This is a genomic window from Streptomyces mirabilis (genome assembly GCF_039503195.1).
Lineage (GTDB): Bacteria > Actinomycetota > Actinomycetes > Streptomycetales > Streptomycetaceae > Streptomyces > Streptomyces mirabilis_D.
Window position 1 is genome coordinate 109217 of record NZ_JBCJKP010000002.1, and the last position, 56286, is coordinate 165502.

Annotated in this window: 47 protein-coding genes and 6 pseudogenes; 8 read left to right on the forward strand and 45 right to left on the reverse strand. The window is 73.6% G+C overall.

Translation table 11 applies throughout. The features are described 5' to 3' along the window. Positions 1-23 precede the first annotated feature (23 nt). Positions 24-503, reverse strand: coding sequence for a superantigen-like protein SSL4 (locus AAFF41_RS50985; RefSeq protein WP_343326548.1), 480 nt, complete (start codon positions 501-503; stop codon positions 24-26). A 395-nt stretch (positions 504-898) separates the two neighbouring features. On the opposite strand from AAFF41_RS50985, the pseudogene AAFF41_RS52155 reads away from it, so the two are divergent. Further along, positions 899-1328, forward strand: a pseudogene (locus tag AAFF41_RS52155) (winged helix-turn-helix domain-containing protein); the annotation flags it as partial. Between the two features lie 48 nt (positions 1329-1376). On the opposite strand, the gene AAFF41_RS51000 reads toward AAFF41_RS52155, so the two are convergent. Beyond that, positions 1377-2009 (reverse strand): NAD(P)-dependent oxidoreductase, encoded by a 633-nt coding sequence (locus AAFF41_RS51000; RefSeq protein ID WP_319754646.1) that lies wholly within the window; start codon positions 2007-2009, stop codon positions 1377-1379. A 321-nt stretch (positions 2010-2330) separates the two neighbouring features. Next, a complete protein-coding gene (locus tag AAFF41_RS51005) occupies positions 2331-2774 on the reverse strand; it encodes a MarR family winged helix-turn-helix transcriptional regulator (RefSeq protein ID WP_319754647.1) in 444 nt (147 codons plus the stop codon). 349 nt (positions 2775-3123) lie between these two features. Here AAFF41_RS51005 and AAFF41_RS51010 point away from each other — a divergent pair, with 349 nt between their 5' ends. Next, complete coding sequence (locus AAFF41_RS51010; RefSeq protein WP_319754648.1) at positions 3124-4011, forward strand: NmrA family NAD(P)-binding protein; 888 nt, start codon at positions 3124-3126, stop codon at positions 4009-4011. Beyond that, positions 4008-4658 (forward strand): hemerythrin domain-containing protein, encoded by a 651-nt coding sequence (locus AAFF41_RS51015; RefSeq protein WP_319754649.1) that lies wholly within the window; start codon positions 4008-4010, stop codon positions 4656-4658. Before AAFF41_RS51010 ends, AAFF41_RS51015 begins: the two co-directional genes overlap by 4 nt. Here AAFF41_RS51015 and AAFF41_RS51020 read toward each other — a convergent pair. Both AAFF41_RS51020 and AAFF41_RS51025 read right to left on the reverse strand, forming a co-directional pair. Beyond that, positions 4601-4888 (reverse strand): NUDIX hydrolase, encoded by a 288-nt coding sequence (locus AAFF41_RS51020; RefSeq protein ID WP_319754650.1) that lies wholly within the window; start codon positions 4886-4888, stop codon positions 4601-4603. The genes AAFF41_RS51015 and AAFF41_RS51020 overlap by 58 nt on opposite strands. Before the next feature lie 50 nt (positions 4889-4938). Continuing rightward, complete coding sequence (locus tag AAFF41_RS51025) at positions 4939-5553, reverse strand: dTDP-4-dehydrorhamnose 3,5-epimerase family protein (protein ID WP_343326549.1); 615 nt, start codon at positions 5551-5553, stop codon at positions 4939-4941. A 153-nt stretch (positions 5554-5706) separates the two neighbouring features. Between AAFF41_RS51025 and AAFF41_RS51030 the strand changes: the two are divergent. Next, positions 5707-6899: pseudogene (locus tag AAFF41_RS51030) on the forward strand (RNA-guided endonuclease InsQ/TnpB family protein). 128 nt (positions 6900-7027) lie between these two features. Here the strand turns inward: AAFF41_RS51030 and AAFF41_RS51035 are convergent. From AAFF41_RS51035 to fabD, 19 genes and pseudogenes are all read right to left on the reverse strand, one after another. Then, positions 7028-8403: pseudogene (locus tag AAFF41_RS51035) on the reverse strand (DHA2 family efflux MFS transporter permease subunit). A 320-nt stretch (positions 8404-8723) separates the two neighbouring features. Then, positions 8724-9194, reverse strand: a complete 471-nt coding sequence (locus tag AAFF41_RS51040) for an ester cyclase (RefSeq protein WP_054231420.1) — start codon at positions 9192-9194, stop codon at positions 8724-8726. Positions 9195-9301: 107 nt separating this feature from the next. Beyond that, entirely contained in the window at positions 9302-9871 is a 570-nt protein-coding gene (locus AAFF41_RS51045) for a cupin domain-containing protein (protein WP_319754264.1), read from the reverse strand. Positions 9872-9906: 35 nt separating this feature from the next. After that, complete coding sequence (locus tag AAFF41_RS51050; protein WP_266997844.1) at positions 9907-11394, reverse strand: MFS transporter; 1488 nt, start codon at positions 11392-11394, stop codon at positions 9907-9909. Between the two features lie 108 nt (positions 11395-11502). Further along, a complete protein-coding gene (locus tag AAFF41_RS51055; RefSeq protein ID WP_319754262.1) occupies positions 11503-12411 on the reverse strand; it encodes a TauD/TfdA family dioxygenase in 909 nt (302 codons plus the stop codon). Then, complete coding sequence (locus AAFF41_RS51060; RefSeq protein WP_343326550.1) at positions 12408-14036, reverse strand: AMP-binding protein; 1629 nt, start codon at positions 14034-14036, stop codon at positions 12408-12410. Before AAFF41_RS51060 ends, AAFF41_RS51055 begins: the two co-directional genes overlap by 4 nt. Beyond that, entirely contained in the window at positions 14026-14679 is a 654-nt protein-coding gene (locus AAFF41_RS51065; protein ID WP_319754260.1) for a thermostable hemolysin, read from the reverse strand. The genes AAFF41_RS51060 and AAFF41_RS51065 overlap by 11 nt, the downstream gene beginning before the upstream one ends. A gap of 44 nt (positions 14680-14723) precedes the next feature. Beyond that, complete coding sequence (locus tag AAFF41_RS51070; RefSeq protein ID WP_319754258.1) at positions 14724-15905, reverse strand: FAD-dependent oxidoreductase; 1182 nt, start codon at positions 15903-15905, stop codon at positions 14724-14726. A 50-nt stretch (positions 15906-15955) separates the two neighbouring features. After that, a complete protein-coding gene (locus AAFF41_RS51075; RefSeq protein ID WP_054229522.1) occupies positions 15956-16948 on the reverse strand; it encodes an aldo/keto reductase in 993 nt (330 codons plus the stop codon). Positions 16949-17074: 126 nt separating this feature from the next. After that, positions 17075-17941: an ester cyclase gene (locus tag AAFF41_RS51080; RefSeq protein ID WP_319754257.1), complete on the reverse strand. Its 867-nt coding sequence runs from the start codon at positions 17939-17941 to the stop codon at positions 17075-17077. A 72-nt stretch (positions 17942-18013) separates the two neighbouring features. Beyond that, positions 18014-19147 carry a 3-oxoacyl-ACP synthase III family protein gene (locus AAFF41_RS51085; protein ID WP_143651781.1) on the reverse strand — a complete coding sequence of 378 codons (1134 nt, stop codon included), beginning with the start codon at positions 19145-19147 and terminating at the stop codon, positions 18014-18016. A gap of 2 nt (positions 19148-19149) precedes the next feature. Next, positions 19150-21519: a beta-ketoacyl-[acyl-carrier-protein] synthase family protein gene (locus tag AAFF41_RS51090; protein ID WP_319754255.1), complete on the reverse strand. Its 2370-nt coding sequence runs from the start codon at positions 21517-21519 to the stop codon at positions 19150-19152. A 44-nt stretch (positions 21520-21563) separates the two neighbouring features. Further along, the gene (locus AAFF41_RS51095; protein WP_343326551.1) at positions 21564-22853 is read right to left on the reverse strand and encodes a beta-ketoacyl-[acyl-carrier-protein] synthase family protein; all 1290 of its coding nucleotides are present in this window, start codon (positions 22851-22853) and stop codon (positions 21564-21566) included. Next, positions 22850-23422 (reverse strand): 3-hydroxyacyl-ACP dehydratase FabZ family protein, encoded by a 573-nt coding sequence (locus AAFF41_RS51100; protein WP_343326552.1) that lies wholly within the window; start codon positions 23420-23422, stop codon positions 22850-22852. The genes AAFF41_RS51095 and AAFF41_RS51100 overlap by 4 nt, the downstream gene beginning before the upstream one ends. Further along, the gene (locus tag AAFF41_RS51105) at positions 23419-24696 is read right to left on the reverse strand and encodes a beta-ketoacyl-[acyl-carrier-protein] synthase family protein (protein WP_054229241.1); all 1278 of its coding nucleotides are present in this window, start codon (positions 24694-24696) and stop codon (positions 23419-23421) included. The genes AAFF41_RS51100 and AAFF41_RS51105 overlap by 4 nt, the downstream gene beginning before the upstream one ends. After that, positions 24693-25145, reverse strand: coding sequence for a hotdog family protein (locus AAFF41_RS51110; protein WP_075032274.1), 453 nt, complete (start codon positions 25143-25145; stop codon positions 24693-24695). Before AAFF41_RS51110 ends, AAFF41_RS51105 begins: the two co-directional genes overlap by 4 nt. A 33-nt stretch (positions 25146-25178) precedes the next feature. Beyond that, the gene (locus AAFF41_RS51115; protein ID WP_054229243.1) at positions 25179-25946 is read right to left on the reverse strand and encodes an SDR family NAD(P)-dependent oxidoreductase; all 768 of its coding nucleotides are present in this window, start codon (positions 25944-25946) and stop codon (positions 25179-25181) included. Between the two features lie 129 nt (positions 25947-26075). Continuing rightward, complete coding sequence (locus AAFF41_RS51120) at positions 26076-26498, reverse strand: acyl carrier protein (RefSeq protein WP_225900738.1); 423 nt, start codon at positions 26496-26498, stop codon at positions 26076-26078. Between the two features lie 188 nt (positions 26499-26686). Next, positions 26687-27655 (reverse strand): ACP S-malonyltransferase, encoded by a 969-nt coding sequence (gene fabD / locus AAFF41_RS51125; RefSeq protein WP_319754252.1) that lies wholly within the window; start codon positions 27653-27655, stop codon positions 26687-26689. Positions 27656-27927: 272 nt separating this feature from the next. On the opposite strand from fabD, the gene AAFF41_RS51130 reads away from it, so the two are divergent. Continuing rightward, positions 27928-28524 carry a TetR/AcrR family transcriptional regulator gene (locus AAFF41_RS51130; RefSeq protein ID WP_179436231.1) on the forward strand — a complete coding sequence of 199 codons (597 nt, stop codon included), beginning with the start codon at positions 27928-27930 and terminating at the stop codon, positions 28522-28524. Between the two features lie 489 nt (positions 28525-29013). Here the strand turns inward: AAFF41_RS51130 and AAFF41_RS51135 are convergent, their stop codons facing one another. Then, on the reverse strand, positions 29014-30237 hold the full coding sequence (locus AAFF41_RS51135; protein WP_319754625.1) for an FAD-dependent monooxygenase: 1224 nt from the start codon (positions 30235-30237) through the stop codon (positions 29014-29016). 232 nt (positions 30238-30469) lie between these two features. On the opposite strand from AAFF41_RS51135, the gene AAFF41_RS51140 reads away from it, so the two are divergent. After that, positions 30470-30943 carry a DUF1772 domain-containing protein gene (locus AAFF41_RS51140; RefSeq protein ID WP_319754624.1) on the forward strand — a complete coding sequence of 158 codons (474 nt, stop codon included), beginning with the start codon at positions 30470-30472 and terminating at the stop codon, positions 30941-30943. A 105-nt stretch (positions 30944-31048) separates the two neighbouring features. Here AAFF41_RS51140 and AAFF41_RS51145 read toward each other — a convergent pair whose 3' ends face one another. From AAFF41_RS51145 to AAFF41_RS51200, 12 genes are all read right to left on the reverse strand, one after another. After that, positions 31049-31177, reverse strand: a complete 129-nt coding sequence (locus AAFF41_RS51145) for a hypothetical protein (RefSeq protein WP_257040037.1) — start codon at positions 31175-31177, stop codon at positions 31049-31051. Between the two features lie 315 nt (positions 31178-31492). After that, positions 31493-31696, reverse strand: a complete 204-nt coding sequence (locus tag AAFF41_RS51150) for a hypothetical protein (RefSeq protein WP_343326553.1) — start codon at positions 31694-31696, stop codon at positions 31493-31495. A gap of 89 nt (positions 31697-31785) precedes the next feature. Continuing rightward, complete coding sequence (locus AAFF41_RS51155; protein ID WP_248282314.1) at positions 31786-32718, reverse strand: helix-turn-helix domain-containing protein; 933 nt, start codon at positions 32716-32718, stop codon at positions 31786-31788. A gap of 646 nt (positions 32719-33364) precedes the next feature. Continuing rightward, positions 33365-34135 carry a response regulator transcription factor gene (locus tag AAFF41_RS51160; RefSeq protein WP_343326554.1) on the reverse strand — a complete coding sequence of 257 codons (771 nt, stop codon included), beginning with the start codon at positions 34133-34135 and terminating at the stop codon, positions 33365-33367. 233 nt (positions 34136-34368) lie between these two features. Further along, positions 34369-36384: an AMP-binding protein gene (locus AAFF41_RS51165; RefSeq protein WP_343326555.1), complete on the reverse strand. Its 2016-nt coding sequence runs from the start codon at positions 36382-36384 to the stop codon at positions 34369-34371. Positions 36385-36453: 69 nt separating this feature from the next. Continuing rightward, positions 36454-36849 carry a hypothetical protein gene (locus AAFF41_RS51170; protein ID WP_319754621.1) on the reverse strand — a complete coding sequence of 132 codons (396 nt, stop codon included), beginning with the start codon at positions 36847-36849 and terminating at the stop codon, positions 36454-36456. Positions 36850-37140: 291 nt separating this feature from the next. Next, positions 37141-38034 carry a 4'-phosphopantetheinyl transferase family protein gene (locus tag AAFF41_RS51175; protein ID WP_319754620.1) on the reverse strand — a complete coding sequence of 298 codons (894 nt, stop codon included), beginning with the start codon at positions 38032-38034 and terminating at the stop codon, positions 37141-37143. Continuing rightward, positions 38031-38528 (reverse strand): KS-MAT linker domain-containing protein, encoded by a 498-nt coding sequence (locus AAFF41_RS51180; protein ID WP_343326556.1) that lies wholly within the window; start codon positions 38526-38528, stop codon positions 38031-38033. The genes AAFF41_RS51175 and AAFF41_RS51180 overlap by 4 nt, the downstream gene beginning before the upstream one ends. Beyond that, positions 38525-40207 (reverse strand): beta-ketoacyl [acyl carrier protein] synthase domain-containing protein, encoded by a 1683-nt coding sequence (locus tag AAFF41_RS51185; protein WP_343326557.1) that lies wholly within the window; start codon positions 40205-40207, stop codon positions 38525-38527. Before AAFF41_RS51185 ends, AAFF41_RS51180 begins: the two co-directional genes overlap by 4 nt. Before the next feature lie 35 nt (positions 40208-40242). Continuing rightward, a complete protein-coding gene (locus AAFF41_RS51190) occupies positions 40243-41067 on the reverse strand; it encodes a phosphopantetheine-binding protein (RefSeq protein WP_343326558.1) in 825 nt (274 codons plus the stop codon). Between the two features lie 213 nt (positions 41068-41280). Then, positions 41281-42105 (reverse strand): AfsR/SARP family transcriptional regulator, encoded by an 825-nt coding sequence (locus tag AAFF41_RS51195; RefSeq protein WP_097281957.1) that lies wholly within the window; start codon positions 42103-42105, stop codon positions 41281-41283. 316 nt (positions 42106-42421) lie between these two features. Then, positions 42422-44095: an acyl-CoA carboxylase subunit beta gene (locus tag AAFF41_RS51200; protein WP_343326559.1), complete on the reverse strand. Its 1674-nt coding sequence runs from the start codon at positions 44093-44095 to the stop codon at positions 42422-42424. Between the two features lie 154 nt (positions 44096-44249). Here AAFF41_RS51200 and AAFF41_RS51205 point away from each other — a divergent pair. Continuing rightward, positions 44250-45442: pseudogene (locus AAFF41_RS51205) on the forward strand (RNA-guided endonuclease InsQ/TnpB family protein). 35 nt (positions 45443-45477) lie between these two features. On the opposite strand, the gene AAFF41_RS51210 reads toward AAFF41_RS51205, so the two are convergent. After that, the gene (locus tag AAFF41_RS51210) at positions 45478-45747 is read right to left on the reverse strand and encodes an acyl-CoA carboxylase subunit epsilon (RefSeq protein WP_343326560.1); all 270 of its coding nucleotides are present in this window, start codon (positions 45745-45747) and stop codon (positions 45478-45480) included. Between the two features lie 548 nt (positions 45748-46295). Between AAFF41_RS51210 and AAFF41_RS51215 the strand changes: the two are divergent. Then, positions 46296-47116: pseudogene (locus AAFF41_RS51215) on the forward strand (AfsR/SARP family transcriptional regulator). A 360-nt stretch (positions 47117-47476) separates the two neighbouring features. Here AAFF41_RS51215 and AAFF41_RS51220 read toward each other — a convergent pair. From AAFF41_RS51220 to AAFF41_RS51250, 7 genes and pseudogenes are all read right to left on the reverse strand, one after another. Continuing rightward, a pseudogene (locus tag AAFF41_RS51220) lies at positions 47477-47967 on the reverse strand (nucleotidyltransferase domain-containing protein). Positions 47968-48082: 115 nt separating this feature from the next. After that, positions 48083-48403: a hypothetical protein gene (locus tag AAFF41_RS51225; protein ID WP_343326561.1), complete on the reverse strand. Its 321-nt coding sequence runs from the start codon at positions 48401-48403 to the stop codon at positions 48083-48085. Between the two features lie 236 nt (positions 48404-48639). Further along, a complete protein-coding gene (locus AAFF41_RS51230; protein ID WP_343326562.1) occupies positions 48640-50781 on the reverse strand; it encodes a condensation domain-containing protein in 2142 nt (713 codons plus the stop codon). Positions 50782-51261: 480 nt separating this feature from the next. Continuing rightward, complete coding sequence (locus tag AAFF41_RS51235) at positions 51262-52338, reverse strand: 4'-phosphopantetheinyl transferase family protein (protein WP_343326563.1); 1077 nt, start codon at positions 52336-52338, stop codon at positions 51262-51264. A 203-nt stretch (positions 52339-52541) separates the two neighbouring features. Further along, entirely contained in the window at positions 52542-53612 is a 1071-nt protein-coding gene (locus AAFF41_RS51240) for a hypothetical protein (RefSeq protein WP_343326564.1), read from the reverse strand. 1025 nt (positions 53613-54637) lie between these two features. After that, positions 54638-55273 carry an SRPBCC family protein gene (locus tag AAFF41_RS51245; protein ID WP_343326565.1) on the reverse strand — a complete coding sequence of 212 codons (636 nt, stop codon included), beginning with the start codon at positions 55271-55273 and terminating at the stop codon, positions 54638-54640. A gap of 44 nt (positions 55274-55317) precedes the next feature. Beyond that, a complete protein-coding gene (locus AAFF41_RS51250) occupies positions 55318-55758 on the reverse strand; it encodes an SRPBCC family protein (protein ID WP_343326566.1) in 441 nt (146 codons plus the stop codon). Between the last annotated feature and the right edge of the window lie 528 nt (positions 55759-56286).

Consider the following 56286-nt stretch of genomic DNA (forward strand, 5'->3'; position numbering starts at 1 on the left):
GTCACTTGCCCCGGCGGTCAGGGCTAGGAGGTCTTGGTCGGCTTGGCGGTCATGGTCGGGTGCGCCGTCTTCGTCGGCTTCGGCGAGTACTTGTGCGTCTTCGACGGCTTCGGCTTCGGCGAGTACTTGTTCGTCTTCGACGGAGTCGGCTTCGGTTTGTGGGTCTTCGTCGGCGACGGCTTCGGCGAGTACTTGTGGGTCTTCGACGGAGTCGGCTTCGGTTTGTGGGTCTTCGTCGGCGACGGCTTCGGCGAATGCTTGGTGGTCGTCGTAGGCGACGGCTTGGCGGTCGTCGTCGGCGCCGGCGCGGTGGTCGTCGTCTTCGACGTCTCCGGCGCCGATGTCGAAGGTGTCGCCGCGGGTGCGGCCGGATGCTGGGATCCGGCGGCCGCTACCGCGGTACCGCCCGCTGTTCCCCGGACAGCAGGGCCGCTGTCAGGGTTCCTACGGCGAAGGTGCGCCCCCAGTGGCTGCGGAATGTGGCATTCACGATGTTCTCCCATCTTGAACAACTGCCCCATTGGTCACTGTCGGCCTCAACCGAGGTTAGGTCGGTGCCCCCCGATCGGCGACCGGAGCACATCGGTTCGCACTTTCAACAGAAGTGGCGGGTGCCCGTGTGCGGCCGCACTCCCCGGGCGGGCAGGAGTTGACGCCCTCCTCGCCTCCCGCCTGCGGAACGATGGCCTTCGCCACAGCGTGCGGGGTCCGCGCCTGATCGACTGGCCGGATGCTGATCAACCTGATTCTCCGCGCCCTCCCGTTCCGCATCCGCGAACCGCTGATCATCGCCGTCAGCCTCTACTTCTCCGGCCTCTCCCTCTGCTACTGAACTTGACCGGGTGATGTCGGGCTGTTCGCCGGACAGTGCGCAGGGGGCCTCAGCAGTCCTGGTGAAGTGAGATATTCGCAGGGTGGCGGCTTGACCGACGCTGAGAGGGCCGCACGGGAGCGGGTTCGGCTCCAGGCTGTGGCTTGCTTCGAGAGTGGGACGAAGAGCTGGGAGGTCGCTGCCGCGTTGCGGGTCTCGGAGCGTTCGGTGGAACGCTGGCGACGCCAGTGGCGTGAGAACGGCCACGCCGGGGTGGCATCAAAGGGGTCATCTGGTCGGCCTCGACTGTCTGACATGCAAATGGCCTGCCTGGAGCAGGGAGTTGGAGCGTGGGCCGCTGGCACACGGGTGGATCGACCAGCGATGGACCCTGGCTCGGGTGAAGACGATGATCGGCCGGCTGTTCCACGTCTCCTGCACCGTGGAGGGCACGTGGCGTTTGCTGCGGCGCTACGGCTGGTCGTGGCAGCAGCCCGCCCGGCGCGCCTTGCCAAGGTGAACCGCGCTTTGGTCGAACTCGTGTTTCTCGGCCTGCATCGGTGACCTATTTGGCGTCCGTGACTACGGCGATCTGACGGATGAAGGTGTCTTCCACGGCGGAGTGGAGGAGGAATTCGGCGACGTTTGCGCGAGAGGTTGAGGGGAAGATCGGCAATTTCGTGACGCCCGCGAGCGCAACGGCGTTGTAGCGGGTGCTGTCACCGTTGTTCAATGCTCCGGGGTATTCGAGGGTCCATTTCAGATCACTGGCCCTCAAGAGAACTTCCGATGCGGCTTTGTCTGCGTAGACTTTCCGAAGCACGGTTCGGAAAATGGGACCGACGAGGAATGAGGCTTTGGCGAGGGAGTCGCCGACTCCGAACGCAGACAGGATGACGAAACGGTCAACGCCTGATGTTTTCGCGGATGCGATGACTGCGCGGACGGTGTCGGTGATCAGCGTGGGGGTCTCGCGGGCGTTCTTCACTCCGAGCGTGCTGATGATCGCGTCGTGGCCTCGGGCTGCAGTCGCGATCACGGTGGCGTCGGTGACGTCGCCACCGACGATTTGAGCGCGCGGATCAACGGTGGCGTCGGGCCGCCGAACGAGGGCAGTGACCTGGTGTCCCTGGTCCAGTGCCTTTTTCGTGAAGAGGACGCCGGTGCGCCCGGTTGCTCCAAGAACAAGAAACTTCACGATACTTCGCTCTCCATTGAAGGATGCATGGGCATGCTGCTGTTGCGGCCGAGCGGCAGGGAACCGATTCCCGCCCATGCGGTGCCGGACCCGCTCGCGCCTCTGCCGGTGGCGACGGCCTGTGCAGCAACGGTCCGGCTCGTCTGGGCACTGCGCACCGCGGCAATCAGCCGCCCATCACCGGAACATAGTCAGGCTCATCAACTAATCTAGTCAATGTTCCTGACTATGTCAAGCGGAGTCGAGACCTGTTGGCGCCCGCCGGTTCCGGCGGCTCAGGGGCCAGCGGGAACCGGTGCGGACGGCCCGGTGTGGCCAGGCCTACCGCGCATAGGGGTCGGTGATCTCGCGGAGTTGATCCAGGATCTGCTGCAGCAGCGTGAAGTTGCGGGTGCCCAGGTATTCCTTCCACTCCGCGAGGATCTCGTCGCGTGTCGCCTTGGCCACCTCGACCGCCTGCCGGCCGCGCTGCTCGATCACGATCAGCCGGGCGCGGCCATCCGCGGGGTCGGGGACCCGGCGGACGTAGCCCAGACTTTCCAGCTGATCGACCATCACACTGGCGCTCTGCTTGGTCATTTGTGCCTGTTCAGCGAGGTCCGTGAGGCGCGAACCATCCTGGGCGACGCGCTGGAACACCCGGCACTGGGCGAGGGTCCAGTCGTCGAACCCGGCATCCTGCAGGGCCCGGAAAATCCGGTCCTCGGTGTACCGGTACGGGATGAACAGTGACGTCCCTAGATCAACCCGCTGCTCGTCACCCATGCCGCTCCCAGCTCCATCGCCCGCCTGATTCCGCGAGGTTCACACCCTACGCCGCCGCCGATTCGACCGCGGCGGCGCGTGCCGCGGCGCTGCGCACGCTGCGTTCCGCATGCGCCACCTGCCCCTCGGCGACCTCGCACCTGCCACTGTTGCCATCGGTTCGGATGCATGACTACAGTAGTAACGAAAGCTGACTAGTTCGGATGATGGCACTCGATCTGGTGCTCACAGACGCCAAACGAGGGTCAGCTGGCCCACCGCATCATCGCGGGGCGGTGCCCGTCCCACGGGAGCTGCGCCTACTCCCAACTCACCCCGAAACCCAATCTCAGATAAAGGACCAGAACTCATGATTTTGATTACCGGAGCCACCGGCACTGTCGGTTCGGAAGTCATCACAGCGCTCCTCCCCGCCCAGGCAGGTCACATGAGGGTTCTCACCCGCAATCCTGGCGCGGTTTTCCCCGACGGCGCCCAGAAAGTGGTGGCCGACCTCGGTGACAGCGATCTGGCACCCGTGCTGGACGGTGTACACGCGGTGTTCTTGCTAACCGACGGGCTCCACATCGCCGCCCACGATCACCGGCTCATAGCCGCGGCGCAGCGAGCGGGCGTGGAGCGGATCGTCAAGCTGTCCGTACGCAACGTCGGACACGACGCCACCGACCCGATCACCACCTTGCACCGGGCTGGCGAGGAGGCGATCCGCGACAGCGGCATCGGGTGGACGTTCCTGCGGCCCACCGCGTTCATGTCCAACGCGCTCAACTGGGCGGGAATGGTCGCGGCCGATCAGGTCGTGTACGCCCCGTTCGCCGTTGGCCGGGCAGCTGTCGTCGACCCGGCGGACATCGCAGCGGTCGCCGCGGCCTGCCTCACCCAAGACGGCCACAATCACCACGTCTACGAGCTCACCGGCCCCGAACCGCTCAGCCCCTCCGACCAGGTCGCAATCCTCAACCAGGTGCTGGGCCGCGACCTGCGCTACGCCGAAGCCGACCCGGCCAGCACGCTCGCGCAGATGGTGTCCTATGGCATGCCCAAGGAGCTCGCGCACGCCGTCATCGAGCTCTTCCGCTCCACCGTGGAACCGTATAACTCCGAGCCGACAGGCGACATCACCGCAGTCACTGGCCGCCCGGCACGCAGCTTTACCGACTGGGCCCAGGCCCACCACAACGAGTTCCCCGCTCCCGAAGCCGTCCAGAACGCCGCAACCATCGAGGAGTCACGGTGAGGACCTCCGGCCCCGGGGTCGACACCCACGAGATGGTTCTGATCCACCGTGTCATCCGGCGCGAGTTCGGCCAACTCCCCCGACTGTTTCGCTCCGCGGCCAACGACCGTGCACGATCAAAGGTCATCGGCGCGCACGCCCGGGAGATGCTGGACTTCCTGCACACGCACCACACCGGCGAGGACGAACTGCTCTTTCCCTTGCTGCGCAAGCGAACCACGCTCGACCGGGATCTGATGGACCGGATGGACGCACAGCACGTGCAGGTCGACGACACCGTCACAGCCGTCAACGCGGAACTGCCGGTGTGGACAGCGACCGCCGACGCAGCCACCGGCGAGAAGATGGCCGCCCGCATCGAAGCCACGATGCCGACACTGATCGATCACCTGGCCGAGGAGGAGCAGAAGCTGCTCCCGGTCGTCTCGGTCACCCTGACGCAAAGCGAATGGGACGCACTCGGCAAGCACGGCATGAGCGCGATCCCGCTCACCCGGCGACTGGTCATCCTCGGCCACATCACCGAGGAAGCCAACGACGCGGAACGCCAGAGGTTCATGCAGGTCATACCCGCCCCAGCCCGTTTGGCCTACAAGCTGATCGGCCACCGCCAGTTCACCCGCGAAACCACCGCGCTCCGCGGCTGACCCAGCTCGCGCCCCGGCGCCACAGCCCAAACACATCCTTTCTCCAGCGAGAGGTGCTCCCCCGGCTCCAGGCTGAGGGCGTCGAGCGCCTGGATGCTCAGCGGGACTTCCTCGAGCCGGTACTCGCCGCGGTCCGGGTCGGCGAACTCCGGACCGGTGCGGTCCGCCTCGGACCAGGACCGGATACGGGCCAGGTAAAAGTACTGGCGCTGGTGCGCGTCGGCCAGCACGTGTAGCAGGTCCTTGAATCGGGCTGCGGACTCCGTACACGGTGGCCCGGTCACGGGTGACGGCTGCCGGGGACAGCGGTGCGGTAGGAGGCGAGGGCCTGTTCGTAGGTGGGCAGCAGGCCGCGGGCGGCGGCCTCGGAGAGGCTGGGGGCGTGGGTGTCCTTGTCGGAGCGGATGAGTTGTCCGGTGGTGTTCCAGGGGATGCCGATGTCGGGGTCGAGGGCCTGGATGTCGACCATGGTGCCGGGCACGTACTCCTCGGAGCACAGGTAGTTCATGCAGGTGTCGTCGCTCAGGGCGAGGAAGGCGTGGCCGAGGCCGTCGGCAAGGTAGACGCCGATGCCGGAGCCGGCTTCCTGCAGGGTGGTGTCGAACATGCCGAACGTCGGGGAGCCGACGCGCAGGTCGACGACCACGTCCAGGGCGGCGCCGCGCACACAGGTCACCAGCTTCGCCTGGCCCGGCGGCAGGGTGGTGCCGTGGATGCCGCGCAGCGTATTGCGCCGGGAGACGGAGAAGTTGACCTGCCGGACGGTGAACGGCTGGCCGCCGGCCGCCGTGAGGCCGCCCAGCCGCCAGGCCTCGAAGAACAGGCCCCGGTTGTCCGGCAGTTGCGACGGTGTGATCCGGAAGGCGTCGTGGACCTTCATCTCCTCAATGGCCATCCTGTCTCCTTCGTGGGTACCCCCGGCTTCAGCCGGGGGGTGAAACGAAGCTCCCGCGGAGCGGGGCAAGGGGCGGCGATTCGCCGCTAGGCGGACCGCCGTTGTCAGTGGCGTGCACTACGTTGATCACACGAGTTGGAGGGGGTGACTCCATTGATCCGCGCGTACAAGTTCCTTCTGTATCCGACCATGCGTCAGACCCAGGCGTTGGGCGAGATGCTGCGGGATCACTGCTCCCTCTACAACGGGGCGCTTGAAGAGAGGCGGTCCGCGTACCGGCACGCGTCGAGGACGACCGTGCGCTACGGCCGGCAGTCCGGACAGCTCAAGGACATTCGGGCGTTCGATCCGGAGCGTCAGGGCCGGTGGTCTTTCTCCTCGCAGCAGGCGACGTTGCGCCGCCTGGACAAGGCGTTCACCGCGTTCTTCCGCCGCATCAAGTCCGGTGAGGCTCCCGGCTACCCCAGGTTCCGGGGTGTGCGCCGGTTCGACACGGTGGACTTCCCCAAGGACGGGGACGGCTGCCGGTGGGACTCCACGCCGCACGATCCGCAGACCCGTGTCCGCTTCCAGGGCGTCGGGCACGTCAAGGTCAAGCAGCACCGGCCGGTGGCCGGGAAGGTCAAGACCGTTTCCGTCAAGCGTGAAGGGCGCCGCTGGTACGTGATCCTCACGGCCGACCAGGCACCGCCCGAACCGCTCCCCGCGACCGGAGCCGTGGTCGGTATCGATCTGGGGATCGCCTCGTTTCTGACCACCTCCGACGGCCGGCACGTCGACAACCCGCGCCACAGCCGCAACGCCGCGAAAAAGCTGGAGGCAGCGCAACGGGCCCTCGCCCGCAGCAAGCGCGGGTCGAAGCGACGACGCAAGGCCGTGGAACGCGTCGCCACCCTGCACCGCAAGGTGCGCCGCCAACGCCTCGACCACGCACACAAGACCGCGCTCGGTCTCGTCCGCGACAACGATCTGATCGCGCACGAAGACCTCAAGATCCGCAACATGAGCAAGGCCCCCGAGCCGCGCCCGAACGGGGACGGAACCTACGCCCCGAACGGAGCCGCGGCGAAGGCCGGACTCAACCGAAGCATCGCCGACGCCGGGTGGGGGTGTTCCTCGCGATCCTGGCCGCCAAGGCGGAAGGTGCCGGACGGGAAGTGATCGCCGTGGATCCCCGCAACACCTCCCGCACCTGCCCCGACTGCGGGCACGTCGCCAAGGAGAACCGGCCTACCCAGGAAAAGTTCCACTGCCAGGCCTGCGGCCACACCGCACACGCCGACGTCGTAGGGGCTTCCAACGTACTGCGGGCCGGGCTGGCCCGTCGTCAAGCCCAACCAGCTTGACGAGAAGCCCCCTCGTTCACGAGGGGGAGTAGTCACGCGTCCTCGGTTCGTCGGGGCGTTGGGGCGCCGGTTCACGGGATAGCGCCGGGCCGGCGCCACCCCACGGGTGGCGCCGGCCCGGCGCCAGGTCAGTGCAGGGGGGCCGGTGCGCTCTCCTGCGCGGGGGCGGCCTGCGCGACGGGGGCGCTCGCGGCGGCGCGCCGGCGGGAGGGGGCCCCCAGCATGGCGAAGGTGGCGAGGGCCACCGCGGCGGCGCCCACCCACATGGCGGGCACCAGGCCGTCGACGAAGTTGCGCGGTGAGGCGTAGCCGCCGTTGGCGCTGAAGATGGAGGCGAGCAGGGCCACACCGAGGGCGGCGCCGACCTCGCGGGTGGCGGCGGTGACGCCGGAGGCGATGCCCTGTTCGTGTTCGGCGACCGAGCCCATGGTGAGGTTCATCAGCGGGGCGTAGAACAGGGCCATGCCGGCGCCGCAGATCATCAGGGAGGGCAGCTGGGCGGCGTAGGAGACGTCCGGCTTGAGGACGAAGGCCCAATAGACCATGCCGGCGGTCATCATGGCGAGGCCGAGGGTGACCACGGGTTTGCCGCCGATGCGGTCGGAGACCATGCCGCCGATGGGGGCGACCACCATTGGCATGGCGGTCCAGGCCAGCAGCCGTACGCCGGCCTGCATGGCGGTGTAGCCCTGGATGTTCTGCAGGAACTGGGTCATCAGGAAGATCGCGCCGAACATGCCGACCGACATGAGGGCGCCGGCCAGGTTGATCGCGGTGAAGGCGCGGTTGCGGAACATCCGCATCGGCACCATCGGGTGTTCGGTGCGGTTCTCCCACACCACGAACAGGGCCATCACGGCGGTGCCGCCGATCAGCGCGCCCAGGACCTGGGGGATGTCCAGCCGTCTCCGTGGCCCTTGATGAGGCCCAGCACGATGCCGAACAGGCCCAGGCTGGCCAGGGCGGTGCCGACGGCGTCCAGGCGGGAGTGGGCGATGCGGCTCTCGGCGAGCTTGCGGAAGGACAGCGGGGCAAGGGCCAGGCCGATCGGCACGTTCAGCCAGAAGATCCACTGCCAGGACAGGTGCTCGACGATGGCGCCGCCCACCAGCGGGCCGGCGGCGATGGACAGTCCGTTGACGGCGCCCCAGATGCCCAGGGCCGCGCCGCGTTTCTCGGCGGGCACGGCGGCGGTCAGCAGGGTCACCGACAGCGGCATGATGATGGCCGCGCCGACGCCCTGGACGGCGCGGGCGGCGACGAGTTCGTTGATGCCGGGCGCGAGGGCGGCGGCCGCGGAGGCGGCGGTGAACAGCAGCAGGCCCAGGCTGAAGACCTTGCGGCGGCCGAAGCGGTCGCCGAGGGCGGCGCCGAACATCATCAGGACCGCGAAGGACAGGGTGTAGGCGTTGACCGTCCATTCCAGGTCGGTGAGGCTGCCGCCGAGTTTCTCGCGGATGGTGGGCAGCGCCGTGATGATGACGAGGTTGTCCAGTCCCGCCATGAACGAGGCGAGGCTGGTGGTGAGAATGGCCCAGAAGACCACCCTCCTGGTTTCACCGCCCGGGGATGGGGGGTTGACGGTGCTCATCCGAGCATCCTTTCTGGAGGCGGGTCGTGCGAGATGCTCATCGCCGTGACCGGTCCGGCCCGCGGCGCCCTGGTGCCCGCGCGCGGGCCGGTACGGCGCCGTCGACGCTACGGACGTCTGCTCAAGTCCTCCTCGAGTCCCGCTCGGCACACGCGGGCGCGGCGCGGCGCGGCCCGGATACCGGCCACCGGTATCCGGGCCGCGCCGCGCCGCGCCCGCGGAGAGGGAGGGGGTCAGGCGAGCTGGCGCTGGAAGGTGGCGATGTCGAAGTAGAGGGTCTCGTCGATGAGGACGTCGCCGTCGAAGTGGAAGAAGACGGCGACGGGGGCGTCGATGGACTTGCCGCGGTTGGGGATGCCGCGCCAGTCGGCCTGCTGCCTGCCGCGGGCCTGTGCCTCGAGGATCACGGCGGTGGGCGTGTGGTGCACGTGGTGCAGTTCGTGCTCGAGGTCGGGGAAGGCGGCCTTGAGGTCGGCGAAGTAGCCCTTCTTGATGGCTTCTTCGCCGATCAGCGGGCCCTCTTCGAAGGCCTGGATGCGGTAGACGCCGCCGCGCGGGAAGGTGGCCAGCACGCCGTCGATGTCCCAGGCGATCTCGGCGACCGTGTGCTGCAGGACGACCGCCTCGCGCTTCTTGCGCAGTTCGGCGTCGGGCTGCGGGAGATCCGCGCCGGGCAGGGTGAATTCGTGTGCTTCGGTGGCCATGACCATTCCTCCACGCATCGGCCGTATGTCGGTTGGGGCCGACGCTAGGGCGCACGGCTCGCTGCGCCCTGGGGTCCGGCTCGAACTCCGGGCCTGCGGCGGTGTGTTCAGGCGGTGGGCTGGAGGGTCGCGGTGTTGCGGGGCGGGCGGTAGGTGGGGCGGTAGCCGCAGGCCAGGGAGAGCGGGGAGAGCAGCAGGCACAGGGCCGTGTCGAGGGGGTAGGGGCGGCCGGTGACGACGCGGTACTCGTCGCGGAAGGCGAGGGCGAGCAGCGGCATCTGCAGGCGGGGGGTGCCGTCGGGGCGCAGCCGGCCTTCGTTGGTCAGGCCCCAGAGGGTCTCGAAGACGGTTTCGGTCCGGTAGGCGGGGGTGGTGCGCCAGATGACCCGGGTGGGTTCGGGGCCGGGGTTCCACATGGAGTGGACGGCGCCCGGCGGGATGTAGAAGTCGGCGCCTTGTTCGTACTCGTGCAGGACGCCGTCGAGCTGGAGGCTCAGGCGGCCGCTTTCAAGGCGCATGTGTTCGGTCTGGCGGGGGTGGTAGTGCTGGGGCGGTTTGATGACGGCGGGGGCGTATTCGACTTCGACTTCGACGAAGGCGCCGTCGGTTTCGGCGGCGGTGGTCAGGAAGGTGAGCTTGTCCTTGCCGAGGTGGAGGGTGTCTCCGGGGCGTGCCATGGGCCTCTCCGTGTCTGTCGGGGGCTGGGGGGTGGTCAGGCGGTGCGGGGGCCGGCCGGGGCGGGGGCGGTGTGGTGGCGGGGCAGTCCGAAGTAGGCGGTGAGCAGGTTGAGGACGCCGATGCCGGTGGCGATCCAGAAGCCGAGGTGGAGGCCGTCCAGCCAGGCCAGGGCGGGGGTGGTGCGGTGGGTGAGTTCGTGGGTGGTGCGGGTCAGGGCGCTGGTGGCGACGGTGGCCACGCCGAGGGAGGCGCCGACCTGGAAGGCGGCGACCAGGACGCCGGAGGCGATGCCCTGCTGGCGGGCGGGGATGTCGGAGACGCCGTGCACGTTGACGGGGATGCCGCAGCACTGCATGGACGCGCCGAGGATGAGCAGGGCGGGCAGCAGGTGCAGCAGGTAGGTGCCGTGCTGCGGGGCCTGGGTGAGCAGGATCAGGCCGAGGACGGAGCCGGCGGCGCCGGCGAGGTAGACGGGGCGGGGGCCGGCCTTGTGCATGATGCGGGTGGCGGGGGCGGTGACGAGGATGGCGACGACGCCCAGTGGCAGGAACGCGAACCCGGACCTGAGGGTGGAGTAGCCCAGGGTGCGCTGCAGGTAGTAGCTGCACAGGAAGAGCACGGACGCCTGTACGCCGCTGGTCAGGACGCGGCCCAGGCCGGCGGTGGCCAGGGAGCGGGTGGCGAACAGGTGCAGCGGCATCAGCGGGTCGGGGGTGCGGCGTTCGATCAGGACGAACGCGGCGAGCAGGGCGAGGGAGGCGGCGGCCGGGGCCAGGACGTAGGGCGTGGAGGCGGCGCCGTGGTCCTGGATGTTGACGATGGCGTAGACGAGGGCGGCCAGGCCCGCGGTGACGGTGACGGCGCCGGCGATGTCGGGACGCGAGCCGCGGATACGGGTCTCGGGGCGGCCCCGGGACAGCAGCAGGACGCCGGCGACGGCGACGATCCCGAAGGGCAGGTTGATGTAGAAGATCCAGCGCCAGCTGAGGCTGTCGGTGATCAGGCCGCCGGCGATGACGCCGAGGGTGCCGCCGAGGCCGGCCAGCGCGGCCCACACGGCGAGCGCGGTGGTGCGTTCGCGGCCCTTGGGGAAGGTGGTGGTGACCAGGGACATCGCGGCCGGTGAGAGGAAGGCGGCGCCGCAGCCCTGCAGGGCGCGGGCGGCGATCAGCAGGCCGGCGCCCTGGGCGAGTCCGCACAGCAGGGAGGCGGCGGTGAACAGCAGGGCGCCGAGGAGGAAGGTGCGGCGCCTGCCCCAGCGGTCGGCGGTGCGGCCGCCGAGCAGCATGAGGCCGCCGAAGCACAGGATGTAGGCGGTCAGCACCCATTCGACGGCGGTGGCGCCGGCCTTGAGGTCGGCCTGGATGGCGGGCAGGGCGAGGTTCACCACGGTGGTGTCGAGGAGCACCATGAACTGGGCGAGGGCGACGAAGACGAGCAGGCGCCAGCGGCGGGGATCCGCTGCGGCGCCGGCGGGTGCGGTGTCCGTCGTGCGGGGGGCGGCGGTGTGGTCGGTGGTCATGGCTCCCTCTCGGATGGATCTGCCTCCCGCCCCCCTTGCCCCTGCTCCTCCTGCTGCTGCTTCTTCTTGCGTTGCGTCGGCGGGGTGGGGGCGGGAGGGGCGGCCCGGTCAGGCGGCGGGTGCCTCGATGTAGCTGAGGGCGTTGTAGATGGTGCGGTGGGGGTCGGTGATGGCGCGCCGGCCGTGCATGACGCGGGTGTTGTCGATGACGGCGGCGTCGCCGTCCTGCCAGTCGAGGTTCTCGGTGAGGCGGGCGGTCACCTCTTCGACCTCGGCCAGCAGCTGCGGGGACAGGGCGGTGCCGTCGGCGAAGGTGATGGTGGGCTTCTCGTAGTTGAAGGAGGGGCCCAGGATGCTGTTGGCGAAGGAGGGGCGCGGCCCGAACACGGTGGTGCCGGCCGCGGGGGTGGTGAAGGAGTAGCGCACCCCGCCGTCGTCCTGCGGCACGATCTCGGTGCCCGGCAACTGGCCTGCCAGCGCGAGGAGTTCTTCGACGCCGATCTCGTCGGCGGGCTTGGTGCGGCCCAGCAGGTGGTGGGCCATCGCCCGCCACTGCGGCTCGGCGACGTAGCGGCTGTAGACGATGTCCTGGGCCGCGAACGCGGTGCGGGCCCGGGGGCTGAGGGCGTCCCAGACGCGGTAGCCGTCGCAGACGGTGGTCTGGGAGCCGGAGGAGGCGGCCTTCTCGCAGAAGAACCAGGCGAGGTGGGAGCGGAAGGGGCTGTTGCCGTTCTCGGTGTGCAGGCCCACCTCGTCGAAGCCGGCGTCGACCTTCTGGGCGACCTCGGAGTAGAAGTCGCGGGCGGGGTCGAGGGTGGTGGAGGTGGAGGTGTGCTGCACCAGGGCGGTGAAGGCGTCCATGTCCGCGCCGAAGCCGCGCAGCAGCAGGAAGCCGGCCTGGGAGAGCAGGTCGCGCAGTTCCTTGGGGTCGATGCCGTCGAGGCCGCCGGGGCCCGCGGGTTCGACCAGCAGGCCGCTGCCGGTGCCGTAGGGGGTGGTCTTCACAGCCGTGCTCATGCCTTCTCCTTGGTCTCAGGGGCCGCGGCCGCGGCGGGGGTGGGGGGCTGGTCGAGGACGTGCGCGCGCACGACGTCGCGGCGGGGGCGTCCGGTGACGGTGAAGCAGGTGGCGTAGGCGGGGTCGTCCTCGGACATGAGGTGGACGACGGCGGCGCGTTCGATGCCGGAGAGTTTTCGCCGGCCGAAGTCGGTGATCTCGCGGCGGGCGGTTGCGGGGTCGAGGCCGGCGTCGATGACGAACAGGCCGTGGACCTGGTCGAGGCCGTCGGCGACGACGGCGGCCTCGCGGACGAAGCCGAGTTCGCGGTAGCGGGCCTCGACCCATTCGGGGGCCACGTTGCGGCCGCCCGCGGTGATGACGAGGTTCTTCTTGCGTCCGGTGATCCGCAGATAGCCGTCGGCGTCGATCTCGGCGAGGTCGCCGGTGTGCAGGCGGCCCTGGTCGTCGACGACGACGCTGGAGGGGTCCTCGCGGGTGTAGCCGGCGAACAGGGAGGTGCTGCGGATGAGGAGTTCGCCGTCGTCGGCGAGTTCGGCGTGCACGTGGTCCAGGGGGCGGCCGACGGTGCCGAAGCGGACGGCGCCGGGGAAGTTCCAGGACACCACGGAGGAGTTCTCGCTCAGTCCGTAGCCCTCGTGGACGGTCAGTCCGTAGGCGTCGAGGCGCTGGAGGATCTCCGGGGGGACGGGGGCGCCGCCGCAGGCGATGAAGACCGGCCCGTCGTGTCCGAAGATCCGCCGGTGGCGCTCGGTGACGCTCTCGGCGGGCTGCTGGTCGCACAGGGCGAGGAAGAGGCCGGCGACGGTGGGCGGCACGACCAGGGCGGTGGGGCGGGCCGCTCGCAGCAGGGTGAGCATGCGGGGGGCGGCGTCGGCGGCGGTGCCGACCAGGGCGGTGCCCGGCGGCAGGAAGGACACCGAACCGCCTGCCAGGAAGGGCATGTAGAGGCCGGCGACCTGCTCGATGAGGAGGCTGAGCGGGACGATGGACAGGTAGCGCTCGAAGATCTCCGGGCGGGTGCGGGCGCGCAGTGAGGTGAGGAGTTCGTCCAGGCCGTGCCGGCGGATCTGGACGCCTTTGGGGGCGGAGGTGGTGCCGGAGGTGTGGATGACCTTGACGATCTGGTCGTGTGCGGGGATCTGCGGGGGCGTGGCGGGGCGGGGTGCGCGGGTAAGGGCGGGCAGGTCGAGGGGAAGGGCGGGGCAGCCGTCCGGGAGGACGGGCTGGGGGGTGCTGGTGCGCCAGCGGGCCAGGGCGGCTTCGCCCGCGGCGTCGGTGAGGCACAGGTCGGCGCTCTGCAGGAGGGAGGCGGCCTGCTGGGCGGTGAAGGCGGTGGGGACGGGGATCTCGACGGCGCCGGCGAACAGGGCGGCCAGGTCGGCGGCGACCCATTCGGGCGAGTTCTCCGCGAGCAGTCCCACCCGGGCCGGCCGGCCCAGCGCCTGGGCCTTTTCCTGGAGTTGGGCGGCCAGGGTGAGGGCGGCGCCGGTCAGGTCGCGGTAGCTCCAGGCGTCGGGCGCGGAGCCGTCGGCGGCCAGCACGCGGACCATGACGGCGTCGCTGCCGGCCCGCTCCAGGAGCCCCTGGGCGAGAGAGAGGCGGGTGGGGGTGTCAGGCGGCACGGGTGAGCACCCCCTGCTGCGGGCGGTTGCTCAGCAGCCGCATGTCGACCGAGGTGAAGCAGTAGCGGCCGATGGCGGCCAGCAGCAGGGTGGACTGCTCGGCGGCCTCGGCGTAGCCGACGACGGGCCGGGTGTCGTAGTAGGAGCCCCAGGCGGCCCGTTCGCCTTCGGGCAGGCGTTCCGCGCTGGCGTCGGCCAGGGGGTGGAAGACGCAGCCCAGGCGCTGCATGAGGGCGGCGAGCCGGCCGGTCATGGTCATCACCGCGTACGGGCGGCCCAGGCAGGCCATGATCAGCGGGATCGCCTTGATGATCTCGGCGCCGGCGGCGGGCCGTACCGAGGCGATGGAGCCGATCTGCAGGACCTGGGAGCGTTTGACGGGGGCGCCCACGGCCCGGGTGATGACGTCTTCGACGGGGGCGTCGAGGTAGCGCTCGAGCAGGATGTTCTCTTCCTCGGGGAAGGACAGGCCCGCGCAGGCGAGGACTTCCTCCTGGCCGTCGGCGGCGGTCTCGAAGAAGGCGAGGAAGCCGTCCGGGTCGGGCGAGATGCTCGCCTGGTACTGCTTGGCGAACACCAGCCGGGCAAGGTCCGCGGCGGTCTGCCAGTCCGGGGTGCCGCGCTCGGACAGGGTGATTCTCATGTGCTGCGCTCCCTAACAGGGTGGGGTGGGACGCGGAGGGGGACTCAACGCCCGAGCGCCGCGGAGCGGTGTGCCGCCGGGCGGGCGTGCACGGCGAGTCGGGCGGCCCGCAGGGCGCTGTTGATGGAGGTCTCGGCGAGGATGCCGGGGGCGGCGACGCTGTCGCCGGCCAGGTACACGCCGTCCCCGCGGTCGATGGCGGGCCGGTCCCGCCAGCTGAGGCCGGGCAGGTCCAGGGCGCCGGTGCGGCCGCGGGAGACGCCTTCGCGGCGCCACAGGATGCGGGTGCGCCAGCCGGGGGTGGTCAGGTCGAAGAGTTTCTCCAGCCGGGCCAGGGCGTCGGCCTTCGACTCGCCGGGCCGTAGTGGCATCTGTCCCTGGAAGAGGGCCTGGCCCTTGGGGGCGAGGGAGGGGTCGTGGTCGGAGTACTGGGAGGTGAAGCCGCCCTCGTCCATGTCGAAGGAGACGTTGCCGTCCTTCTTGGAGTGGGTGACGGCCATGTCCAGCAGGGCGGCGGTGCCGCTGGGCCATTCAAGGGCGGGGTCGCGGAGCAGGCTGCGTGCGGAGGCCAGCGAGGTCGCCACGATCACCGGTCCGCCGGTGGGCAGTTCGCTCAGCCGTGAGTTGGTCTCGATGACCACGCCGCGGGCGCGGGCGACGCGTTCCATGCGGGCGATCAGCGCGCCCCAGCCGCCGATGAAGTAGCGGCTGGGCAGCGGGAAGCGGGGGGTGCCCACGCGCAGCAGCCGCTCCCACACGAAGGCCGCCGACAGCCGTCCGGGGTCGCCGTCGAAGAGGATCGGGCCGAGGAAGCCGAGGGCCTCGTTCACGGTCTGCTGGGCGAAGCGTTCGCTGGCCCAGTCCTGGAAGGAGCGGTCGATGGGGACCTCGATGCCGCGGTGGCGCCAGGTCATCTTCATGTAGCCGGACGGCAGGGTCATCCGCAGCCGGCCCTGGTGGCGGAAGCGCATCCGGGTCCACTCGTGGAAGGACAGCCGCACGTAGCGGCCGGCCAGTCCGCGCTGCAGCAGCCAGTGCCAGGCGTCGCCGTTGTCGAAGAAGGTGTGCGGCCCGTCGTTGGTGACGTAGGGGCCGGCGGCCGAGCGGGCGCGGCCGCCGGTGTGGGAGTGGGCCTCGTGGACGGTGACGCGGGCGCCCTGTTCGGCGGCGGAGATCGCCGCGGTCAGGCCGGCCAGTCCGCCGCCGATGATCGTGATGTTCGCCATGGTTATCGCACTCACTTCGCCTTCGAGGGCCCGCGGGCCGGGGTCGGGGGTCAGCCGTCGAGGGTGGCCATGGCACCGACGGGGTAGCGGTCGCCCGCCGTGGAGCCGTGGGGGGCGATCTCGTCGAGGGCGGCGAGGTCGGCCGCGCTCAGTTCGACGGCGCAGGCGGCGAGGTTCTCTTCCAGGTAGGTGACGCGTTTGGTGCCGGGGATGGCGACGATGTCGTCGCCCTGGGCGAGCACCCAGGCCAGCGCGAGCTGTCCGGCGGTGATCTTCTTGGCGGCGGCCAGTGCCTGCAGCCGCTCCACGATGTGGAGGTTCGTCTCGAGGTTGCCCTGCTGGAAGCGGGGCACGACGCGGCGGAAGTCGTGTGCGGCGAGGGCGTCGAGGCTGCGGATGGCTCCGGTGAGCAGGCCGCGGCCCAGCGGGCTGTAGCCGACGAAGCCGATGCCCAGTTCGCGGACGGCCGCAAGGACGCCGTTGGCCTCGACGTCGCGGGTGGACAGGGAGTACTCGGTCTGTACGGCGGTGAGCGGGTGCACGGCGTGGGCGCGGCGGATGGTGGCGGCGGACGCCTCGCAGATGCCGAGGTGGCGGACCTTGCCGGCGGTGACGAGGTCGGCGAGTGCGCCGGTGGATTCCTCGACGGGGACGGCGGGGTCGACGCGGTGCAGGTAGTACAGGTCGAGGCGGTCGGTGCCCAGCCGGCGCAGGGTGGCGTCGATGGAGGTGCGGATGTAGTCGGGGCGGCCGTTGAGGCGGCCGGTGATGGTGCCGTCGGCGGTGACTTCGTTGCCGACCTTGGAGGAGACGGTGATGCTGTCGCGGCGGCCGGCGATGACGCGGGCGACGAACTCCTCGTTGCTGTGCGGGCCGTAGAAGTCCGCGGTGTCCAGGAGGTTCACGCCCAGTTCCAGGGCGCGGTGCGCGGTGCGCAGGGCTTCCCGGTCGTCGGCGGGCCCGTAGGCGAAGGTCATGCCCATGCAGCCGAGTCCCTGCTCGGAGACCTCCAGCCCCTGGCTGCCGAGTTTTCGTTGCCGCATCATCGGTTCCTTCCTGAGCCGTGCACGGGGCGGTTGTCGTCCAGCAGTGAGCGTCTAGCAGTGACAGTGTCGGTGTCTTTGCTAGAGAAGTGGTGGGGTGCCGGTCCCCCGGTGCTCGGACGGCAGTCAGCCGGCGGTGGTCAGTTCGCTGGTGACGGACATCCAGGTGTGGCCCGCCGGGGCGGCGTTGGCGGCGAGGTGGGTCCACGGGTCGGTGCCCAGCACCGCGGCCGCTTCCTGGCGCAGCCAGGAGTCGAAGGGGTCGGCGGAGGCCGCCAGCCGGCGGGCGGCGCCCTGCGGGTCGCGGGCCTCGATCCGGTGGACCAGCACGTCCTGGCCGCCCAGGGGCTGGAGGGCGAAGGACTCCTGGAGGATGCCCGCGCGGCGCCGGGAGGCCTCGTAGGCGCGCAGCCGCTCTCCGGCGAGCTCGGCCTCAAGGGCGTGCCAGGCGCCGGCGGCGCCGGGCGGCAGCGGCAGCAGGGCGCCGGCGCTCGTGACGGTGCGGCGGGCCGCGGCGCGGGCGCCGTTGCGGGCGGCGGGGGCGAGCCGGCGCAGGCCGAGCACGGCCAGCATGTTGGACTCCACGCCGATGCCCCAGCGTTCGGCGATCAGGCCGTCGGCCAGCAGCCGCCACACCACGACGCCGGTGAACTCGATGGCCTGTCCGGTGGGCGGCGCGCCGAGGAAGTCGCCGAGGTGGGTGCCGCGCCAGGTGTTGTGGATGACGACGTGGTCGCCGTGGGCGCTCATGTCCTCGATGGTCACGTGCAGGTCGGGGAAGCCCTCGCGCAGGCCGGCGATGGTGTAGCGGACGCCTTCGAGGCCTTCGGGGGCGCCGGGCAGCGGCTGGTGGTCGATCATGTGGGGGCTGTAGATCTCGTCGACGACGGAGAAGTCGCCCTGGTTGACGAAGGCGTCGAAGACCCGGCGGATGGTCTTCTTGTTGCGTTCCTCCACGCTGCGGGCGGTGCGCTCCGTCTCTTGTATCGACACGTTCTCTCGTCCTTCGGTCTCGGCGTCCCGCGGGTGCGGGGGCGCAGGGGCGGGGTCGGGGGCGCGGGGCGGTCAGTGGCCGGGGAAGGGGGCGTCCCAGGTGAGGGTGAGGCCCGCGTACAGGTAGCGGCTGGCCTCGATGGCCAGCAGCAGGACCGTGTCGCCGGGGCGGATGCGGCCCTCGCGCCAGCCGGCGTCGAGGGCGAGGGGGACGGCGGCGGAGCCGGTGGCGCCGACGTCGGTGAGGTTCTCCACGATGGTTTTGCTCAGGGTGGCCTGGTCGGCGGGCGACAGCCCGGCGGCGGCGTACTCGCTGGCGAAGTACTCGGCGTTGCCCTCGGGCAGCACGCACGCGTCGAGGTCGGCCAGGGCCAGGCGGGAGCGGGTGAGCAGGTCGTGGATGCCCTCGACGAAGACGCGGGGGCCGAACTGGGCGGTGCCGGGGATGTCGAGGCGGATGTCCATCAGGCGGGGGCGGCGCTGCTGTTCGGCGAGGGGGGCGTCGGTGCCGCCGCCGACGATGAGCATGCCGGGTTTGCGGGCGCCGCCCAGGGAGCGGGTGGCGAAGACGGGGCGCGGGCGGCCGTGGGCGGAGCCCTCCTCGCCGGCGCGCAGCACCAGGGCGCCGGCGCCGTCGCCGAAGGTGTAGACGGTCAGCCGGTCGCGCATGCGTACGCGTTCGGGGTCGCGGCCCAGGAAGACGGGGGCCAGCAGCGGGGAGACGGCCTCGGCGCCGATGACCAGGGCGGTGGTGTAGGTGCCGTCGGCGAGCAGGCGGCGGGCGATGTCGTGGGCCTGGACGGCGCCCACGCAGCCGGCGCGGACCTCGATGACCGCGCAGTCCTCCAGGCCGAGCTGCTGCTGGACGTAGGTGGCGGCCACGGGCAGGAGGTAGTCGGGGCTGGCGGTGGACAGGACGATCAGGTCGATCTCGCCGGCCTGGACGCCGGCCCGCTCGAGGGCCTGGCGGGCGGCGGCGGTGGCCATCTGCGAGGTGCTGGTGGTGTGGGCGCCGGTGGCCGGGTCGACCATCCAGTGCCGGCGCTTGACCTGGATGCCGTCCAGGACGTCGGCGGGCAGCGGGCCGCAGAAGCGGGCCAGGGCGTCGTTGTCGAGGGCCTCGCCCGGCAGGTGGGCGCCGGTGGCCAGGACCGAGACATGGCGTGCGCGGGGTTCGGCGGGCGGGGCGGCCGGGGTGTGGGGCATGGTCAGTTCTCCGTTGCGGGACGCAGGACGAGGCTGATGTGGGTGCCGCCGAGCGAGGAGCTGTTGATGAGCACCGGTCCCGCCGCCACCCCGCTTGCCGGGGTGGTCCAGGCGGTGAGGGCGAGGAGGGCGGCCATGTGGGCGCCCGCGCCGACCGGTTCGCCCAGGGTCTGTTTGGGGGTGTGCACCGGGCAGCGGGCCTCGGCGGCCAGCCGGCCGGTGGCGAGGGCCTCGGGGGCGTCCGCGCGGGTGAGGCCGGCGGCGTTGGCCCAGATGCCGGTCAGCTCGCCGGGGGTGAGGCCGGCGTGGGCGAGGGCGGCGTGCATGGCGCGCTCGACGCCCTCGCCCTGGGCGTTCCAGCGGCCGATGCCGGCCGCGTCGCCGGCGGCGCCGTGGCCGGCGAACTCGGCCAGGATGCGGGCGCCGCGGGCGCGGGCGCTGGATTCGCGTTCCAGGACGAGGGCGATGCCGGCCTCGGCCAGGGTGTAGCCGGCGTCGTCGAACAGCGGCAGTCCGCGGTAGGCGGCCAGCACGCCCGGGGAGAGGTCCTCGACCGCCGGGCACAGCACCGCCTCGGCGCGGTGCTGCAGCAGCAGGTCGTGGGCGACGGTCAGGGCGGAGGCGCCGGCGGCGTGGCCGGTGGTGACGGTGGAGGTGGGGCCCTTGGCGCCGACGTGCATGGCGACCTGGCCGGCGGCGGCGTTGAAGACGGTGTTGGGGAAGACGGCGGGGCTGCCGTGGGCGGGGCAGCCGCCCAGCACCGGCAGCAGGAAGTCCTCGATGCTGCGCATCGGGCCCAGTCCGGTGCCCAGGACGACCCCGGTGTGCTCGTCGGCCCTGAGGCCGGCGTGGGCGAGGGCGGCGCGGCAGGAGGCGACGGCGAGCTGGGAGAGGCGGTCCATGCGGCGCCGGTCGCGGGCGCCGATGTGGGCGGCGGGGTCGAAGACGGCGCGGGCCACGCGCAGGCCGTCCTCGTCGGCGCCCAGCCGCCGCCCCTGCCGCCAGGCCTCCCACAGCGCCTCAAGTCCTGCGCCGGCGGGGGTGAGGGCGGCGCCCCCGGTGATGACGACCTTCTCGGCGGCGGGCGGGGCGGGGACGGTGAAGCGCCGTCCGGAGGGCCAGCCGAAGGCGACGCAGGCATTCGCGCCGGCGAAGGCGAAGTTGTTGGACAGGGCGGCGTTCATGGCCAGTTCGCGGCCGGTGTCGGGGACCGCGTCCAGGCCGCACTTGGGGTCGGTGCCGGTGAAGTTGGCGGTCGGCGGGGCGATCTGTTCGACCAGGGCCTTGACGGTGACGATGGCCTCGACCGCGCCGGCCGCGCCCAGCAGGTGGCCGATCATCGACTTGGAGCTGCTCAGGGCGGTCTTCTGGGCGGCCTCGCCGAACGCGGCGCGCACCGCGTTGGACTCGGCGGAGTCGTTCTTGGGGGTTCCCGTGCCGTGGCCGTTGATGTAGCCGACGTCCCCCGGGGTGATGCCGGCGGCCTTCAGGGCGCCGCGGATGGCGCGGGCGGCGCCCTCGCCCTCGGGGTGCGGGGCGGTGGCGTGGTAGCCGTCGGCGGACAGACCGTATCCGAGGACCTCCGCCAGGACGGGGGCGCCCGCGGCGCGGGCCACCGACTCCTCGGCCAGCACCAGCATGCCCGCGCCCTCGCCCAGGGACAGCCCGTCGCGGTCCTTGGAGTAGGGGGCGGCGGGTTTGGCGGACAGCGACTGGAGGCTGGTGAAGCCGGCGAACGCGGTCTCGGTGAAGGCGTCGCTGCCGCCGGCGAGCATCGCGTCCGCGCGGCCCGCGGCGATCGCCTCGGCGGCGTGCGCGATGGCGTGTGCGCCCGAGGCGCAGGCGGTGTTGACGGACAGGGCCGGTCCCTTGAGAGCGAAGGCGGCGCTGAGTGCCTCGGCGATGGCCTGCGGCGGGACCAGGAGGTAGTGCAGGGCGTCGTCGGGCAGGGCGGTGCCCTCGCGGCTGCGGCGGGCGAGTTTCTCGGCGCTGCGCAGGCCGCCGTTGCAGGAGCCGAACGCCACCCCCCAGCGTTCGGCGGGCAGTTCCGCGAGGCCCGCCTGCCGGAGGGCTTCGGCGGCGGCGGTCAGCGCGAAGTCGACGGCCGGTTCCCGCTCGCTGCCGCCGAAGGCGGCCAGGTAGTCGTAGGCGGGCCGGGACAGCGGAGGCACTTCGCCGCCGATGGCCGTGCCGTAGCCGTCCATCGGCATGCCGGTGACCGGGCCGATGGCCGAATGCCCGGCCCGGATGCCCTCCCACAGCGCGGCGGCGCCCTCGCCCTGGGCGGTCACGGCGCCGACACCGCAGACCACCACGGTCCGGGGCCGGGCCGCGGTGTCCGGCCGTACGGCGCGGTCGTGGACGTCGGTCATGGCCGCACTCCTTTCGGATATGGCGGGTGTTGCGGGTGTGTCGCTCATGAGGTCCGTCCCAGGGCGACGGCGACGGCCTGGCCCTCCAGGCCGCGGGCCAGGGCCAGGGCGCTGTCGGGCCGGGTGTGGCGGGGGGTGAGGGGGACGTAGTCGAGGTCGCACTCGGCGGCGGGGTGGTGCAGGTTGAGGGTGGCGGGCACGGTGCCGCTGTCCAGGGCGAGGGCGGCGACGGCCGCGTTCAGTGCGCCGGCGCCGCCGACGAGGTGTCCGGTCTGCGGTTTGACGCTGCTGATCTGGGCGGACTTGGCGGTGGTGCCGAGGGCGTCGTGCAGGGCGACGGTCTCGCTGGCGTCGCCCTGCAGGGTGGCGCAGCCGTGCGCGGCGATGTAGCTGCCGTCGGGGAAGGGCCGTTCGGCATCGGTGAGGGCGCGGCCGATGGCGCGGGCCAGGCCGCGGGCGCGGGGCTGGGGGCTGGGCGGGCGGACGCAGTCGTTGCCGGCGCCGAAGCCGGTGATCTCGGCGTAGCAGCGGGCGCCGCGGGCCAGGGCGTGTTCGCGTTCCTCCAGGACCAGGAGGGCGGCGCCCTCGCCGAAGACCGAGCCGGAGCGGTCGCGGTCGAAGGGCCTGAAGGCCTCGGTGCCCAGGTCGGTGCGGGTGCTCAGGACGCCCAGGCCGTCCATCTTGGACATCGCCCACCAGCCGGTGGCGTCGTCGTAGCCGCCCGCGAGCACGAGGTCGGCCTCGCCGCGGCGTACGGTGCGCATGCCCCGGCCGATGGCCATCGCGCCGGAGTCGGCGGTGCCGGCGAAGTAGGCGTTGGCGCCGCGGATGCCGTACTTCTCGGAGATGTGGAAGGCGGCGGCGGGCTGCAGTCCCTCGACGAAGAACAGCGGGGCGATCACCGAGGAGGCGCTCTGCCCCAGCCGGTGCAGGTCGGGGGTGCCGTCGTCGGCGCGCACGGCCTGCAGCTGGGCGATGAGCTCGTCCATGCGGGGCATTTCCTTGTTGCTGCCCAGGAACAGGCCCGCGCGGTGGCCCAGGTCGCTCCCGTCGTCCAGGCCCGCATCCTGCAGGGCGAGGGTGGCGCCGGCCAGGGCGAGCTGGTCGCCGCGGCACAGCATGCGCAGGGTGCGGCGGGAGGCCCACTGGGCGGGGGTGAAGGAGGGGATCTCGGCGCCGATGCCGGTGCGCAGCGGGGCGGGGTCGTAGGCGCGCAGCGGTCCGATGCCGCAGCGGCCCTCCAGCAGGCTGTGCCAGGTCTCGGCGGCGCTCTGGCCGATCGCGGTCATCAGGCCGATGCCGGTGACCATCACGCGGCGGCGCTGCTCGCTCATGCTGTGCCCTCCCGGGTCGTCTCGTCGCTGACCAGGGCCAGGACGCGGGCGGTGGCGACCACCCGGCCGCCGGCCCGGGCGGTGGCCCGGCACTCGGTGCGGTGCGGGCCGTGAGCGGTCACCTCGACGGTGAGGTGGACCTGGTCGCCGGGGCCGACGAAGTGCTTGAAGCGCACGCCGCGCACGGCGGCCAGGCGCCAGGTGCCGGGGCCCGCGGCGGTACGGGCGAGCGCGGCCATGCTCTCCAGCAGCAGCACACCGGGCAGGACGGGGTGGCGCGGGAAGTGGTCGGTGAAGCAGGTCAGGGTGGCGGGCACGTTGCGCACGGCCGCCGCCCGCTCGCCGACGACGGCCTCCAGCAGCCGGTCGAAGCCGCCCGGGCCGCCGCCGGGCACGGCGGCGGCAACGGGACCGGTCGTGACCGTCGTTGAACCCGCGCCGGCAACGGGGCCGGTCGTGACCGTCGTGGAGCCCGCGCCGGATCCAGGGGCGGGGGCGGGTCCCGTGCCGGATCCAGGGGCGGGGGTGGGGGTGGGGGTGGGTCCCGCGGTGGGGACGGTGGTGGTCATGTGTCCTCCCGCGGGGCGCCGACGACGAGGCTGGTGTTGCTGCCGCCGAACGCGAACGCGTTGATCAGGGCCGCCGCCACCGGCATCGGGCGGGCGGTGTGCGGCACGTAGTCGAGGTCCAGGCCGCGGTCGGGCCGCTCGAGGTTGACGGTGGGCGGGACCAGGGAGTGGCGGATCGCGCCGAGCGCGGCCAGCACGCCCAGGCCCAGGCTGGCGGAGGTGAGGTGGCCGGCCATCGACTTGGGGGCGCTGACCACCAGACGGCGGGCGTCGTCGGCGAAGACCTTCTTGATGGCGACCGTCTCGGACTGGTCGTTGCCGTGGGTGCTGGTGCCGTGCGCGACGACGTAGTCGATGCCGGCGGTGCCCAGCCCTGATTCGCCGATCGCCGCCTCCATCGCCTGGACGGCGCCGGAGCCGTCCGGCGGGGAGTCGGTGATGCGCCAGGCGTTGAGGGTGGAGCCGTAGCCGAGGACCTCGCCCAGAACGGGCGCGCCGCGCTCGCGGGCGGCGTCGAGGTCCTCGAGGACGACGGCGACGGCGCCCTCGCCGATCACGAAGCCGGAGCGGTCGGCGTCGAAGGGCCGCGAGGCGTGCTCGGGATCGTCGTTGTGACGGTCGGTCAGCGCGCCCAGCAGGCTGAAGCCGAGCAGGTCGAGCCAGGTGGTCAGGGAGTCGTAGCCGCCGGCGACCATCAGCCGGGCGTCGCCCTCCTGGATGGCGCGGTAGGCCTCCCCGATGGCGTGCCCGGAGCCGGAGCAGGCGGTGGAGATCCCGATCATCGGCCCGGTCGCGGACATCATCCGGGCCATCGCGCTGAGCGGGACGTTCTGGTCGTCGGTGAGGGTGACGGCCGGCGGGTGGCACAAGAACGCGTCCGCGCGGCCGGTGGTGGCGCGCAGGTGGCCGACGTCCAGGAGGGCCTGCAGCTCGGGGCGGCCGACGCTCGCGCCCATCGCCACCCCGCGCTCGCCGGGGTCGTACACCTCCTCCCCCAGGTCCTCGGCCCGCGCGGAGCGCAGCGCCTCCCAGGCGGCCGCGACACCGAACAGGCCCACCCGGGAGAGGTGTTTGCGCCCGATGCGGGCCGGGATCGCCGCGGCCGGGTCGAAGTCCTTGACCTGGGCGGCGATCCGCACCGGGAAGCCGGCCGCGTCGAAGGTGGTCAGCGGCCCGACGCCGCTGCGGCCGGCGGCCAGGCCCTGCCAGGTGGTGCCGGCGTCGTTGCCCAGCGGGGTGACGGCGCCGACGCCGGTGATGGCTACTCGGGTCATCCGACCGGCCCCCCGCCCTGCAGCTGGTGCGCCATGCGCCGGGTGGCGGCCGGGTCGTCGAGGCGTTCGGCGTCGATGAGCGCGCACAGGATGCCGCTCGCCTCGAGGACGTTCTCGCCGTCCACGGTGACGGTGCCGTCCAGCAGGGCGGCCTCCTCGGTCATCGACTCGACGGTGGCGTGCATGCGCAGCACCTCGCCGGGGCGCACCGGGCGGTGCGCGGTGGCCTCGCCGACCGCCAGCAGCGCGGCGCGCAGCCGGTGGTCGGTGGAGAGCATGATCAGCCAGGTGGCGGACTGGCACAGGGCCTCCAGGGCCAGCCCGAAGGGCAGCGCGGGCCCGTCGCCGGTGTCCTGCCAGTAGGTCTCCTCGGCGGAGGTGACCTTGCGCGCGGTGATGTGCTCGCGGGGCGCGCAGGTCTCGATCCGGTCGATCAGATGGAATCGCATCGTCGTCTCTTCTCCCGTTCCCTCACGCGTCCGTTACGGGCGGCCGATGCCCAGCTGGGCGGAGAACCCGCCGTCCACGCAGAGCAGTTCGCCGGTGGTGTAGCCGGAGTCGGGGCCGGCCAGGAACACCGCGGCCGCGGCGACCTGACCGGCGGTGGCGAACCGGCGCAGCGGGATCTGCCGTTTGATGCTCTTGCCGCCGTCGCGCTGCAGCACGCCGTCCACGAGCTCGGTCGGGGTGAACCCGGCCAGGACCGCGTTGACCCGTATGCCGAAGCGGGCGAGTTCGACGGCGGCGCAGCGGGTGAAGGAGTTCAACGCGCCCTTGGAGGCCGAGTAGTTGGCCTGGCCGATCCAGCCGCGTTCGCCCATCGCGGAGGAGATGTTGACGATGGTGGCGTCGCCGCGGGCCATGAACTGTTCCAGGACGGCGTGGGTGCAGTGCCAGGCGCCGCCGAAGTTGGTCTTCATGACGTTCAGCCAGGCGTCCGGCGGCGCGTCGTAGATGAGGCCGTCGTCGCTGGTGCCCGCGTTGTTGACGAGGATGTCGAGGGGGCCCAGGAGGCGGGTGGCCTCCTGTACCAGGCGGGCGGCCTGCTGCGGGTCGGCGACGTCGGCGCCGACGGCCGCGGCCCGGCCGCCCGCCGTCTCGATCTCCTTGACGACCGCGGCGGCGTCCTCCTGGCGGGAGCGGTAGTTGACGGCGACGGCCGCCCCCTGCTCGGCCAGGGCCAGGGCGATGGCCCGGCCGATGCCGCGTGAGGCACCGGTGACCAGGGCGGTGCGGTCCTTCAGCTTCATTCTGTCTCTTCCCGTTTCTGCTACGAGGGGGCGGTGGCCGGCCGGAGCCCGCGCGGGCGCCAGGGGCGGCGGGGGTGCGGGACGCCGTTGGCCCGCACCGCCACCGGCCCCCGGGGGAGGGGTCGGGGTTCAGGCGGCGTGCTGGGCCGCGGCCCGCTCGGTCAGCAGGTCGGTGAGGTTCTGCACGGTGAACAGGCCCAGCACGCCCTCGGCGGTCAGCGGCTCGCTGAGCTGGCTGCGGTCGAACTGCGGCAGGACCTTCTCCAGGTGGGTGAGGCCGGTGTCGTTGACGACCTCGTTCTCGTCGCCGAACTCCTCGTCGGGGATGCCGCCCTGCAGCAGGGCGGCGATGTCGGCCACGGTGATCTTCACCTTGGTGGCGCGCTCGATACGGAAGAGGATGTCGAGCAGGTCGATCGACTCGGCACCCAGCTGCCCGAGCAGGGTCGCCTCGGGCACGGCCTCGGCCTCGTCGATGCCCAGGGCGTCGGCGATGGCGGCCTGGACCGCGGAGAAGTAGTCGGTCGAGGTGGGGGTCAGGGTTTCGGACACCGTTGGCTGCCTTTCGGATGGGTCGTTCCGCCGGTACCGGCCCGGGGGCCCGCACCGGACGGACGGGAGAGGAAAAAGAAGAAGAGGAAGGGAAGGGAAGGGAAGGGAAGGGAAGAGGCGGAGGGAGCGGGAGAGAGGCGGAGGGAGCGGGCGGCGGGGGGCGGGCCGGGGGCGGTCCGCGCGCCGGGTCAGGCGGCGGCGCCAGGGGCGGGCTCCTGCCCGAGCTCGCGCAGCAGTGCGGAGATCCGGCGCGCGTCGTGGGTGCTGCGCACCACGGAGTGGACGCCGGTGCGGTTGGCGAAGCCGCTGAGCACCCGGCCGGGGCCGACCTCCAGGCAGCCGTCCACGGCGTGCGCGGCCGCGGCGCCCAGCACGTCCACCCACCGCACCGGCCCGGCCAGCTGACGGCGCAGCAGATCGCGGGCGTGGCCGCCGTCGCGCACCAGGGTGCCGGTCACCGAGCTGATCACGGGCAGCCGGGGCGCGCTGAAGCGCACGCGCTCCAGTTCGGCGGCGAACTCGTCCTCGATCGCCCGCATCAGCGAGCAGTGGAAGGGTGCCGAGACCTTCAGCGCCACCGTCCGCTCGGCGCCCGCGGCCAGCGCCCGGCGGGCGGCCTCCTCGACCGCGGGGCGCTGCCCGGAGATCACGGTCTGGCCCGGCTCGTTGTAGTTGGCGATCTCCACCACGCCCAGGGGGGCGCAGTCCGCGCAGATCTCCTCGATCCGGGCGGCGGCAAGGCCCAGTACGGCCGTCATCGCGCCGCCGGCCTGCCGGGAGACCCCCGCCATCAGCTCGCCCCGGCGGCGTACCAGCCGCAGCGCCGCCTCGGCCTCCAGCACCCCGGCGGCTACCAGCGCGGGGTACTCCCCCAGGCTGTGCCCGGCCACCACGGCGGGCACGAAACCCGCCTGGTCGCGCAGTACCTCAAGGACCGCGAGGCTGGTGGCGACGATGGCGGGCTGGGCGATCTCGGTCGGGGCCAGCTCCTCCTCCGGCGCGGTGCTGCACAGCGCGGTCAGCGGCAGGCCGGTCGCGTCCTCGGCGCGGGCCAGGACGCGTCCGGCGGTGCGGGGGTGTTCACGCAGCAGATGCCCGGCCATGCCCGCGCGCTGCGAGCCCTGCCCGGGAAACATCGTGAAGAGATTGTCGATCATCCCCGTTCCTGCCTCACTGAGTTGTCGGAAGAACCGTCGGAAAAACTGCCGGAAGAGCTGCCGGAAGAGCTGTCCGAAGACCTGGAAGAACGGTCCGCGCAGCGGTCCGGGAGAGCGGTCCGGGAGAGCTGTTTTCAGAGCCGGAGAAAGGTCATCGGGCGGTCGGCGAGCGGTGCTCGATTCTGTGAATCTGCCACGGGGCTCTGGCGCATTCCTTGAATGCGTCTGGACCGGCGCTACGGTGCCCGGCAATCAGCAACTAACGTGCTGGCATGGTGAGGATGAGTGCAGACGAGCGGCGCCGGAGCGTCATCCGCGCGGCCGTGAGCGAATTCGCGCGGGGCGGGTACGACGGCACGTCCACCGAGGCCATCGCCCGGCGTGCGGGGGTGTCGCAGCCGTATCTCTTCCGGCTCTTCGCGGGCAAGCGGGCGCTCTTCCTCGCGGCGGCGCGGTGCTGCCTGGCCGACACCGCCCGGCTGTTCACCGAGGCCACCGAGGGCCTGGCGGGCGAGGAGGCGCTGCGCGCCATGGCCAACGCGTACACCCGCGTCATCGTCAAGGAGCCGGAGCGGCTGCTGATGCAGATGCAGGTGTACGTCGCGGTGGCGGCGGGCGAGGCGGACGGTGACGCGGCGTTCGGGGAGGCGGTGCGGGCCGAGTGGCGGCGGCTGTGGGACACCGTCCACCGGCCGCTCGGCGCGGACACCGGCCAGACCACCACGTTCATGGCGTACGGGATGCTGGTCAACGTCCTGGTCTGCCTGGGGTTTCCGCCCGGGGACCCGCTCTGGGACGGGCTGTATCCGGCGGCGCGGGCCGGGGCGCGGCAGCCGGGCGCCCTGCAGCGGCGGCCGGCGCCCGGCTGACGGCCGCCGGGCGGGCGGGACCGGGGGCGGTACGCGCCGGCCTGGGCCGGGCCGAAGACCGAGGGGCCGGATCCGGGCCGGGGCCGCGGGGTGCGGCCGGGACGCCAGGGCCGAGGACCCGGGCCCGCGGTCCGTGCCCGTGCCCCGTGGCCCGCGAGCCGTGGCTGGTGGGCCACGGGGGCGGCGGGTACGGGGCCGGAATCGGGGCCGGTCCGCCGGACCCGGAACCCGGAACCCGGAACCCGGTCCCCAGACCGCCCGCGGCCCGTGAGCCGGGGGCTGCGGGCCGCGGGCAGGACAGCCGGGGCTGGATCTCCGGTCCGGGACCGGGCCCCGGTCCCGGACCCGTAGTCCGTGGCTCGGGGGCCGTGGGCTGGTCCGTGCGCGGGGCCCCGGGGTCCACGGGCCCGGCAGCCGGAGCCGGGGCCCGCAACCGGGCCTGGAACGGGGGGTTCTGGGGCGGGGCCAGGGCCGCCGCGGGGGCGGCCGTCAGTCCACGGTGGCGGCCGGCGCGGCGGCCGGGGCGGGGGCCGGGCGGCGGGCCGGGGCCCAGCGGGTGCCGTAGGCGACCTGGCCCTTCTCCGCGGCGGCGAAGGCCTTCGTGTTCCAGTTCTTGCGCATGAACGCCTCGCGCGCCCGGATCAGCAGCGGGTTTCGCACCGCGCCCATCCGCCCGATCCGCCAGGCGATGCGCTGCAACGGCGCGGTACGGGCGCGGCGTTCGCGCTCGTAGCGGCGCAGCGCGGCGATGGGGTCGTCGGCGTGCTCCAGGTGCTCGGCGAGGACCAGGGCGTCCTCCAGGGCCTGGCAGGCGCCCTGGCCGATGTTGAAGGTGATGGGGTGCGCGGCGTCGCCGAGCAGGGTGACGCGGCCCTGGCCCCACCGGCGTTCGGGGCTGCGGCCCTCGACGTCGCCGCGGATGATGCCCTCCTGCGGGGTGGCGGCGAGGATGTCGGCCACCGGGCCGCCCCAGCCGCGGTGGCGGCGCAGCAGCATCTCCCGCACGCCGGGCGCGTCCCGGCCGCCCGCGGGTCCGTTGGCCACGCTCATCCAGTGGACCAGGCCGGGTGCGACGTCGTAGTAGGTGAAGCGGGTACCGGGCCCGAACATCGCGTTGAAGGTGCCCGGCGGGATGTCCGGGTGCTGCAGGGGGGAACGGCCGCGCCAGGCGATGTAGCCGCTGTAGCGGTTGCGGGCGGGGCCGAAGAGGGCGTCGCGGACCGTGCCGTGGATGCCGTCGGCGCCGATCAGCAGGTCGCCCCGTTCGCTGCCGCCGTCCGCGAACCGTACGGTGACCCCGTCCTCGTCCTGCTCGAAGCCGGTCACGTGGGCCCCGGTGCGCACCGGGGAGCCGTGCAGGGCCTCGCGCAGCACGCCGTGCAGGACGGAGCGCTCGACGGCGATGGTGGGTGCGCCGTAGCGCTCGACGAAGTCGCCGACCGGCCAGGCGCCCAGCACCTCGCCGCGGTGGGTGCTGAAGTGCGCGACCTGCTGGGCCGGGGCCGTGCGCAGGACCTGTCCGGCCACGCCCAGGCAGTCCAGCGCGAGCACGCCGTTGGTCCAGATGTGCAGGCCCGCGCCGCCGTCGCGCAGTGCCTCGGCCCGTTCGAAGACGACGGGCTCAAGACCGGCGCGCTGGAGCGCGAGGGCCGCGGCCAGGCCGCCGATCCCTCCGCCAGCAATGAGTACGCGACGGGCACGTCCAAGGGCCATGGGTCTGTCTCCTCGTGGCTGTCCGGGCGGATGTCCCCGCGGGGAGGGGACGGCACTCCGCTGCGGCCCGGGGTGCTCCCTCGTCCTTGCGGAATCCCCTGCGGACCACTGGAGTTGTCAACGCTAGCATTCGAAGCGCTGAACTTGATAGTGTCGGCAGTACATCTAGCATTGATAAATCCACGTGGCGGCAGGCCATGTGGCAACCGGCAGACGGACAAGGGTGGTTGTGATGGAAACCCTCGTACAGACCCTGGCCGTGGTGGCCACGATGGCCAACGCGGTGGTCTACGGCACCGACGTCTTCTCCGCGATCGTCCAGCGGCCGGCCCTCGCGCACGTCGACGACGCGGTGCTGACCAGCACCATGGGGCAGATCCACCGTTTCGGGGACCGCCGGATGCCCGTCCCAGGCGTCTTCGGCCTGCTCGCCACGGTGGCCACGGCCGTCGCGGCCGGGTTCGGCAGCCGCGTGACGGCGGCCGCCGCGGCCGCCGTCGCGGCGGCGGCCCTGGTGGTGTGGCTGGCCGTCTACAACAAGGTGAGCGCGCCGGTGAACAAGGAGCTGACCGACGCGGCGCTCGACTGCCGCACCGCGCCGAACGCGCGGGGCCTGCAGCGCACCTGGGACAGCGTCATCAACGCCCGGGTCGTGCTGCAGGCGGTGGCGCTGGGCGCGATGTGCGTGGCACTCGTGGCGTCCTGACACCGCGGGAGGCGGCCGCCGCGAAGGACGGGCGGGGGTGGGGAAGGGAGACCCGCGGGTCTCCCTTCCCCACCCCCGCCTCCCGCCTCCCGTCCGCGGCGGCCCCTACTGCAGGGCGATGCTGCCCAGGACGGACATCTCGGTGTCCTCGTCCGGGCCGTCGGTGATCTCACTGCCGAATGCGGGGCTGAGCTCCGGCTCGTTTCCTGCGGGATTCTTCTTCTTGCTGACCACGGTGGTGTCCCTTCGGGCGTGAGCGGCCAATGCCGTACTGAGATTCACGAAGGTCCGCACCGCGCGTCAAGGCGCATTGCGCCGCGTCCACCGGAATGCGAGGCGCCCTCGAGAAATCCGGTGAAGGAAATACGCATTCCGCACCGCGCTCCCCCGCGGCCGGCGGGAATCAGTACGCCGCCCGCCCCGCCCGAATTCCCCCGCTCCCCCTCCCCTGTCTCCCCCCGCCCTTCCCTTCCCCGCCCCCTTCTCCTTGCCTTCCCCTTTTTTCCGTCCCTTTCCTCCCGCAGTGGTCCGGCCGGGCGCGGGCGGCGCTCACGCCGGTTCGGCCGGGGCGGGCCGGGACTGGGCGAGGGCGTCCGCGAGGGTCCGCCAGATCTCCGCCGCGAGGTCGATGTTGGCGTCCGCCTGGGCCTGCTGCGCCAGGGTGCGCAGCCCCTCCACGCCGGAGGCGTCGCCGCCCAGGATCAGCAGCTGCTGGCGCAGGATCTCCAGCCGCACCCGGTCGCGGTAGGTCATCCTCGGCTCGTCCCCGGCCAGGTCGCCCAGCAGGGCGCGGGCATCGTCGTAGCGGCCGGTGGCGAACGCCAGATCGGCCTTCAGCGCGGTCAGGTCCTGGCGCAGGGCGGGCGTGCCGACGAAGGCGAGGGCGGCCTCGGCCTGGGCGGCGCAGGCCTCGGCCCGCGCGGGGTCGGGGGCAGGGTCTGCAGGTGCAGCCGGCCCGCGGCCAGCCGCAGCCTGAGCCACAGCACCAGGTCCTCCTGGCTGCTGAAACGCTCCAGGGCCGCATCCAGGAAGGCCTGCGCCCCGGTGTGGTCGCCCTGGCGCACCCGGACGGCGGCGGCCGTCCACATGGCCTCGGCCCACAGCGCGTCGGTGCGGCCGGCGACCAGCGCGGCCAGTTCGTCGGCGTGCACCCGCGCCTCCGGCACCTGCCCGGCCTCCGCCTGCACCGACACCAGCGCCAGCAGCGCGGCGGCCCGGTCCTCCACGCCCAGGTCCTCGCCCAGGGCGAGCCGGTGGGCGGCGACGGCCGCGTCCAGGGCGGGGGTGATCTCACCGAGCGAGCGCAGGCAGCGGGCCAGCCGGGTCAGGCCGCGCACCCGCAGCTCGGCCGATCCCACCTCGTCGCCGAGCGCCACCAGCCGGTCGAGGTCCGCGCGTTCGGCGGCGTGGTCGCCCTGCAGCCGGGCGGCCCGGGCCAGCAGCCACAGCGCCTGCCAGCGCAGCACCGCGCTCTCGTGGCCCTCGGCGGCCAGCGCCGCGCGCAGCGCCCCGATGGCGTCCGCGGAACCGGTGGAGGACGCCAGCGTCAGCGCGTGCGCCAGGGAACCGGTGACCGGCTCCTCGAAGTCGGCGACGTCCAGGCCCAGCCGGCCCGCCAGATAGCCCACGGCCCGGTCGGTGGGCTGGCGCGCCCCCGATTCCAGGCGGGAGAGATAGCCGGTGGACATGCCCTCGCCGGCCAGCGCCGTCTGCGACAGCCCCTGGGCCGTCCGGAGCTTCTTCAGGCGGTGTCCGAACGCGGGCTGTCGCAGCATGACCGAATCCCCTGGGGTGAGCGGGCAAGAAAGTTTCACCGGGAGCCGCCCCGAGCGTAGGGCGCCGGGCAACACGCGGGCAAACCTTTGCCAGGCCCCCGCCGGGAATCTCGTGCCGCTCTCACGCGCCTCTCACGCGCCTCTCGTGGACTCCTCCAGCGTTCCTCCAGCGCGGCGGGGCACGCTCGGCAGGACCCGGCCGGCGCACCCGGCCGGACGCGGAGTCCTTGTGCAGGTCAACGCCCGGGAGTCGACGATGAGGCCATCGGTGTGCGCACCACCCCGGGCGGCGTGGACGGCCACCGCGGGACACGGCAGCGGCCCCTCCCCGGCAGCGGACACCGGCCGCCCCGCCCCGCCCGCGCCGGACGCACCGTCCGACGAGGACATCGGCTGGCCCAAACGGTGCGCCCCGCCCGGCCCGTAACTCCCGTAGACCCCGTGACCCCCGCTGCCCGTACTCCTGCGCACCCCTATTGCCCCCGTGCGCGTACCCACGCCGCCGGGCGGGGCGGGGCCCCCTCACCCCGCCCCCCGGGGCCCGGTGCCAGGTGCGGGACGGGTGCGGGTGCGGCGGATCAGGACGGCGGCGCGGCATGGCCGGAGGCGCGCGCGGGAGGCCGGCGCTGCTGCGGTGGGCGGGCGGTCAGCCGGAGGGGGCGTCGGCTGCCGGGCGCAGGGGGGCGGCCGGGGCGCGCAGGCCGGATTCGAAGGCGTAGATCGCGGCGTGGACGCGGTTGCGCAGCCGCAGCTTGTGCAGCAGGTTCTGCACGTGGGTTTTCACGGTGTGCTCGGACAGGGTCAGCGCCCGGGCTATCTCGCCGTTGGACAGGCCGCGGGCCAGCAGGTCCAGGACCTGGCACTCGCGGTCGGTGAGCCGGTCGGGGCTGACGGGCGAGATGGGCGCCGGGGGCCCGGCGGGCGGCCGGCGTCCGGGCGGGGGCGGGGTGGGGCCGTGCACCAGGGTGTATCCGGCGGCGGCCAGGACGACCGCGGAGGCCAGCTGTCCGGCGGTGGCGGTGGCCGGCAGATGGCCGCCGGCCGCCCGGCCTGCGGTGTCGGTGCGGCCCGGGCCGCCGAGGGTCAGCAGCGGCAGGTCCCCGCCGCCGAAGGCCGGCGCGGCAAGCTGTCCGCCGCCCGGCGCGCCGTGGGCGACCAGGACGTGCGGGGGCCGGGCGGCCAGCGCGCGCAGCAGCGGCGGTCCCGGTTCGCTCTCGCCGGTGACGCGGATGCCGGGGTGGCCCTCGAGGAGGGCGGTGATGCCGCGGCGGGCGAGCGGGTCCTCACCGATCACATGCACGCGCACGGCGGCCGGCGCGCCCGGACGGGCGGCCGGGGCCGGGGCCGGGCCGGCCGCCTCGCCGGAGGCGGGGGCCGGTGCGGGGAGCACGCGGAGCGTGGCGTGCCGCTCGTCCATGGCGGTCTCCTCCCTGTCTCCCGGGATGTCCCGCCGGTCCCTGGACGTCCCGCCGGTCCGTGGATGTTCAGCCGGGTCCTTGGGTGTTCAGCCGGGTCCTGGGTTGTCCTGCCGGGTCCTGGGATGCCTGTCCCGCCCTGCTCACCGTAGGCGGCGGGCGCGGCCGTGTCCGGTGCGCTCCAGCGGGCCACGATCCGTCCGCTACTCCCTCTGGCTCTGCGCCCCCGGGGGTGTCAGGCGGCGGCCTCCACGGCGGCCAGGGCGTGCAGCCGGCGGCGCAGTTCACGGCGGGCGGGCCGGCCGCCCGGCCGGCGGGGGACGGCGTCGAGGGCCTCCAGGCGGCGGATCTGCTCGCCGGGGCCGAGCCGGGCGTTGGCCTGTTCGGCGACCGAGTCGAGGATGTCGAGCAGGCCGCGGCCGTCGCCGGGGGGCCTCTCGCGCAGGACCACGCCGGCCCAGACCAGGGCGCCGCGTGCCGGGTCGGGCCAGTCCGCGACGATGCAGTCGGCCACCCGCGGGTCCTGGCCGATGACCCGTTCCACCACGGCCGGGGCGACCAGGGCGTCGTCGCAGGCGAACACCGACCCGGACGCGTCGACCAGGTGCAGTCCCCCGTCCGCGTCGAGATAGCCCGTATCGCCGGTGGACAGCCAGCCGTCCGCGTCCGGCACCGCCCCGGCCGGGCCGGCCGGGGCGGTGGGGCTCAGCTGGGGCCCGCGGATCTGCACTTCGCCGGTCGACCACACCGGCGCGGGCCGCGTGCCGCCCGGCAGGACGACCCGGCACTCGGTGCCCGGCAGCGGCACCCCGACCGCGCCCAGACCGGGCCGCGAGCCGGGCGGCTGGTGGTGGGAGAGGGTGCACACCTCGGTGAGGCCGTAGCCCTGCAGGACCGGCACGCGCAGCGCGTCGCGCAGCCGGCGGGCGCGGTCGGGTTCCAGCGCGCCGCCGCTGACGTGCAGGGCGCTCAGCCGGCGGGCGCCCGTCCGGGCACCGGCCGCGCCCAGCCGGGGGTCGCCGGCGAGGCGGTGCAGCCGGGCGGGCGGGGCGTAGAAGTGGGTGGCCCCGGCCCGCGCGGCTGCTTCCAGCGCCCCGAAGGGATCCGGGCCGGGGCACAGCACCTGCCGGGCCCCGGCGTGCACGGCCGAGTTGAGGTGCACGGCGTGGTACTGCGGCAGGTGGTTGAGGACGACGGAGGAGGGGCCCAGGCGGTGGGCGAGGGCGGTCTGGGCGGCGCCCGCGAGGAGGTTGCGGTGCGTCAGCCGCACCCCGTTCAGCCGTCCCGCACCGTCCGGGGCGAACTGCAGGCACGCCACCGCGTCCACGCCCGGCGCCGGTGTCCGCGCGGGCACGCCGGCGGGCACCGACGCCAGCGCCCGCGCCAGCGGCACACCCCGGCCCGCACCCGCCGGCGTGTCTGCTGCCGCGTCCGCCGGGGTGTCCGCCGGGGTGTCCGTGAGGACGACGGTGTGCAGCAGGGGCAGCCGGTCGCCGAGCCCGGCGAGCAGCCCGGCCAGCGCGGCGGGTACGAAGGCGATCTCGGCCCCGGCCGCCGAGCACACCTCGTACAGGGCGGCCGGCCCCATCAGCGGGTCGAGCAGGGCGAGCGGGTGGCCGCTGCGGACGGTGCCGTAGTACACGGCGGGGAAGACCGCATCGAGGGTGGCGGCCGCGGCGACGACCGCGCCGGCCCGGCCCGCGGCGCGCCGCACGTAGTGGGCGACACGGTCCGCCTCCCGGTCCAGGGCCGCGAACGACACCCATGCCCCTGCCCCTGCCCCTGCCCCTGCCACGGTGACGGCCGGGGCGTTTGCGTCACGGGCCGCGGCCCGCCGCAGCAGGTCGTCCAGCGGGCTCTCCAGATACCTGAGGATGGGCACGGCACGACCTCCCGGCGGAGACAGCAAAGACAGCGGATGTCCGGATGCCCCACGGTCGGCGGCCGGGCTCGAGACCCCTTCGAAACCCGCTGGAGACGGGCGCGACGCCGGCAGGCCCCGAACCCGGGCCATCGGGTCGGGCTCTTCGGTGCCGGCACCGAAGAGGCGGCGCAGGTGGGCGTCCCGGCCGGCTGTCCAGGGGACCGTGCTGTCCGAGTCGTTCCACCAGAGGGCGGGTGCGCCGCCGGGGCGCAGCACCCGGACGGCTTCCGGGACGGACTTGCGCGGGCCGGTCCAGTGCCAGTCCTGGGCGTAGGTGAGGAGGTCGGCGGATCCGGGGGCCAGCGGGTTCCTGTTTGCCCGGCACACAGCGCTCCGGGCCGACGGTCTGTGACCGGCGGCCCGGATTCAGCCGTTGCCGGCTGCGGCAACCGGCCGTTACTGACGGCCGTTGACCGGACCGTGGAGCTCGTTGTCGGACTTGTGGAAGCCCTTCTTTGTCTCCTTCGTGGTCTCCTTCGTGGTCTGCCTGAAGATGCGGGTCCCATCCGGGCGGACTTCCACCTCTTTGATGGTTTCCTTCTTGGTCACCTTGACCGTCTTGCCACCACGCTTCTTGTCCTTGTGGTTCTGCCAGTCACCGTCGCCACGATCACTTTGGTTGTGCCAGTCACCGTCACCACGATCACTGTGAGACGTGGCCGTGATGGCCGGAGCGGAGTGCGGCGTCGCCGGAGCGGCGAAGGCGCTGGAGGACAGGAGGCCTCCTCCTGAGACCAGGGCGGTCGTGGCGGTCAGCAGGACGAGACGCTGGGTGCGGGATATGCGGGTCATGGCGATTCTCCTTGATCGGAAGGAAAGAGGCGGGCCACCTGGTCTGTGTGAACCCATGCCTCAAGTAAGCCCTCGCCGGTGAACCGCGTCATGCCGCTGCTTCTCGGGACTTGACAGACGATGACGGCCAACATGACAAGATCGACAAATCATCTCCGTCAGCCCTGACTTGCTCCGTTCCCGCAGGAAAACGTCCGTCCCGCGGCTGGCTACAGCACCGGCAGGGGTCTTCCGCAGCTCGTACGCCGTGGCCTTCGACCGTTACTTCTCCCACTCCTCCGCCTTCTTGTCTTATGCGGGGAGCGCTGAGGGATGTCCGCCCACCGGGCGGGGCAGCGGGAAGCTGCGCAGTGCCGCGCGGCTCCAGGGGAAGCCGTAGCCGAGGTGCAGGACCGGGTCCTGGGCCTCGTCGGCGGGGACGGCGACGGCCACCAGCACGTCGGGCACCGGCTCCAGTTCGACGAACCGCCACGGGCGGGCCGTGTCGTCGGCCGGCGGGGTGAAGGCCCGTACGCCGCGTTCGTCGTCCAGCGTGAAGGCGAACGCGTCGAAGGGCAGCCCGAGACCCAGGCCCCGGGCCTTGGAGTAGGCCTCCTTGAGGGTCCACACGCGCAGCGCGCGCCGGTCGCGGGCCGGCCCGCGACCGGCCTGTGCGACCCATTCCCGCTCCGGGGCGGCGAAGGTGCGCACGATGGTGGTGATGGCCCGCTCGTCCCGGTCCTCCAGCCGTTCCACGTCCACGCCGATACGGTGCCGGCGCACGATGCCCAGCAGGCTGTAGCCGCCCGCGTGGGAGAGGTTGAAGTCCAGCTGGGACCCGCCGCGCGGCCCTCCCGCGGCGGCGGGCCGCAAGAAGGGCCGTCCCCGCGCGGAACGCCAGATGACCAGCTCCGCCTCGGCCAGGCCCGCCTCCAGCGCCAGCGCGCGCCGCACCAGGGTGTGGGCCAGGAGGTACTGGCGCCGGTCGCGTTCGAACAGGAAGCGGCTCGCGGTCTTCTGCTCCCGCGCGTCCAGCCAGTGCGTGGCGAGCAGGCCGGCGACCTCCGGCGGCAGGCCGTCGTTGGGACACAGCCACAGCTTGACCGGCTCCCCGCCCCCCGCACCAGAAGCGGGGGCGGCCCCGGGCTCGGGGGCGGGGATGAGGGCGGGGGCGGGGGTGGCCGGGGGTGCGGGGCGGGTGGTCACTGCGGTGCTCCGTCCGTGCCGGGGCCCAGCTCCAGCGGGCGGGGCCGCAGCACGGTGGCGGGCAGCTCGACGGCGGCCGGGCCGGGATGCGCGGGCAGGACGGCGCAGACGTCGACCCCGGCCAGCCACAGCCGTGTCAGCTGCTCCAGGCGGCCGCCCTGCCACAGGGCGGCCACGTAGGCGCGGGTCTCCTCGAGTCCCTCGATCAGCGGCGGGCCCGCGGCGGTGCGCAGATCGGCGCTGCGCACACCCGCCGGGCCCGTGCCCGGGGCGGGGTGCGCGGCGAAGCCGGCCAGCGCGTCGGCCAGTTCGGCGACCGTGCGGACGGTCACCGCCAGACGGCAGCGCAACACCGCCCGCCCCAGGCGCAGTTCGTGCGCGAGCGCGGCGAGATCCGGGCCCGCCGGGCCGCCGTCCCGGCCGCCGCCGCCGCCGTCGTCGGACAGGCGGGCCGCGAGCCGGCCGGCGGTGGCCGCCAGGTGCGCGGGCGTCACGGCGGACAGCAGCACCAGTTCCGCGGGACGCGTGCCCGGCGGCGGGCCCGTGCGGGCCGGGGCGCGGGGACGGCGGGCGCCTCCTCCACGACCAGCACCACACCCACACCCTCCACACCCTCCACACCGTCCGTGCCGTCCGTGCCGTCCGTGCCGTCCGTGCCGTCCGTGCCGTCCGTGCCGTCCGTGCCGTCCGTGCCGTCCGTGCCGTCCGTGCCGTCCGTGCCGTCCGTGCCGTCCGTGCCGTCCGCAGTGTCTGCCGCGTCCACTGCGTCTGCGGGGCCTGCGGCGTCTACGGCGTCCGTGGGGCCTGCGGGGACTGCGGGGGCTGCGGGGGCTGCGGGTCCGGACACGCTGACCAGCGCCCTGCGGGGCAGCACGGTGCCGTCGTCGCGGCGGGCCGGCTCCCAGGCGGCGGGCGCGGGGCGGTCCGGGCCGGCCAGCAGCACGGCATGGCGCAGCTGCCCCACGGCGCGGACCAGGGCCGCCGCCCCGGTCACCGCCCCGGCATCACCCACCAGCGCCGCCACCGTCCGGGAACTCTCCTCCACAGCGACCCCCACAGCCTCCAGGCCGGCGTCCGGCGCCTCCGACTGCGCGCCGGCGTCCGGAGGCTGCGGGCCCGTGCCCGAGGGCCGCAGGCCGGCCGCGGCCAGCGCCCGGGCGACCAGCCGGGCGTACTGCGGGCCGGGGGCGGCGCGGCCCGGGTGGCCGACCGCGCTGGAGCGGATCACCGCGTGCACGCGGTCACCGTCGGCACGGGCCGCGGCCAGCGGCTTGAGGAGCACGGCCGCCACCCCCTCACCGGCGCCGGGCCGCTGGCACGCCGGATGCAGGCGCAGCTCGACCGCGCCGACCAGCGCCGCGGCGCACTCGCCCGCGCGCAGCGCACCGAGCGCGAGGTGCAGCGCGGTCAGGAAGGAGGAGTCACCGCTGTCCACGCTCAGGCTGGGCCCGCGCAGATCGAGCAGCCGCGACAGCCGCGCGGCCGGCCCGGGCCGGGAAGCCGGAGGGGCGGTGTGCCGGTGCCCGGTGCCCGGCAGCGCACCGCCGGCCGGGCCGAGAGCGGCATACACCCCCACGCTGCGCGCCGTGCCGTCGGAGGCGGTGAGCCGCTCCAGGCGCGCTCCGGCGTATCCGGCGCTCTCCAGCGTCTGCCACGCGCTCTGTGCCAGCAGCCGCTCCCGCAGGTCCAGCCCCGCCGCCTCCCGGGCACCGAGCCCGAACAGGTCCGGGTCGAACTCCTCCACACCGTCCAGGAAATGCCCCCGCCAGCCCGCGCATGCCGACCGCCGTCCGCCCGGGAGCGCGGCCTCGGCGATCCGCCCCTGCAGCCCGTTGCGCCAGAACGCCTCCAGATCCCCCGCCTGCGGGAAACGGCCCTGGATCCCCACGACCGCACACGGCATGCCCGCACCGGCCCCCGGCCCGGCACCGTCGCCGGCACCGGCACCGGGGGCGGGGCCGGGGGCGGGGCCGGGGGCGGGGGCGGGGGCGGGGGCGGGGGCGGGGGCGGGGGCGGGCAGCGGCTCACGGTCCGCCGTCGCCGGCAGGGCCGCCACGGGCAGGGCCACGACCGGCGGGGCCACCACCGGCGAAGTGCCGGCCAGCAGGGCCACGGCGTGCTCACGCCGCAGGGTGCCGCCCTTGAACCGCGTCAGGATCTCCCGGGTGTCCATCACCGCGCGCCCTTCGTCTTGTCTCGGACGGTCCGTCAGGCGGAGCGGGCCGCCAGCAGGGCGGCCGCCTCGTCGATGCTGAGCACCTCGTCGCGTACCGCGTCGAGCAGCGCGTCCAGATCGACCCCCGCCGGCGCGACGGGGGCGCCGCCCGGCGCCGGGCCCGCCGGGGACGGCCCCGGCTGCCCGGCCGGGACGGCAAAAGCCGCGCCAAGGCGGCCCGGCGCGGGCGTGCGGTGCGTGCGGTGCGCCGCCCGCGCGCTGACGTACGCCGCCATGGCCCCGAGGTCGGGCTGGTCGTAGAGCAGGTCGGCCTGCTCGCTGAGGCCGTAGGTGCGGTTGATGCCGGCCAGGAACTCCGCGGCCAGGATCGAGTCCAGCCCCAGCGCCGCGAACGGCGCGCTCACGTCGATCTCCCCCGGCCCGCAGTGCAGGATCCCGGCGAGCTGCTCCCGCAGCGTGTCCGTGACCGCCTCCACCGCCGCATCAGCCACATCCGCACCCACGACCACGGCCTCGGCCGCATCCACGTCTGCCTCCGTGTCCGTGTCCGTGGGTGTGGGGGTGGGGTTGGCGGGGCGGGGGGTGCCGAGTTCGGCCGCGACGTGCCGGGCCAGCGCCTGGGGCGTCGGGTGCTCATACAGTGCGGTGGCCGCGATCCGGGTGCCGTAGCGGGCGTTGAGCGCCGCGACGAACTCGACCGACAGCATCGAGTCCAGGCCCAGCAGCCGGAAGGGCTCCTGCGCGTCGAGCGTCTGCGGCTCGATACGCATCATGCCCGCCAGCACCGCGGTGAGCTCGGCGAGCACATCGGCCACGGGCGTCGGCGAGGCCGCGGGCGGCTGAGGGACGGATGTCATGGTGGGCGTCTCCAAGGGTCGTATCCCGGGTGGCCGTTGTGGCATTGTGGGCGCCGCCGGCACCCCTCCACATCCCCGGCCGTGGTGATCCCGCCGGCAGTGCCTGGCTCCCGGGAACCAGCCGCCGACGCGGCCCTCCGCCCAAAGGATGAGCCGCCCTGCCGTACCGCCCTGCGAAAGCCGCCGTGCCGGCCCGCGCGGGTCCGCGCCGTGTCAGCGGACCCGCGCGGGTGCGGGCGGGCCCGCGCCGTCGGCGGGAGCGGGCGCCGGTGCCGCCTCCGGCGCCGCGGTCTGGATCGAGTGCTGCAGCCGCCGCAGCCGCGGCGAGGGCTCCAGGCCCAGGTCCGCATCGAGGGTGGCGCGCAGCTGGTGGTAGACGCTGAGCGACTCGCTGCGCCGCCCCGAGCGGTGCAGGGCCAGCATGAACTGCGCGTGCAGATTCTCGTGGGTGCGGTAACGGCTGGTCAGCACGGTCAGTTCGGGCAGCAGTTCGCGGTGGCGGCCCAGCCGCAGATCGGCCTCGATGCGCTGGTCCAGCGCGCACAGCCGGCTCTCCTCCAGCCGCCGGGCCTCCATCGCCAGCTGCGCCCCCGCCTGGACGTCGGCGAACGCGGTCCCCGTCCACAGCGCCAGCGCCCGGCCCAGGGTGCGGGCCGCCTCGGCGAAGGCGCCCTGGTCCATGGCCCGGTAGCCCTCCCCCGCGAGCCGCTCGAAGGCGCGCACATCACTGCTGCCGCCGCCGGAGGCGAGCAGATAGCCGCCCGGCAGGGTCATCAGGACGTCCTTGGCGGCGGCCCGGTCGTCCCCCAGCGCCTGCGCGATGAGCTCACGCAGCTGCAGCACGTACGTCTGCAGCGTGGTGCGGGCGCTGCGCGGCGGGGCCGCGCCCCACAGCTCCTCGGTGAGGGCCGCGACCGGCACCACCTGGTCGGCGTGGAGCGCCAGCAGAGCCAGGACCTGCCGCGGTTTCGGCGCGGTCGGGGTGATGGACACCCCGTTCTCCCGCACCGCCAGTGCGCCCAGTACGTCGATGTCCACGCCGTCTCCCCTGGTCGGTGTGCCGTGCCGCACCCACGATTACAAAACAGCACGTCCGGTCTGTCAATACTAGACCGTTCGCGCTGTTTCCGTCGGGTGACGGACCGGCAGCAGGCCGGCGGCGGACGGGCAACGGGCCGCCGGGGTGCCGGAATTCCCCGGTCCGCGCCCTCCGGGGAGGGGCCGGGCCCCGGCGCCGGCCGCCGCGGCCGGCGGCCCGCAAAGCAGACCGCCGGGTCTGCTCCCGGCACGGGAAGGGGCGGAAAGGGAAGGGAGGGAGAGGAAAGGGGAAGTCCGGGACGGGGAGGGGCGGGGGTTACTGCGGCGGGTTGCCGTGTTTGCGGGAGGGCAGGTCGGCGTGTTTGGCGTGCAGCATGGCCAGGGAGCGGATGAGGACCTCGCGGGTGGCGGCGGGGTCGATGACGTCGTCGACCAGGCCGCGTTCGGCGGCGTAGTAGGGGTGCATGAGTTCGGCCCTGTACTCCTTGACCATGCGGGCGCGCATGGCCTCGGGGTCGGCGGCCTGGGCGATCTGCCGGCGGAAGATGACGCCTGCCGCGCCTTCCGCGCCCATCACGGCGATCTCGTTGGTGGGCCAGGCGTAGGTGAGGTCGGCGCCGATGGACTGGGAGTCCATGACGATGTAGGCGCCGCCGTAGGCCTTGCGCAGGATGAGTGAGATCCGCGGCACGGTCGCGTTGCAGTACGCGTACAGCAGTTTGGCGCCGTGCCGGATGATCCCGCCGTGCTCCTGGTCGACCCCGGGCAGGAACCCGGGCACGTCCAGCAGGGTGACGATCGGGATGTTGAAGGCGTCGCACATCTGCACGAACCGGGCGGCCTTCTCGGAGGCCTCGATGTCCAGCACGCCGGCCAGGGTCTGCGGCTGGTTGGCGACAATGCCCACCACCTGGCCGTCCAGACGGGCCAGCGCGCAGATGATGTTGCGGGCCCAGCGCTCGTGGACCTCCAGGCAGTCGCCGTCGTCGACGAGTTCCTCGATGACCTTCGTCATGTCGTAGGGGCGGTTGCCGTCCGCCGGGACCAGGTCCAGGAGGGTCTCGCCGCGCCGTCCGGGCGGGTCGTGGGGGGTGGTGTGCGGGGGGTTCTCGCGGTTGTTCTGCGGGAGCATCGCCAGGAGGTAGCGCACCTCCGCGAGGCAGGTCTCCTCGTCGTCGTAGGCGAAGTGCGCCACGCCGGAGGTCTCGGCGTGGACGTCGGCGCCGCCGAGCCCGTTCTGGGTGATCTCCTCGCCGGTGACCGTCTTGACGACGTCGGGGCCGGTGATGAACATCTGCGAGGTCTCACGGACCATGAACACGAAGTCCGTCAGCGCGGGGCTGTAGGCGGCGCCGCCCGCGCACGGGCCGAGCATCACGCTGATCTGCGGGATGACACCGGACGCCTTCGTGTTGCGCTGGAAGATGCCGCCGTAGCCGGCGAGCGCGCTCACACCCTCCTGGATACGGGCGCCCGCACCGTCGTTGAGGGAGACCAGCGGCGCGCCGGCCGCGATGGCCATGTCCATGATCTTGTGGATCTTCGTGGCGTGCGCCTCGCCCAGCGCGCCGCCGAAGATACGGAAGTCGTGCGCGTAGACGAAGACCGTACGGCCCTCCACCGTGCCCCAGCCGGTGACGACACCGTCGGTGTACGGCTTCCTGGCCTCCAGGCCGAACCCGGTCGCCCGGTGCCGGCGCAGCTGCTCGACCTCCTGGAAGCTGCCGTCGTCCAGCAGCAGGGCGATGCGTTCCCGGGCGGTCAGCTTGCCCTTGGCGTGCTGCGCGGCGGTCGCCTTCTCCCCCGGGCCCAGCCGGGCCGCCTCGCGGATCGCGTGCAGTTCGGCCACACGTCCGCGGATGTCGGCCGGGCCCTGGGCGGGGACCGGGTCCTGGGCGGGGGCCGGGTCCTGGGCGGGGGCCGGGTCCTGGGCGGGGGCCGGGTCCTGGGCGGGGGTGGGGCTCTGGGTGCGGGCGGGGGCGGTGGTCATCTGTTCCCTCCGTGGATACTCCGTCCTTCAGGGCGGAGAGGAATCGGACTCCTGCGGAGCAGGGCTGGGAAGGACGATCCGCCGTCAGGGCGGATCGTCGTTCGCGGCCAACTTCCCGCAGACAGCCACTAGTTGATGCGACAGTTTGTGAGTTGTGAGCCCTCGCGTGAAGCGGGCGTATCGGTACCGCTTCTGTCCGACGGATGCGCAGGCGGCCGAGCTGTCGCGCACGTTCGGGTGCGTGCGGAAGGTCTACAACCTGGCGCTCGCCGCGCGGACGGAGGCGTGGGTGACCCGTCAGGAGCGGGTCAGCTACCACCAGACGTCGGCGATGCTGACAGCGTGGAAGAAGACCGGGGAACTGGCCTACCTGAACGAGGTGTCCTCGGTCCCGCTCCAGCAGACGCTGCGGCACCTGCAGACGGCATTCACCCACTTCTTCGGCAAACGGGCCAACTACCCGCGCTTCAAGTCGCGGAAGACGTCGCGCAGGAGTGCGGAGTACACCACCAGCGCGTTCCGCTCCCGCGACGGGAAACTGACACGGGCGAAGATGACCGAGCCGCTGGACATCGTGTGGTCGAGACCGCTGCCCGGGGAGCGAGCCCGTCCACCGTGACGGTCTCGCAGGACAGCGCGGGCCGCTGGTTCGTGTCCCTGCTGTGCGAGGACCCGTCCGTCAAGCCGCTTCCGGCCACCGGTCAGGCCGTCGGTGCCGATGTCGGGCTGGAGCATCTGCTGACCCTCTCGACCGGGGAGAAGATCGCCAGCCCCCGGCACGAGCGCCGGGACCGTGCCGCTCCGGCCAGGCAGCAGCGTCGTCCGGCGAAGAAGGAGAAGGGCTCGGCGAACCGGGCCAGGGCCCGGCTGAAGGTCGCGAAGATCCATGCCCGGATCGCCGACCGGCGCCGCGACAGCCTGCACAAGCTGACCACTCGGCTCGTCCGTGAAGACCAAACGATCGTGATCGAGGACCTGGCCGTGCGCAACATGGTCAAGAACCGGAAACTGGCCCGCGCCATCAGTGACGCGGCATGGGGCGAGTTCCGGAGGATGCTGGAGTACAAAGCCCCGTGGTACGGGCGCGAGGTGATCGCGGTGGACCGGTGGTTCCCCTCGTCCGGGCTGTGCTCCGCCTGCAACACCCTGCGGGACACGATGCCGCTGCACGTCCGCACGTGGACGTGCGACTGCGCAACGACCCACGACCGGGACGTGAACGCGGCGCACAACCTCCTGGCCGCCGAACCGGCGGTGACAGTCTGTGGAGCTGGTGTAAGACCTCAACGGAGTACTCCGGACGGGCAGTCGGCAACGAAGCAGAAACCCTCACGGCGCGAGCCGTAAGAATCCCCCTCCCTTCAGGAACGGGAGAAGTCAAGTCAGGTCCCTTTCCGGGGCGGGGAGTTCCGCATCACGGCCGGCCGCGCCGGACCCCGGCGGGTGCCGGGGGCGGTGTCACTGCCAGCTGCGCGGGGCCCGGCGGGTGCGGGGCCGCCACCAGCGGGAGCCGTTGACCGGCCTGCCCGGCGGGGGAACGCGCCACCCGCGCGCAGTGCGAGCAGCACCACGGTCAGTGCGGCCAGTTCCTCGTCGCTGGCCTGCCCGCGTTCCACGCGCAGGACGGGCTCGTGGTGCTCCGGCGTTCCCATACCCCCTCCTTCGGTCGTGGGGACACCGTCGGCCACCGGGCTCAAGAACCGCTCTCACTGCGCTCGAAGAGCACTGCACACGGCGGGGCGGGGGCGTGTGCGGGGGCGGGGGAAAGGGTTCGGCCAGCTGCCGCCCGTGCGGGCGGGCGGGCGGAGGGGCGGCGGGGGCCGGGGGCGGCGCGGGCGGCGCGCGGTGCGGCGCGTATGCGGCGGGGGCGGGGACATGGTGTCTTGACTGCGCCGGTGGCGGTGATTACGGATCCGGGCGGCCCCGTACCGGCGTGCGGGAAAGGAGGACGACGGTAGCCGTGTGGAGTGCGGCGACAGCGGAATCAGGAGTTCTCTTCGAGCGGCCGTACACACGTTCTCCAGCGCGCCGAACGCCGTACGCGGCACCGGACTTGGAAGTCCGCTCGAGAACGGATCCAGGAAAACGCTGGACGGGGACGGCCGCGGCTAGCGTGAGCGGCGGCGCGGATTTCCGGCCAACAAAGTGGAACGGGACAAGGAGCTCGACGACATACGGAATGCGGAATACGGAGGAGACCGTGAGGATTCAGGTTCTGGGTCCGTTGAGTGCCGAGGTCAACGGGGGATCCATCGTTCCGAGCGCGGGCAAGCCGCGGCAGATCCTGTCGCTGCTGGCGTTGTATCCCGGGCGGGTGATGCCCGTCCCGACCCTCATGGAGGAGATCTGGGCGACACAGCCGCCGCAGAGCGCGCTGACCACGCTGCAGACCTACATCCTGCAGCTGCGCCGGCGGCTGGGCACCGCGATGGGGCCCGGTGCGCCGGGCGGCGCCAAGGAGGTGCTGGCCACCCGGCACGGCGGCTATCTGCTGCAGATCCCGCCCGACTGCGTCGACGTGCACCAGTACGACCGGCTGACGAGGGAGGGCCAGGCCGCCTTCGAGAGCGGCGACGACGAGGTCTCCGCCGCCCGTTTCAAGGCGGCCCTGGGCCTGTGGCAGGGCCCCGCCCTGGTCGACGTACGGCTGGGGCCGGTCCTGGAGATCGAGGTGGTGCGGCTGGAGGAGAGCCGGCTGGTCACCGTGGAACGGCGCATCGACGCCGACCTGCGGCTGGGCCGGCACGCCGAACTCATCGCCGAGCTCATCGAACTGACCGCCCGTCACCCCCAGCACGAGGGACTGCACTCCCAGGCCATGGTGGCGCTCTACCGCTCCGGCCGGCAGGCCTCCGCGCTGGAGGTCTACCGCCGGCTGCGGGTACGGCTGATCGAGGACCTGGGCGTGGAACCCTCCCCCAGCTGCAACGCCTCCACCAGGCCGTCCTGACCGTCGACCCCCAGCTGGACGTCCTCGCAGGCCCGCGCCACAGCTCCACCTACGACCTGTTCACCGCCTGACAGACCCGCCCCCGCCGCGAGTCGCGGCGGGGGCGGGCAGCGGCGGGCAACGGGCAGCGGCGGGAGGGATGCTGCGGGCCGGCGGCGGACGGCGGCGGCCCGGCGGCCCGTCCGCCGCTGTGGCTGCGGGCCGGACCGGTCCCGGTCCGCCTCAGCGGCGATGGCGCCCGGCCGCGGGGCTGCCAGCGCGGTGGCAGCCGGCCGCCAGGCGGCCCTCTCGAAACGTCGTCAGCACGCCCCGAACGACCAGAAGTGGCTATGCCGATGACAAGTAGCAGCGCATGCCGATGAGTTCTGACATCGGTTCATGCTCCGTGAGCGCGAGCATGTCGGTGAGTTTTGACACCGCTTCGACGCGGGTCAAAAGTGCGTGGCGGTCCCGAAGACGCGGCGAAGTTCTGCCATGTCGTGCCGGTCACGTTCCGTTGGTTCGTATCCCTGAGGAAGTAGACCTGCTGCTCGGCGGACAAGCACGGGATGGGCGTCCCCTGGATGGTGCCCGTCACGAAGCAGGAGGAGGGATAGACGAAGGGACGTTGCGGTTCGGGTGACGCCTGCACTGCTGAGCCGTCATCACTGAAGACCAGCGGATGAAGGTCGATCTCCCGGCCGTCCGGAGCCTTCACGACGAATCGGATGGGTCTCCAGTTCAGGCTCTCCACGAAGCCTTCCGCGGAGAGGGCCGCCAGCACGGCGGCTTCCTGATCTTGCCGGTGCATCAGGTCCAGGTCGCGATGGTCTCGGGTCTGCTCGCCGATCAGAGCGTCGATCCCCCATCCGCCACCGACCCAGAGGCCGGCCTCCGCCCGCTGCAACAGGGCCAGGACGAACAACACGTCATCAGCTGTCATCACCCGACGCAGGCTGGTACTCCAGTTGTAGATCGTGATCTTGTTGGTCGGGTGCCTGGTCCCGTACCGAACCCGATCCCCGCCTCGATTGGTCCGGTCCGATGCGCTTGCCGTCTCAGCTGGATCGGTCAGTGGAGGGGCCGATGGCGTTGTCCGTGCCGTAGAAGCGGCCCTGGTCGCACAGGGCGTCGATCTCGGCGTTGTCTTCCTCGCTCAGTTGTGCATCCAGCTCAACGCTGATGACGCGTCGGGCGCGGGCCAATCGCCGAGCGACATCCCAGTCGGCGATGAATTTGCCGACGGTGTACTCGTCGGCGGTTCCGGATGCCTGGCGGGATCCAAGTCGGTCGAGGGAAACGACGAACTCGTTCAGGTCCTGCAGTACTGAGACGACCTCGCTGAGGGGCATGCGGATCTCTCGGGAGGACATGTCCATCAGCCGATTCAACTCCAGAGTCGGTGCTCCGGCCCAGATCCCTGATCTTGGTGGTCGGAGCTGGTCCGGGAACGGGTGCGGCCACCGGTGACACGGCGAGCGGACGCACGACGTACGCCCTGCGGGGGGGGACCAGTTTCCGGCACGGGGGGGGCGGGTTCAGGGGGGCGGGGTGAGGACGGAGCGCACCCCGCGGGCGAGGGCGGACGCGCTGGCGGCGGCGTCGCCGATGCCGGTCATGACCACGGCCGAAACCATGCCGGGAGCATGCGGCGTGCGCTGGGCGAGTTCGTAGGCCGCCCTCCCCCGGGCCCGCACCCGCACAGCACCAGGCGCCGGCCCGGCCCGGATGCCTGGTGCAGCGCGGCCGGCAGCGCGCCCGGTGCGCCGTCACCGTGCACGGCCACGATTTTCTCCGGGCCGCGGTGGCCGCGGACGAACAGGTCGTAGCTGCCCGCCGGCACACCCGGGGCGGTGACCAGGCAGATCACGTCCGCGTGCGGATGCCCGGGCCGCAGCACGGTCAGGGCGGGGTGCGGCGCGGGCGGCACGGGCCCGGCCATGCGCGGTACCGCGGCCCGGGCCAGCAGGTCCAGCAGCTGTCCGGCACTGGCCTGCGCCTGCCGGAACTCGGGCAGCGCGCGCAGCAGGCGTACGCACTGGGAGTGCAGGGCGGCGGCGTCCTCGTCCGCGAGCTGCGCCCGGTCGTAGAACAGGCCCAGGACCAGGCCGCCGGCGGTGTCGTGCCGGGCGGCGAGGGTCAGGGGCCCGCCGGCGGCGCCGGCCGCGCTGCGGGGGGTGTCCGCGTGGACGCCCTGGGCGGCGAGTTCGCTGCGCAGGACCTTCGGCAGCACGAGCGGGCCGTCGAAACGCACCAGAGTGCTGCCGGCACCGCAGAGCGGACCAACACCCGCGGCAGGACCCGCGACACGGTCAAGGCCGGCAGCGGGACCGGGGCCAAGACCGGCGGCGGGACCGGCGGCGGGACCGGCGGCGGGACCGGCGGCGGGGGCGGCGGGCGGGCGGGGGGCCCACGCACGGATCGTCTCGGTGCTGGCCCACGGGTAGGCGGCCAGGTCCAGCAGCATGTCGCGGACCTGGTGCAGCAGGCCCGCCAGCGGGGCGGCCGGATCGACGGTCACGGTCATCGGCAGCGGGCTGTCCAGCAGGCCGGGAATGCCCGCGGCACCCGGCAGGGCGATGTCCCGTCCCGACAGCTGCACCCCGAAACTCACCGGCAGCGGCCCCGAAACGCCCGCCGCCCGGTACAGCAGCAGCGCCCACACCAGGTGCAGCGCGCTGGACTCGGCGGCACCGCGCAGCGCGGCCCAGGAACGCAGCCGCAAGGTCTCCGGCGCCCGCAGCCGGGTGTCCAGCAGACCGGGCCCGCTCTGCCCGGTGGCGCCGCCCGGCCGCCCCGGGCGGGTGGCGGCCCGCGGCGGCGGCACCGCGCGGGCCCAGAACTGCCGCGCGGCCGTGGTGTCCTGGCCGGCCAGCCAGCGGGCATGGTCGCGCAGATCGGGACGGCGTTCCCCGCCCGGCAGGACGCCGCCGGCGGCGTAGGCGCGGTAGAACTCCCGCAGCAGCAGGTGCACACCCCGCTCGTCGAGGAGGGCCGGGTGATAGGTCAGCAGCACCCGCGGCGGCGCCGCGCCCGCACCCCCGCCGGGCTCCGCCGCCAGCAGGGTCAGGCGCAGCAGCCCCGGCCGGTGCAGCGCGAACCCCCGCGCCCGGTCCCGCCGCAGCAGCTGGGGCCAGGTGACGGCGGCCGGGGAACACACCGCGATGTCCGCCTCGGCCCGGGCGTGCAGCACCAGACGCGGCGCGGCGACCCAGTCGAAACAGGCCCGCAGCACACACTCCCGGTCGACGACGGACTGCCACGCCGCGGCGAACCGCGCCACGTCGAAAGGCCCGGACCAGTCCCAGTACAACTGCTCGACCCCGCCACCGTCACTGCCGTCACTGCCGTCACTGCCGTCACTGCTGCCGCCGTTGCCGCCGGTGCTGGTGGCGGTGCTGGCGGCGGCGGGGGTGAGGGCGGCGCGCAGCAGGGTCTGCTGGTGTCCGGTGACCGGGAGGATCTCCCCGCCCGGCGGGGGCGGCGCCAGCAGGTCGGCCAGCAGGTCCGCGGGCAGCGCGGCAAGCCCGCCCGCGTCGGGCGGGGTCAGGCGCAGCGTGTGGTGACCGGGCCGGTGACTGTCCAGCGCGACACCGAAGGCACGGTGGCGCTGCGCGAGCCGGGCGGCGACCGTCTCGGCGTCCGCCGGGCCCAGCGGGCCGCGCAGTTCCAGGACCAGCGGACCGCCCGGCGACAGCGCCACCGGCTCATGGACCACGGCAAGAACAGCGCCCCGCGGCACACCCTGGCTGCTCATCCGCCCTCCCAGGCCCCAGGACCCGCCCCCGCGGCACGGCGGACCGGCCCTCCGCACCCCTTACCCGACCAGCAGGACCAGCCCGGCCGGCAAAACCGGCAGGGGCGGCGGGAGTGCGGGGAGGACAGGCACGGCAGGCACGGCGGGCACGGCCACTGCGGGTGCGGGTGCGGCAGCCGCGGGTGCGGGTGCGGGCGGGACGGCATCGGGCGGGGTGACGGCGGACGGGCCGGCCGGGCGGTGGGCGCGGGCCGCGGCGCCCGGCCCGCGACGGGCCGGGCGGCGGCGAAAGCTGCCGCCGGGACGTCCCGCGGCGGCGTCCCGCGCGAAGACAGGCCGCACAGGGGCAGGCCGGGCAGGGACAGACCGCACGGGGACAGACCGCACGGGGACGGGCCGCACGGGGGCGGGCCGGACGGGGGCGGGCCGGGCCGGGTGCGGTGGGATGGCTGCACGGTGGTTCACGACGCCCGCCTCTCGTCATGTCGGCTGTGCGCCGGAGCTGCCCGGCAGCTGCCAGCCTAACGTCGCCGCAGGTGGGAGGCCTGTTTCCTCGAGCGGGTATGGAGCGGGCCGCGAAGCGGTCTCGATTTCCCGCGGCGGACGGCGGGCGCTGCTGACCAGATACCGGCCGTGGACGAGATGGGTGGCCAGAATCCACCGCGCCGCGCCGTCCGGCTCGCCCGCCAGGACCGTACGGCCCTGCTCGTCGCGGCGGAACCCGACCGCCGAGAAACGGCGCCGCATGCCGTGCCCGAGCGCCTTGGTGTAGGCCTCCTTGAGGGTCCACAGGTGCAGCAGCCGCAGCGCCCGCTCGTCCTCGCCCAGCGCGGCGAGCTCCGCGGCCTCGTCCGGGGTGCACACGTAGGGGTGCAGCAGCTCGAAAGAGGGCCGGCGGGTGACGGGCTCGGCGTCCACCCCGATCGGCCCGCTGCGGCTGATGCCGACCACGATCAGCTCGTCGGTGTGGGCCAGGCTCACCTCGGCCTCGGCCAGGCCGCGCAGATGCGGGCGGCCGCCCGGCCGGTAGGCGAGGTCCAGGGCGTCCGCGGGAACCTGGAGCGCGGCGGCCGCGGTGTGCTTGAGGACCATCCGGGAGACGGCGAACCGCAGCCGGCCCGCCGGGGCGGCCGTCTGCCGGTAACGCGGCCAGTCACGGCCGAGCACAGACCGCAGCCCGGGATCCAGCAGCGCCGCCGCCAGCCACTGCCCCCAGGTGGTGTGCACCAGGGCATGGCCCTGCCCGGCAAGCTGGTCGTGCACCTGCTCCCACGGCCCGTCCGGCCCCGCCACATGCAACAACGGCCCCGGCGACAGCCCGGACAACCCCCCGGCCCGCCACCCGGACGACAGACCGGCCGGCAGACCCGGCGGCGCACCGGACGACGCACCGGGCAGCGGACCGGCCGGCGGACCGGGCAGCGGAACAGGCGAGGTCCCCGGCGGCAGGCCGGGCAGCGGAACAGGCGAGGTCCCCGGCGGCAGGCCGGGCAGCGGAACAGGCGAGGTCCCCGGCGGCAGGCCGGGCGGCAGCGCGGGCAGCAGCGGGCCGGGCACCCGCTCTCCCCCGCCCTCCCCCGTCCCGTCCCGCCCCGGCCCGCCAAAAACCCGGTCCCCGCAACCCGCCCCGGCGGACACGGCCCCGGCAGGAACGGCGCCAGAGGGCACGGCCCCCGGAGACACAGTCCCGGGGGGTGTGGTCCCGGGGGATGTGGTGTTGCCCGGACTGCCGGCCGGACTGCCGGCCGGGCTGTGCCCGCTCACCACAGCAGCCGGGTGGCGTACACGTCGCAGTCCACGCCGCGGCGGACGCGGCCGGCCAGTTCCGCCCAGACGGGTGCGCGCGGGTCGGGGGCCGGTCCGGGCAGCGGCACGCCCAGCCGTCCCGCGATGCCGGTCAGCGCGAGCAGCGCCCAGTGCGTACCGCCCAGAAACAGGCCGCGGCCGTCGTCGGCGGCCTCCCTGACACCGAGCACGGCGGCGGCCAGCCACAGCAGGGCCTGCCGGTCCGCCAGCGCCCGCGCCGCCACAGCGCCGGGGTCCGCGCCGGCCGTGCGGCACGGCCGGCGCAGCGCACGCTGCTCGGTCAGCAGCCGCCGGGCCAGCGCCCCCAGCGCGGCACCGCCCGTGTCCCCGCCGTCCCCGCCGTCCGCGCCGTCCGCACGGGCGGCACCGGCACGCAGCAGACCGGACAGCACCACCCTGTCGTCCCCGCCCACGCCGTCCCCGCCCGTCTCATGCCCGTCCGTCTCGTGCCCGTCGGGGGTGTGCCCGTCCCCCTGCTCCCCGGCAGCGGCGACGCCGGGGGCGGGGGCGGGCGGGTCGGCGAGCCGGAAGGGGGCGGGGACCGGGCCGCGGTGCGCGGTACGGGGCTCTTCGGCCGCCAGGGCCGGCAGGGCCCCGGCCAGGCGGGCCTGCCAGTACGCGGCGCCCGCCGCGTCCACCCCGGCCAGGGGAAGGTCACGGGTCAGTTTCGCGAGCATCGCGCCCCCGGTACCGGCAGGCCCGTGGCCGCATTCGGCAAGGACCAGGCCCAGCTGCGCCAGTACGTCGGCCAGCACGGTCGGCACCACGTAGCCGGCCACCGCACCCAGCAGCCCCGCCCCCACCCCGGGGGCGGGGGCGGGGCGGCGGCGCAGCGCCACACAGGTCAGGCTCTCGCAGGCCAGCAGGTCGGCGAAGGCGGCGGCGAGCACGGGCTGCCACTGCCGCAGGGCCGGCTCACCACTGCCGCGGCCGGCCACCGCGAGCGCGGCCTGGCGCAGCACACCGCCGGCGGCAGCCACCAGGGCCGCCGGGCCGAGCAGCGCGGCGGGCACCGGAGAGGACACCGGGGAGGACTCCCCGGCCTGCCCCGGGCACGTCCGGCGGGCGGCATACCCGGCCCGCCCCACGCGACCGCGGCATGTCCCAGGGCCAAATCCCGGCGCAGGAGCGGGCGCAGAGCACGTACCCGCTGGTCGGCGGCGCGTACCTGTCCCAGACCGGCCGCCGCAAGAAGCGCGCCCGCCCGCCCGGACCAGCCCGCCCCCTCCCCCGCCCCGGCAGCCCCGGCAGCCCCGGCACAGGCAGCGGACCCGGCGGAGGCGGCCGACCCGGCGGGGGCGGCGAGGGCGGGCAGGCTGTAGGGGTTGGCCGCGTCGCGGGGATCGCCCAGCAGCACCTCCAGCCGCAGCGCGGCGAGCGCCACCCGCAGCGGCGGCGGCAGCGCGGCATACCGGTGCGCCAGCGCTCCCGGGACCGGCCCGGCCACACGGACAGCACACCCGCCCCCCGCCTCCTCCCCCGCCGACGGCACCGACGGCACCGACGGCCCGGACGCCGCGGCGGGCGGCCGGACGGTGAAAGCAGCCCCGACCGGCCGGGCCGGCGGGACAGTAACGGCAGGAACCGGTGCGCTGGGCGCGGCGGGCTGGGTGACGGCCATGACCGGCCTCCTGTTCATCTGGATTCCTCCGTGGATACCCCAGCCTTCAGGCTGGGGAGGAAACGGACTCCTGCGGAGCAGGGCAGGGAAAGCCGATTCGCCGCCAGGGCGGATCGGCGTCTACCGCCAACGACCCGCAGGAGACTGGTAGTTTGTAGGCCGTCCGGCCAGCGATAACCAAACTGGCCGGGCCTACCGCCGGGCTGGCGGGATGTCAGGTCTGTGGAGCCGGCGTAAGACTGCTGGGCGTACCAACGTCCCTTGCCGTTAGTTCGGGGCAGCTGCTGTCTGAGAAGCAGAAAGCTCAACCCGCGAGGGAAGAATTCCCCTGCTTCAGCTGGGGGAGAAGTCAACTGGTCACCTGGTCATCCGGTGTCGGCCGACTGGTCGGCTGGTCGGCTGGTCGGCTATTCATCGCAGGTCATCTGTTCACCGCAGACGGCGCACGGTGCTCTCGGCATGCCACTTGGCCAGGCCCAGCGTTTCGGTACTGGCGCGCGACAGCCAGGCACGGACATGGTCACGGGCCTCGAGCAGGCCGGTGCCCGCACCGAGCACCGGGGCGACGGCCTCCTGCCGGAGCATCACCTGGTGGGCCGCGACGACCGTGACCCCGGACGCGTCCGGCAGCAGCGACCACTCGCCGCTGTGGGCGGCGACCAGCTCGGGCGTGAGCGTCTCCTTGTAGACGATCCGCCCGGCGTGCGGGAAACACAGCCGCACGGCCCGCGTGCTCACCGTCCGCCCGCCCGGCGCCGCACAGGTGTCCAGGGACACCACCTGGATCCCCGGCACGTCCTCCCGCACACCGGCCCGCTCCACATGCGGGACCCGCCCGGGCCAGTCCCCGATCCGGTAGAGGAAGTCGTAGACCAGCTCCGCGGGGCCCTCGATCCGCACCCGGTCCTCGAACGACAGCAGCAGCTCGTCCCACTGCTCCCACCGCCCGGCCGCCCGCCGTACCTGGGCAAGCCGGCGGTGCACATCCGCCTCCGCCTCCCGGCGGGCCCCGGCACCGTCCGCAGCCGCCACCGGCAGCCCGCGCTCCTGACGCAGGCCCAGCACACACTCCGTCTCACCCGCCGGCCGCACACTCCACACACCCGAGGTCACACTCCCGGGCCAGACAGCATCCTCCTGCTCGAACACGACCGCCCGGACATCGGGATGCAGCACCCGCCGGGCATACCAGGAACCAACCCGCCCCCCAGCACACCACCCACACCACCGGCATCGCCAGCAGCATTGCCGAAGTTGCCGAAGTTGCCGGGGTTGCCGGGGTTGCCGGGGTTGCCGGGGTTGCCGGGGTTGCCGGGGTTGCCGGGGTTGCCGGGGTTGCCGGGGTTGCCGGGGTTGCCGGCGCCGGCCTCATCGGCCAGCTCCCACATCCGCAGCCGCTCCTGGACCCCGTCGAAGTCAAGACGCTCGACATGCACGACCGAGGGCAAGAACACCGGCCAGCGCGCGGCATCGGCCAGCATCCCGTACACGACACCGGCCGGAGCGGCCACCCCCACCGTGTGCTCACAGGCGTGCACGCGCGACGACATGCCGGCCCCTCCTCCTCCAGGCGCACCCCCACCCTGCCCCCCACCACTCGAGCCCGCCTCGCGCCCGCCCAGACCCCCACCCCGCCCGCCACCCACGGCCCCGCAACCCGGCCCGCCACCCCCGCGGCACCGACCGGGCGACAGCGCCCACGGCACCGACCGGGCGACAGCGCCCACGGCACCGACCGGGCGACAGCGCCCACCCGCCGAACGCCATCCACCGCAGCCGCCACAACCCACACCACCGCCCCCAGCAGCCCCCCACAACACGCACAGCCCGGACGGGACACACAGCCCGCACAACACGCACAGCCCGGACGGGACACACAGCCCGGACGGCACGGACGGCACGGACGGCACGGGCGGAACGGACGGCACGGGCGGAACGGGCAGCCCGGGCAAGACGGGCTGGACGGGCAAGACGGGCTGGACGGGCAAGACGGGCTGGACGGGCAAGACGGGCTGGACGGGCAGGAAGGGCGGGACGGGCAAGGCGGGCTGGACGGGCAAGGCGGGCTGGACGGGCGG

Coding starts and splice junctions, on each gene's coding strand:
- AAFF41_RS50985 (WP_343326548.1), bottom strand. CDS start 503: ATGGGAGAACATCGTGAATGCCACATTCCGCAGCCACTGGGGGCGCAC.
- AAFF41_RS51005 (WP_319754647.1), bottom strand. CDS start 2,774: ATGGGTGACGAGCAGCGGGTTGATCTAGGGACGTCACTGTTCATCCCG.
- AAFF41_RS51010 (WP_319754648.1), top strand. CDS start 3,124: ATGATTTTGATTACCGGAGCCACCGGCACTGTCGGTTCGGAAGTCATC.
- AAFF41_RS51025 (WP_343326549.1), bottom strand. CDS start 5,553: ATGGCCATTGAGGAGATGAAGGTCCACGACGCCTTCCGGATCACACCG.
- AAFF41_RS51040 (WP_054231420.1), bottom strand. CDS start 9,194: ATGGCCACCGAAGCACACGAATTCACCCTGCCCGGCGCGGATCTCCCG.
- AAFF41_RS51045 (WP_319754264.1), bottom strand. CDS start 9,871: ATGGCACGCCCCGGAGACACCCTCCACCTCGGCAAGGACAAGCTCACC.
- AAFF41_RS51050 (WP_266997844.1), bottom strand. CDS start 11,394: ATGACCACCGACCACACCGCCGCCCCCCGCACGACGGACACCGCACCC.
- AAFF41_RS51055 (WP_319754262.1), bottom strand. CDS start 12,411: ATGAGCACGGCTGTGAAGACCACCCCCTACGGCACCGGCAGCGGCCTG.
- AAFF41_RS51065 (WP_319754260.1), bottom strand. CDS start 14,679: ATGAGAATCACCCTGTCCGAGCGCGGCACCCCGGACTGGCAGACCGCC.
- AAFF41_RS51070 (WP_319754258.1), bottom strand. CDS start 15,905: ATGGCGAACATCACGATCATCGGCGGCGGACTGGCCGGCCTGACCGCG.
- AAFF41_RS51075 (WP_054229522.1), bottom strand. CDS start 16,948: ATGCGGCAACGAAAACTCGGCAGCCAGGGGCTGGAGGTCTCCGAGCAG.
- AAFF41_RS51085 (WP_143651781.1), bottom strand. CDS start 19,147: ATGCCCCACACCCCGGCCGCCCCGCCCGCCGAACCCCGCGCACGCCAT.
- AAFF41_RS51090 (WP_319754255.1), bottom strand. CDS start 21,519: ATGACCGACGTCCACGACCGCGCCGTACGGCCGGACACCGCGGCCCGG.
- AAFF41_RS51095 (WP_343326551.1), bottom strand. CDS start 22,853: ATGAGCGAGCAGCGCCGCCGCGTGATGGTCACCGGCATCGGCCTGATG.
- AAFF41_RS51100 (WP_343326552.1), bottom strand. CDS start 23,422: ATGACCACCACCGTCCCCACCGCGGGACCCACCCCCACCCCCACCCCC.
- AAFF41_RS51105 (WP_054229241.1), bottom strand. CDS start 24,696: ATGACCCGAGTAGCCATCACCGGCGTCGGCGCCGTCACCCCGCTGGGC.
- AAFF41_RS51110 (WP_075032274.1), bottom strand. CDS start 25,145: ATGCGATTCCATCTGATCGACCGGATCGAGACCTGCGCGCCCCGCGAG.
- AAFF41_RS51115 (WP_054229243.1), bottom strand. CDS start 25,946: ATGAAGCTGAAGGACCGCACCGCCCTGGTCACCGGTGCCTCACGCGGC.
- fabD (WP_319754252.1), bottom strand. CDS start 27,655: ATGATCGACAATCTCTTCACGATGTTTCCCGGGCAGGGCTCGCAGCGC.
- AAFF41_RS51130 (WP_179436231.1), top strand. CDS start 27,928: ATGGTGAGGATGAGTGCAGACGAGCGGCGCCGGAGCGTCATCCGCGCG.
- AAFF41_RS51135 (WP_319754625.1), bottom strand. CDS start 30,237: ATGGCCCTTGGACGTGCCCGTCGCGTACTCATTGCTGGCGGAGGGATC.
- AAFF41_RS51140 (WP_319754624.1), top strand. CDS start 30,470: ATGGAAACCCTCGTACAGACCCTGGCCGTGGTGGCCACGATGGCCAAC.
- AAFF41_RS51150 (WP_343326553.1), bottom strand. CDS start 31,696: ATGACCTACCGCGACCGGGTGCGGCTGGAGATCCTGCGCCAGCAGCTG.
- AAFF41_RS51155 (WP_248282314.1), bottom strand. CDS start 32,718: ATGCTGCGACAGCCCGCGTTCGGACACCGCCTGAAGAAGCTCCGGACG.
- AAFF41_RS51160 (WP_343326554.1), bottom strand. CDS start 34,135: ATGGACGAGCGGCACGCCACGCTCCGCGTGCTCCCCGCACCGGCCCCC.
- AAFF41_RS51170 (WP_319754621.1), bottom strand. CDS start 36,849: ATGACCCGCATATCCCGCACCCAGCGTCTCGTCCTGCTGACCGCCACG.
- AAFF41_RS51185 (WP_343326557.1), bottom strand. CDS start 40,207: ATGGACACCCGGGAGATCCTGACGCGGTTCAAGGGCGGCACCCTGCGG.
- AAFF41_RS51190 (WP_343326558.1), bottom strand. CDS start 41,067: ATGACATCCGTCCCTCAGCCGCCCGCGGCCTCGCCGACGCCCGTGGCC.
- AAFF41_RS51200 (WP_343326559.1), bottom strand. CDS start 44,095: ATGACCACCGCCCCCGCCCGCACCCAGAGCCCCACCCCCGCCCAGGAC.
- AAFF41_RS51210 (WP_343326560.1), bottom strand. CDS start 45,747: ATGGGAACGCCGGAGCACCACGAGCCCGTCCTGCGCGTGGAACGCGGG.
- AAFF41_RS51225 (WP_343326561.1), bottom strand. CDS start 48,403: ATGGACATGTCCTCCCGAGAGATCCGCATGCCCCTCAGCGAGGTCGTC.
- AAFF41_RS51230 (WP_343326562.1), bottom strand. CDS start 50,781: ATGAGCAGCCAGGGTGTGCCGCGGGGCGCTGTTCTTGCCGTGGTCCAT.
- AAFF41_RS51250 (WP_343326566.1), bottom strand. CDS start 55,758: ATGTCGTCGCGCGTGCACGCCTGTGAGCACACGGTGGGGGTGGCCGCT.